The sequence below is a fragment of the Streptomyces sp. PTL18 genome, assembly GCF_059510295.1.
Genome location: NZ_JCAJZO010000022.1, coordinates 55503 through 110978 on the forward strand (window position 1 = coordinate 55503; position 55476 = coordinate 110978).

Consider the following 55476-nt stretch of genomic DNA (forward strand, 5'->3'; position numbering starts at 1 on the left):
CTGATGCTGGTGGTTCCCCAGGCCGGCACGTCCGCGGCGGTCGCCTTGTCGAGCACGATCCGGGTCGGCTCGGTCACCGGGTCGACCTGTGTGGACGGCCCGCAGAAGTGCATGCGGTCGACGACAGCCGATAGCGTGAGCTGCTGCTTGCCTGCCGACTCAGGTACCGACTTGTGGACCGTGAAGCTGCCGTCGGCGGCGACGGTCCCCACGGCCGCGTATAGACCTGCACTCCCGAGCGTCACGCTGAGGGTGTACGGGCCGGCGTAGGGAGCCAGGGTTCCGTCGGGCTCCTGGGCGAGTACCTTGCCGGTGGCGGTCAGGGCCTCGTTGCCGTAGGTGAGCAGGGTGGACGAGAACTGGGTGTCCACGAAGAACAGGGTGGTGCCGTCGGACGCCCTGCCTTCGCACCACGGTGCGGGAGTGGCGTCGGCCGGGGCCGGGTCGGCGTACGCGGTGGCGGCCGGCAGCGCCAGGGCGGCGGTCAGCAGCGTCGCAGTGGCCAAAGCGGGAAGGGGGATTCGGATTCTCACCGGGCTACAGCCTCCAAGGTGGTGAGTGCCAGTCAGGAGCCCTTCCCGGGACTCCTGAGTGAGAAGTACGGACACTACGCCGACGGCACGGCTCCTGATTCGCGCTGTGTCCGAAATGCCGCTACACCACGCAGGTGATCGTGGTCACATCGTTAGACCGGTGCCGCTGAGTGGGGGCGCAAACGGGCCGCAGGTGTCTGACTGCGCGACGGCGGAAGGCTGCTGCGGGCGGACGCCGTCGGACGTCTGGGCATGGGCCATGCTCGACTCGCGGGTGGCTGTTTCGGCCAGTTCTCCGACATCCAGGCGACCGGCTTCCGCGCGCTGTCCGAGTTCGGTTTCACCACCGGCGAGTCCGGCTTCGCCGGCTGGGTCCGTCACTGGGTCGAGGGCAAGCCCTGGTCTGATTCAATGTGACCTTGGATGGCGGAGTGCCACTCCGTTGCTCCGTTGGCAGCATCAGCTTGGGAAGCTGCGAGCTTTTGCGGCCTGTCCGGGCGCTGACCTTGACGAACGGTGAGGGATCGGCCCTGCCGGACTCGGCTGCTTTCACCGTGGCTCCCCGCTGTTCCCCGCTCGTTCTGGTGCGCTTGTGGTGCATCCTGTCGAAGGCGTGGAGGCAGAAGTGTCCGTGCCTCGTGCCATGATCCTCGGGTGCTGGAGATCCCGGGATACGAAGGCGGCCCTTTGGTCGAGGGGAGCGCCTATCTGGACGAGCCCTTGTAGAGGACTACCGTTCTCCTGTGACCGGCTCAACGGAGCGCCCCATTCTCTTCCTCGACGTCGACGGGCCACTCATCCCGTTAGGGCAGGCCCGGCAGGCGGCCCCTGCCGACCGTTCCGATGTGTCCTGCGTTTCGGGGAACCCGCTGCTGGAGCGCCTCGACCCCGCCGTTGGTCCGCGACTGATGGCGCTGGGGTGCGATTTGGTGTGGGCCTCGACTTGGATGGACGAGGCGAACGAAGCTGTCGCTCCGCGCATCGGGCTGCCGCGGCTGCCTGTGGTCAAGTGGCCAGAAGTCCTCACCGATGAGGGGCCACGCGGCTTGCACTGGAAGACCCGCCACCTTGTCGCGTGGGCCGGCCACCGCTCGTTCATCCGGGTCGATGACGAGATCAGCGATATGGACCGCCTCTGGGTCTCTGCGCAGCACGAAGGACAGTCGCTGCTGCACCGCGTCGACCCGGTCGCAGCCCTTACCGACGATGATTTCGCCGAGCTCGCCCGCTGGCTCCGCTCCACCACGCGCAACGGCTCCTGAGCTCCTGAGCACCGCTTTAGGAGTTCCATCCCGGCCGAGCACTGCCTTGGAGCCGCCCGGCCACATTGGCCATGCCGAACCGTCTGGGCGTGCTGGTGTCCAGCGTCGTTGATGTCAGCTATGGATGTCAGGTGCCTTCCGAGGCCTACCGCGGCGTGCCTGCCGGTTGACGATGAACACCCAGCTGCGGCAGCGCCACTACCTCTCATCGACCAGCAGAAGTTATGTCCGGTAAGGGGAACGGGGGACGGGAACGGGGAGCCTGCTTCGACCGTAGTCGCTCAACCACTTGGCCATGGCCTCGCAGCTCTCCACAAAGTCCGCTGCTGCCTCTGGGCTAGGAGTACGTCCCTGCCTGTGAGTGACCTCGTTCCGGATTCTCCGCAAGTTTTGGAGAGACCGCTCGATGTCGGCAGGGAGCCCCAGGCTGTGTATGAGGTCCGGTAGGGACCGGGCAGGTCCAGGCAGATTCGGCGACAGCTTCCTGAGCTGAATTTCGACTTGCCGCCAAGCGGCCAAAATGGCTCCCTCCGGGGACACGTAAGCCATTGCCAAGCTCGGAGAGGCCGCGTCTGCCTCTGGCATCGACGTTCCCGCCGCCGGCGTTCCGCTGATACCCGGCCGGAGCGCATCGAGATCCGACAGCGGGGGCGGTGGGGGAAACGGATAGCTTGGACCAGGACGTGGCACGGACGAGGAGTTGTTCTGCGGCTGGGGGGACGGCGGCTGCGGTGCTGAGGGTGCCTCGTCTTCCTGACTCCCGCGTGTGCCAGTTGGAGAAGTCGCTGAGGCGTCGTCGCGGTCGATGTCCCAACTCGCTGGGTCGATGGTGGGGCAAGGACGCCAAGCGCACCCCGGCTCGGCGGCGGTGCTGTGCCGTCGGTGAGTGCTGCGAGGCCTACCCGTCCCGTCGGGTGATCCAGGCGGCGCGGGATGCCCTCCGGGCCGCGCTGACCCACGCCGTCGCCGAGGAGGAGATCAGTAAGAACGTGGCCTCCTTGGTCAAGGTCCCAAAGCCTCGGCGTCGCCGGATCACGCCGTGGTCCGTCGTCGAGGCGGGGCGCTTCCTCGCCGATTCCCCGGCCCGGGAAGATCCGCTGTTTGCGGCCTGGGTCCTGGTCCTCTGCCTGGGGCTGCGTCGTGGTGAGGTCCTGGGCCTGACCTGGAAGTCGATCGACTTCCAGGCGGGTGAGCTGTACGTGGATCACCAGATCCAGCGGGCGGGCCGACAGATCCTCCACCGGGAGACCAAGACCGAGGAGTGTGACGACTTCCTGCCCCTGCCCGAGTTCTGCCTCAAGGCGCTCCGCATGCGCCGCGCTCAGCAGACCGGCGACCGGAAGGCGGCCGGTGATCTTTGGCAGGACACCCGCGGCCCGGTCGTCACCACGAAGTATGGAACCGCGATCGAGCCGGGGAACCTGACGCGCGTGTTCGCCCTGCGCGCCCGCCAGGAACAGCAACGGCTGACATCAGCCGTTGCTGTACTTCGCTGCTGTACGCCCTCGAAACGCCAGAGGCCCCGGATCTCTCCGGGGCCTCTGGCCTGTGCGCACTCGGCAGGATTCGAACCTGCAACCTTCTGATCCGTAGTCAGATGCTCTATCCGTTAAGCTACGAGTGCTTGTTCTGTTTTCGTCTCCGCTCCCGGCCCTTCCGGCCCGCTCGCGGCGACAGGAAGAACATTACATGACTGCCGCCGCCATGTGAAATCCGTTTGCCCCACCTCTTGTGACCTGCGGAAACGCGCTGCCGGGCGGATCCGGGGCCGGCTCCGGGGACGGGGTGGAAGCGGCTCCCGGCGCCCGCTCCGGGAACGACGAAGCCCCGGTCGCGGGGACCGGGGCTTCGGTGATCGAGCGCGGAGGCGGAGGGATTTGAACCCTCGATGGGCTTTAAGGCCCAAACCGCATTAGCAGTGCGGCGCCATAGACCGGACTAGGCGACGCCTCCAGCACAACCGCTCACGCGCGAGCGCGAGTGGTGCGTGCAGATGATGACACAGTCGAGCGGGGTGTCACCAATCGGCTCCCACGGTACTAGGCGGAAAGCCCGCAGGGCAAAGCACTCGGCCGCATCCGGCCCCATCGGACGCGGCCGAGTGCTCATCGGGTCCGGGACCCGGCCGCCACGGCAGCCGCCGGCACGCTCCGCAACCTCCGCACTCCACTGCCGTTACAGAGGGCATGGTGCTCTTCCGTCTTCGCTGCCGCCCCCTCCTCCTCGGCGTCCTCGCACTTCTCCCTCTCGCCGCCGCGACGGGCCCGGCGCACGCACACGGTCACCGGCCCGCCCCGCACGGTGACCGACTGCTCGTCACCGTCCGCCACGCCGGGCGCGCCGACGGGACCTACGTGCTGCGGTGCCATCCGACAGGCGGCACCCACCCCGCAGCCGGCCGCGCCTGCCCCGTCCTCGAGCGGCGGACCGTCTGGGGGCGGGACCCCTTCGCCCCGGTTCCGTCCGGCAGGCACTGCACCCTGCAGTACGGCGGGCCCGCCACCGCGCATGTCACCGGCAGGTGGGCCGGGCGGCCGGTCGACGCGTGGTTCGACCGTGGGGACGGGTGCCGGATCGCCCGCTGGGACGCGCTGGTGCCACTGCTGCCGAACCTTCGTTCGTAGAGAATCGCCGAAAGAAACGGCACGCCGGGCCCCCGTCTCACGGCTACCTGCGCGGTCACAGGTTCTGCGTCACTTCCGCGTGCGACCTCCCTCTCATCCGGCGCCGCGGGCGCTGGGACTGCCCGTAGACTCCCTCGCGTGACACGCTGCGGGCCGGTTGGCAAGATGGCCCTCGCGGTCAGCAAGGTGCGGTAACAGGGAGGAAGCGTCTCGTGAGCAGCAGGCCATCCCGAGGCGCTGCTCGCCTCGCTGCCATACTGGACGCGCTCCCCGACGCATTGGTGCTGGTCAACGCCAACGGCACGGTCGTCAACGCCAACACCATCGCCCTGGAGGCCTTCGAGACCCCCGGAACCGCGCTTGTCGGGCGCGGGCTGCTCGATCTGCTGCCGCAGTTCGACTCACGGCTGATCCCCGGCTCCATGCGACGCCCCGACTCCCTCGACCCGCGGGGGCAGACCAAGCCGACCCGGATGATCGCCCGCCGCACGGACGGCACCGAGTTCCCCGTCGAGGTCACGAGCGCCAACCTGGAGGACGGCCGGCAGGCCTACGACGGCTACGGCTACACCGGCGACGAGCTGCTGATGCTCGTCGTCCGCGACCTGTCCGGCACCGTGGACACGGAGGCCGAACTCGCCCGCTCCCAGCGGCAGACCGAGATGATCCTGCGGGCCGCGGCCGAGGGCGTGGTGGGGACGGACACCGACGGGCGGATCGTCCTCGTCAACCCGGCCGCCGCCCAGATCCTCGGGTACCGGGCCAGCGACCTCGGCGGCAAGGAACTGCACACTCTCGTCCTGCACTCCCGCGACGACGGCTCCCCCTTCCCGTACACGGAGTCGCCGCTGTACGACACCCTGCGCTCCGGGCGCAAGCACCGGGTGCGCGGGCAGGTGCTGTGGTCGAAGCCCGGGGACAGGGTGCCGGTCGACCTGACGACCTCGCCGGTGCGCGACGGCGACCAGATCGTCGGCGCCGTGATGACGTTCACCGACCGGCGCCCGTTCGACGCCCTCGTCGCGGAGCGGGACAAGGCCGTCAAGCAGCACCAGGAGGAGCTCGAGCGGGTCGCCGAGAAGCACCGGGAGGAGCTGGAGGGGCTGCGCGAGGAGCATGCCGCCGAGCTCACGGGGCTGCGCGAGCGGCACGCGGAGGAGATCGCGGCCGGGGAGGAGCGCTACGCCGCCCTCGGCGAGCGCGAGAAGGACCGCTACGAGGCGCTCACCGCCCGGCACGACCAACTGCTCGCGGTGCTCGGCCAGTCGCTGCGCGGCCCCCTCGACGAACTGCGCGGTGAGCTGTCCAAGCTCGCCGCGGACGACGCCGGCCAGCTGTGGCCGGAGGCCAACCAGGTCCTCCACCACCTCTCGGCCGGCTACTCGCGCATCACCACGCTCATCGACAACGTCCTCGGCTACCAGCGGCTCGACGCCGGCGAGGACGACCTGGTGCGGACTCCCGTCATGCTCGACGCGGTGGTCGCCGCCGGCGTCGACGGCGCCGTCGAGCTGATCGGTCCGGGCAGGGTCCAGTTCGCGGTGCACGCTCCGCCCATCGAGGCCGAGGTCGACCCGCAGCGGCTCGCACAGGCGCTGGCGCATCTGGTCGCGGACGTGGCGGGCGTCGACGCCACGGGCAACGCGCCGGTCTCGGCGGGCGGTTACATGGACAACACCGTCGTCGTGGCGGCCGCGCAGCGCGGCGAGGTGGTGCGGATCGAGGTGCGCGGCCCGTACGCCGGTGGAGACGCGGTGCACCAGCCGATCGTGGGCGGCATCGTGCGCGCGCACGGCGGTGTGCTGCAGACGCACGAGGTGCCGGGCATGAGCGGCAGCGCGTACGTGCTCGAAGTGCCGCTCGGCGGCGGCGCGGGCGCGGTCGCGGTGGCTCCGGCGGAACCCGACGCCGAGACTGCCGCCGCCGAGACTCCCGCGGACGAGCCGGGGACCGAGGTCGCGCGGTCCGAGCAGACGGAGCAGCAGGGCGGTGGACGGCGGCGGGCTCGTCGGTCGTCCGTGGACGCGTTCCTGGAGAGCGAGGTCGGCGATTCCGCCCCCGCCGCCCCCGCCCCGTCCGACGCTGCGGCAGCGGCGCCGACCGGGCGGCGCCGGCGACGTGCGGCGCAGCAGCCCACCGCCGAGGCACCGATTCCGGAGCAGGCGGCCGGTGGCGACGCTGCCGTCGAGGCCACCGGCGGGACAGGACGCCGGCGCGGCCGGCCCAACCTCGCCGAGGGCGTGTCCCAGGGCTCGGTGGTGACCGCCGCCGAGCACGCCGCGGGAGCCCCGGCCGCAGCCACCGGACTCGGCGGAACCGTGCCGCCGCAGGGCGTGCCCGCGCCCACGGGCCGCCGGGCCCGCCGGGACCCCGGGCAGCAGGCGCTGCCGCCCGCGCTGCCGGCCGCCTCCGACACCCCGTCCGGTGACGCCGCTGCCGCCCCCGCGCCCACCGGACGCCGTCGGCGTGCCCTCGCAGCCGCGAACGAGCGTGCCGCCGCGGCGGAAGCCGCTCCCCGGACGGTGTTCGCGCTGCCGCCCGCCGAGGCGGACCGCACACCGGAGCAGGGCGCGCCCGCCGCCGTCCGGGCCGATGAGGGCCGCCATGACGCGGTGCCGCACGACGCTGCCGACGAGCACACGCCGCCGCAGCCGCATCCGGTGTCCGCGCCCACGGGCCGCCGCCGTGCCCGCCCGGCCGCCGATCCCGGTCAGCCGCAGCCTCAGCCGGCGCCGGTGCCGGACGGCGCGTCCGCCCCGGGGGCCCCTCACCAGGGCCCGCCCGCGCAGATGACGCCGGGCGCCCCCGCTCAGGGCGTTCCCGGGGCCGAAGGCCCACAGCCCGTCCCGGCACAGGGAACACAGGGTGCACCGGGTGGACCGGTGCTGCCCGGTGGGCCGCTGCCGGCTCGGGCGGCGCCCGGTCAGCCGGTCCCGGCCCAGCCCGTCCCCGGTGTTCGGCCCGTGCCCATGACGCCGGGCCACCCGGTGGCGGCCCCGGGGCAGCCCGTGGCCCCGGCCCAGCCGGTTCCCGCCGCCGTGCCCGTACAGCCCGTCGCGGGGCAGCCGGGGCAGCACCCCGTCGCACCACCCCGGCCTGCGGCGCAACCACAGCCACAGTCCCAGCCCGCGGCGCACCCACAGTCCCGGTCCGGCCCGCGGGCAGCACCGGCCGCGGCAGCCGCACCAGCCCCCGGCGCCCCGGTCCCTCCGCAGGCCCCGCACCAGCCCGCCCCCGGCACCCCCGCGCCCCCGCACCCGGCTCAACCGCAGCCACAGTCGCAGACCTGGCCCGGTTCCAGTGACACCGGCGCCGGTGTGCCCGTACCGCAGACGCCCGGGACCACGCCGTCCGCGGGCACCCCGCTGCCGCCGGAACAGCAGCGCACGCCCCAGCCGCGCGCAGACCAGCCGCTGCCCGCGGAGGCGGCCGCCCCCGTCGACTCCCACTCGACACAGGGCCGCGCGATCAGCGTGCGCACGCTCGGCCAAGGGGTGCCCTTCGCACGGCAGGCGGCGCAGCCGGGGGTCCCGCCCCGTCCCACGGCGCCGACGCCTCCGCCGCACGCGTCGAACGGTTCGGGCCGCCGCCGCAAGCTGGGCACGCCTCCCGAGCCCACCGGTGAGCGCCCGGAGGCGACCGCCCGCCCGCACCCGCAGCCCGTGTCGGCTCCGGTCCCGCCCCAGCCGTCCCTGGCCGGGCAGTCCCGGCTCGCCCCGTCCACCGAGGGCGCCGGACGGTCGTACGCCATAGGGGCACCGGACGAGAACGCCGACGAGGGCCCCGAGCCGCTCGACGGTCCCGGCGGTGCCGTGGAGATCGCCGACCAGCCCCTGATGCAGCCGATGGACGACGAGCTGCCCCCGGAGCCGCTCGACAACCCGCGCCGCCTGCTCGTGTGGCCCGCACCGGACGTCACGACCCAGCAGGCGCTCAGCGACCGCGGCTACCGGCCCGTCGTCGTCAACTCCCGTGAGGAGGTCGACGCACAGATCGCCGCGTTCCCTGCGGCGCTCTTCGTCGACCCGCTCACCGGCCCGATCACCCGCACCGCGCTCCAGTCGCTGCGCCAGGCCGCGGTGGCCGCGGAGGTCCCCGTCATGGTCACGGCGGGGCTCGGACAGGCGACCAGGGAGGCGGCGTACGGCGCGGACCCGGCCGTGCTGCTGAAGGCGCTCGCCCCGCGCGACTCCGAGCAGCACCCGCCGCGCGTGCTGCTCATCGAGGAGCACGCGGAGATCGCCCTCGCGCTCACGGCCACGCTGGAGCGGCGCGGTATGCAGGTCGCGCGGGCCGCGTCGGACGCGGACGCGGTCACGCTGGCCGCGCAGATGCGGCCGAACCTGGTGGTGATGGACCTGATGCAGGTGCAGCGGCAGCAGGCCGGGGTCGTGGACTGGCTGCGCGCGAACAACCTGCTCAACCGCACCCCGCTCGTCGTCTACACCGCGGCCGTGGACCCGGCCGACCTGCCGCGGCTGGTCTCGGGGGAGACGGTCCTGTTCCTGGCGGAACGCTCGACGAGCCCCGAGGTGCAGGAGCGGATCGTGGACCTGCTGGCACGCATCGGCACGAACTGAGTTTCCTCAGCCCGTAGTTGGCACGGGGTGCTGTTTCACGTGAAACAGCACCCCGACCACGTACGTGTCGATGTCAGAGCCGTGTGACGTCCAGCGCGTTCTCCGCGTACTGCCGCCGCAGGACCTTCTTGTCGAACTTGCCGACGCTCGTCTTGGGTACCGCTTCGACGATCGTCCAGCGCTCGGGCAGCTGCCACCTGGCGATCCCGCGCTCATCGGCCAGGAACGAGCGGAGGGCGGCGAAGTCGGCCGTGGCACCCCCCTTCAACACCACGGTGGCCAGCGGCCGTTCGCCCCACTTCTCGTCCGGGACGGCGACGACGGCGGCCTCGACGACGTCCGGGTGGGCCATCAGGGCGTTCTCCAGGTCCACCGACGAGATCCACTCGCCGCCGGACTTGATGACGTCCTTGGCGCGGTCGGTGAGGGTGAGGAAGCCCTCGGGGCTGATGGTGCCGACGTCACCGGTCTTGAGCCAGCCGTCCTCGCTGAACTTGTCGGCGGGGCGCAGCGGTTCGGCGGACGGACCGTTGTAGTAGGCGCCCGCGATCCACGGGCCGCGCACCTCCAGTTCGCCCGCGGACTCGCCGTCCCAGGGGAGCCGCTCGCCGCCGGGCCCGGTGAGTCGGGCCTCGACCCCGGCGGGGAAGCGCCCCTGGGTGAGACGGTAGGTGAACTCCTCGTCCGTGCCGACGGCGTGGGCGGGCGGCCGGGCCACCGTGCCCAGCGGAGACGTCTCGGTCATGCCCCAGGCGTGACAGACCCGCATACCGAGCTTGTCGAACGCCTCCATGAGGGAGGGCGGGCAGGCGGAGCCGCCGATGGTGACCTGGGTGAGGGAGGAGACGTCGCGGGGCCGGGAGCCGAGCTCGGCGAGGAGGCCCTGCCAGATGGTGGGGACGGCGGCGGCGTGCGTCGGCTGCTCCTTCTCGATCATCTCGGCGAGGGGAGCGGGCTGCAGGAAGCGGTCCGGCATCAGCATGTTGACGCCGGTCATGAAGGTGGCGTGCGGCAGGCCCCAGGCATTGACGTGGAACTGCGGGACCACGACGAGTGAGGTGTCCTGGTCGGTCAGGCCCATCGACTGGGCCATGTTGACCTGCATGGAGTGCAGGTAGATCGAGCGGTGGGAGTAGACGACGCCCTTGGGGTCGCCGGTGGTGCCGGAGGTGTAGCACATGGCGGCGGCCTGGCGTTCGTCGATCTCGGGCCAGTCGAACGTCGTGGGCTTGCCGGCGATCAGCTCCTCGTACTCGTGCACCCGGGCGCGGGCGCCGTCGAGGAGGGAACGGTCACCGGGGCCCGACACGACGACGTGCTCGACCGTCGGGAGCTTCGGGAGCAGGGGCGCGAGCAGCGGGAGCAGTGAGCCGTTGACGATGATCACGCGGTCGGCGGCGTGATGGGCGATCCACACGAGCTGCTCGGCGGGCAGGCGGAGGTTCAGTGTGTGCAGGACCGCGCCCATGGAGGGGATCGCGAAGTAGGCCTCGACATGCTCGGCGTTGTTCCACATCAACGTCCCCAAAACACTTCCCTCGGTCACTCCGAGGTCATCGCGTAGGGCGTTGGCAAGCTGTGCGGCGCGGGCGCCGATCTCGGCGAACGTGCGGCGCTGGGGTTCGGCCTCACCGGTCCACGTCGTCACAGTCGACCGGCCGTGAACAGTACGGCCGTGTTCCAAAATCCGGCTGATCAAGAGGGGAACGTCTTGCATGAGACCTTGCACGGCAGTCCTCCCGGTGGGCGTCGCCACTTTGCGACGGCGTGCACAGATTCTGCGCACATACCAGGCGGTATGTCACTACCTCTCGGTAGCTTCTTTCCTGGTCGTGGGTTCCGGCTCTGGCCATGGGTCCGGCTTCCACAGGGGGTGAATCTCGATCTTGTGGTTTTCGGTCCCCGGCCCGTTCCGGGTGATCGCCACTCGGCGTATGAGCTTCCGAAGGATCATGTTTCGCCCGCGGGTGTCGAGGGTCGGCCACTCCTCGACGGTCCCAACCACCAGGGGAACGAACTCGCTCCGGTCTGGTAGCGGCTCCGCCTCCGGGATGCTGTCGAGCAACGCCTGTGCCTCGGCCCGCTTCTTGCGAATCAGGTCGGCGGCCTCGTCGTACTCGCCCGGCCCGTAGTCGTCCGGATTCGCCGCATGGTCGGCGCGGAGCCGGGCGAGCGCCTGGCGCTGCCTGTCGACCTCGGCCTGTGCGCGGGCGCGTGCCGCCATATTGGCGGCCTGCTCGACGGCGAGGTCCCGCTCGGGTCCCTCATCCTCGGCCGGTGGGGCAGCGTCGATTCCGTCGGCTGCCTCGTCTTGGAGCCACCGAAACACCTCCTTCTCTACGTCGAGTCGTTCAATGAGGATGCCCTCGCATGCGGTCGCGCCGGACTTCGCTCGCAGGCTGCACCGGTAGGCAAACCCCGGTACGTTGCGCCCCTCGCGGCGTGCCGTGTTCAGGCTGGTTCCCTTGCGGCATGCGGAGCATTTGACCAGGCTGGTCAGTTCGTAGATGCCCTCACGGGAGCGCGGTACGGTCGCGGCAACTTCCTTCCTGCGCTGCCGGTAGCGCTGCCACAGGTCAAAGTCGATCAGTTCCTCTTGGGCCCCCTGGATGTAGACGCGGTTCCGGCAATGGCCGTCGGTCTTCCGGCACCGGCATTCGGGGTCGTGCACGATCAGCAACCCCGCGGCAAATCCGCTGTCCATGTAGCGAGTCAGGGTCTCGGTCTGCCAGACGCGTCCCTGAGTGGTGCGGTGCCCGGCGCGGTTGAGCCTCCCGCACAGTGCGCTGAAGCCGGTACCAGCGACGTAGTCGCGGTACAGGTCGGCGACGAACGGCCCGATCACGGGGTCGGGTTCGTACCGCTCTTTCTGTACCTTCCCCGTGGCGGGGTCGTAGCGGCGGTGCCAGATGTAGCCGAAGCGCCGGCGCCCGCTCGCGGGCAAGTGCAGCTTGTAGCGCCGGTGGTCGTGCGTCTCCTTCCACTGCTCCCCGGCGCGGTCGCTCTCGAACGCTGCGAACTCCAAGATCATGCCGCGCTGGAAACGGCCGATCGCGGTCGAGGCGTCGACCGGCTCGGTCGCCGATTCCAGTTCGCCGCCGGCCTGCTGGAGTCGGGCGAGGTTGATCGCGTTGCCTGTGCGGTCACGGCCGAACCGTGAGTACCGCCAGACGGCGACGCCGCGCACCTCGCCGGCTTCTACGCGCTCGATGCACTGCATGATCTTGCGTTTGAAGTGGCGGCCGGACACGTCGAGGTCTTCGATCCATGCGACGATCCGGCGCCCAGTGCGCTTGGCCCACTGGGTGATGGCGTCCCGTTGCAGCTCGGGACTGATCTTCTCCTCTTTCCACGTGCTGACGCGGATGTACGCGAGCCACGGCTCGCCGTCCTCATCATCCGGCGAACCGCGGAACGTCGCGGGTATGTCGAGTTGGGTCACTGTGCCTTCCGTTCGACTTGGTCGGAATGACGCGGGCGCAGTTTGATCACGTTGCCCGCGACCTGCTCGACGGGGTCGGTCCGGTGGCCACCGCGGCGCGGTGCGGGGGCGTCGAGCAGGCCGCGCGCGACGTGGTCGAGGGCGCGGACGTACCCGGCGCGGTCGGCCTCGGCGAGTTGGTCGGCCGTGACGCGCTGGGAGTTGTGCACAGTGCGGATGATGAGCAGGGGTACCGCAGACAGGACGAGGAACAGCCCGGCCCCGAACAGGTCGTCGCTGTCGCCGAGCAGTCCAATGACGCCGGAGGACAGCCCCACCAGGAGCAAGGAAATTGCGAAAATGGGCATGTACCGGTGCGTCACTGCTGTGCCTCCGTGCGGTTAGTTCTCGGCGACGTTTCCCTCGCCGTTCGCGGCTCGCTGCTTTCGCAGGGTCTCGGTCATGGAGACGAACAGCTCGACTTTCTGGGGGTCGGTGATCCCCAGTTCCTCGGCTGCTGCCTCGGGTGTGAGTGGGTCGGTGCGCGGGCCCGGTTGGCGGATGGCGTGCAGTACGTCGCGGGTGAGGATGCCGGCGGCGACCAGTACCTCGGCGAGGGGCACGTCGAGGGTTCGACCGATGGCCTCGGCGACGCGCGTTTCTGGGACACCCTGACCGCGCAGCATGCGGCTGACTGACGCCTGTGCGATGCCTGACTCTTTGGCGAAGCGGGTTTGCCCGCCGCCCCTAGGTCGCAGGTCATATCCGCGGCGTTCGAGACGATCTTTCAACCATGCGGCGAACTCTTCGGGCGTAGCCCGGTCGTTCCCTGGTTGGTTCCTTCGTTCCATGGATGGAACATATCGCGGCCTGAGTGTCATGGCCACGTGATCGCGTGAAGCCGTCCAGAACATACACGTATGGCACGGTTCACCCCCCTGAGCTGCGCCAACACGCTCGAACAGGTGACCGATTGTTGTTGGGCATATGCCGTATGTCAACGCGCTTTCGAAAGCCTGCGCTCCGCTTGCATATGCCGTTTCGAACGTCCGTCCACCGTGCTATGTTCCATCCATAGATGGAACGAACCATCCGCGGAAGGACGATGTCTGTATGTACGACCGCGCCGCCCTGGTCGCCGCCGCCCGCAAGGCAGGCGACAGCACTCCGTCAGACACGGCACGACGGTTGAAGGTTGCACGTAACACCGCATGGCGTCTGTGGAACGGACACACCGCCCCAAGTGCCGCGGTTGCCGCGGCAGTTGAGGAGCACTACGGCGTTTCCACTGGTCAGCTTGTCAAGCCGGCCGCCGCATGACCGGCCGTGTGATCTCCCGCGAGCAGGCGTTCGCCGAGGCCCGCCGCGTTCTCGACGCCGCCCGGCGCCGCCGCGACCGCGACCGCGCCGCCGGCCGCCTCGCCCCCGACGTCGAACTCATCTGCCGCCGCCTCGAACGCCAGCAGCGCCACCAGGCGCCCGCCGTCGAGCGCCGCACCGCCGCCTGAAAACACCGAGGGCCGCCCGGAAGCGACCCGGACGGCCCTCGCCAACCGAAACCGAGGTTCCGATCGTGAACACCCCCCAGCCTACCGACACCGACACCGAGGCCGAGAGCAAGCACCGCGCCCGCACAGGCGTGATCGCCCGCCAGCTCGACCAGATCGCCCCCGGCGCCACCCGTGTGCGGACCGTCCCCGTGCGCACCAACCGCGACGGCGACGAACGCCTCGCAACGTGGGTCGCCCTCGACGACGCCCTCGGCGGACCGGTCAAGGCCGACCGCGACGCGCACCGCGCCGCCCGCGGCCTGCTCCGCCGCATGTTCCCCGCCGCCGACTGGACCCGCCCGCAGGTCTACGACGCGATCACGGGCGACCTCGCCGTCGACGAGCCGACCATGCCCGAGGAGCTGCACCAGTGATCCGCCCCCAGCTCAGCGCCGACGGCCGCGCCGTCCGCCTGCCGATCGCCGCCCGCGCCGAGACCGTGCTCGACGACCTCGCCCTCGCGTACGCCGAGGACCCCGACACCCTCGGCGCCCTGCTCGCCCACCACGGCGAGCACGTCGCCGCCCTCGACCGCGCGATCTATGGGCACGACGTGCCCGAGCACGAGCGCGCCATGCGGGCCGCCGCCGCCGACGGGAGCCGCGAGGCCCTGGTCGCCGAGGCCCCGGTCGCCGCCGACCTCGACGACCTGCTCGCCCCCGACGACGCGATCACCCTCGCCAGCCGTATCACCCGGCTCGCCGCCCACATACGCCACCGCACCGCCCCGGAAGGAACGTTCCGCCCGTGACAGTCACCGCCCTGCCCCTGCCCGCCGCCCCGGCCCCGTCCATGGCTACCGCGCACGCCCGCACGCCCGACGTGGTGTACGTGCCCGCGCCCGAGGGCGCCCCGACCGACCAGCCGCGTGTGTTCACCGCCATCAACGCCGTGATGCGCGACGCGATGCCCGTCGGGAAGGACCGCCGCAACGAACAGCAGAACTACGCGTTCCGCGGGATCGACGACGTCATGAGCGCCATGGCGGGCCCGCTCCGGGCGCACGGCGTGTTCATCCTGCCGACGATCGCCGACCACCAGCAGCAGCGCGACGGGAAGATGACCCGGACCCTGATCACGATGCGCTACCGCGTGTACGGGCCCGCCGGCGACTGCCTGGTCGCCGAGGTACCTGGCGAGGCGTTCGACTACGCCGACAAGGCCACGAACAAAGCCCAGTCGGCAGCGCTCAAGTACCTGTTGTTCACCCTGTTCATGCTGCCCGTGGACGGCCGCAGTATCGACGACGGCGACCGGCACCACCCCGAACCCCCGGAGGAGCACCGCGCCGAGCAGGCCCAACGCCAGCAGCGACAGCAGCAGCGCCGACAGCAGCGCCAGCAGGGCGGACAGCAGCCGCGCCGCAGCAACCGCGCCGAACCGGGCCCGTGGGAGAACCAGAGCCCGCAGCAGGGCGACGGCCTGTCGCAGCAGGCGCGGCAGTTGCTCGCCTCGGCGCAGGCCGCCACCTCGCCCGAGGAGTTCGCCCAAGTGCGTGCCCGCGCCGAGAAGTCCGGCGCCCCCGCCGACTTCCTGGCCCGCCTCGACCGGATCGACGCCGAGAAGCGCCAGGCCGCCCAGCAGGGACAGCAGGCGCCGCAGCAGCCCCAGCAGGCCGCCCCGCAGGGCGAGCAGCCCACGCCACCGCCGAGCCCGACCAAGAGCCCGGAGGCCGCCGCCGCGGAGGCCGAGAACGCGCTCAGGCTCGCCGCGTCGCGGGCACACCTCGCCGACCTCGACGCCGCGTTCGAGCGCGCCCACGGCTTGCCGATCGCCCAGGCCCCGGCCGCCCAGCTCGACGCGTTCCGCGCCATGATCGAGAACGGGGGCACCCGGTGACCGAGCAGACCGAGCCCCAGACCGAGGGCAAGCCGACCGCGCCCGACCCGATGGTCGTCCGCGACGCCGTGACCCGACAGGCCGTCCTCGGCGCCCTGCTCGACCACGTCAAGGACGCGTACAAGGACGCCAAGAAGGCCGCCGACGACCTGCTCGACAAGTCGCACAAGGCCGGCGGCACGACGCAGGTTGACGCCCTGTTGCCCAACGGGACGAAGGTTGGTTCGTCGTCCCGGTCGGGGGGCGAGCGCGAGGCCCAGGTCGTCGACGCCGAGGCGTTTCGCGCGTGGGTCCGGGACAACTACCCGACCGAGCACGTCGTCGAGTTCGTGCCCGCCCAGGTTCTCACCAGCGTGCGCCCCGGTTTCGCCGGCAAGGTGCTTGCCGAGGCGACCGCGGCCGGAACCGCCCAGTACGTCGACGCAACGTCCGGAGTCGTGCACGACGTGCCCGGCGTCGAGTTGAAGCCGTCGCGGGCCGCCTCGCACCGGCTCACCTACACCCGCGGAAGCAAGGCGCAGCCGACCAGCGGGCGCGACCTGGTCGCCGCCGCGTGGCGTGCGGGCGCCCTGGTCGAGTTCCTGCCCGCCCTCGCCCCGGCCGCGCCAACAGCCCCGACCGCCGCGGAGGCCCCGACCGCCGCAGAGGGCGAGCAGTGACGGCCACCGCCCGCGAGGACAAGCCGCCGCCCGCGTGCGACCACGGCAACCCCCGATGCGGCGCCCGCCCCATCCGCTTCTACTCGTGCGGCTACCGGTGCGACGAACACCAACCCGCCCGCACCCGCCCCTACTTCAAGCCCACCACGTGAGGCGCCCGGGGCGAGGCCCCCCTCGCCCCGGCCCCTCAGCACGACAGGAGCGACACCCCGTGACCCTCGACGCCATGGATTGGGTGTGGAACCGCGCGAAAGCGCGCGGGAACGCGCGCCTAGTCCTGCTCGCCGTCGCCGACGCCGTCACCGGCCCCGAGGCCACCGCGCGCATGGGGACGGCCGAGTTCATGCGCCGGCTCGCCGCGTCCCGCTCGACCGCGCGGGCCGCCGTCGACGCCGCCCTCGCCAGTGGCGAATTGGTCGAGGACGAGCCGGCCCAGGGAAGCCGCGCGACCCGCTACAAGATCCCCGGGGCCGTCGGGTACGTCCGCAACCGCGCTACCGGGCCGGAATCCGGCCCCATAACGGAAACGGCCCCCGGGCCGAAATCCGGCCCCCTCCCCCCTACCGGGCCGAATCTCGGCCCCCTTACCGGGCCGGAGTCCGGTCCCCTCGCCGACACCCTCGGATTCCCGTACGGGGCCGAATCTGAGCCCCCTACCGGGCCGAATCTCGGCCCCCTTCACTCACCCATAGAGGGAGTGAGTGAAGGAGTGAGGGAGCGCGGGCGCGACGCGGTCGCAGTGATACCGGAGTTCGCTCGCCCCCTGGTCGACCAAATCACCGCCGCCGGCGTCCTGGTCGCGTGGAACCTCGCCCCGGCCGAGTGGTTCATCGTCGACGCCCTGGTGAAGCGTTCCGGCCTCGACATGCTCGCCACCGCCGCCGTGCAGGCCGCCGCCCGCAACCGCCGAGGCGTGTCGCACGCCCGGTACTTCCTGCGGGCGTGGCAGTCCCTACCGCCCGCCCCCGCGCCCGGCACCGTCCCCGCCTCGGCCCCAGCCGCTCACGGCTCGAACGTCGTTCCGTTCCCGGGCGCAGCCGGGACCGGCCGCGTCGCCCAGTCCGTCGACTACCTCGCCCAAGCCCTCGCCGCCATGGAGGCCCAGCAGTGACCCCCCGTCAAGCTCGACCCCCGGCTCGCCCTCGACGACCAGGCCGCCGCCGCCGACCGCCTCGCCCAGTGGTGCGACCTGCTTTCCGACGTCCCCGCCCAGGCGCACGGGTGGGACGCCGCCCGCACCGCCCGCGACCACATCGCACGCAGCCCGTACCGCATCCAGCCGTCGGACGTGTCCCGCCCGTGGCACACCCACAAGGCCGACGTGATGAGCCGGCACGTAGGCACGTTCGAACCCACCGCGCACCCGGAGATCAACCCCGACGACGAGACCGGCAACGCCTACGTTGCGGCACTCCGCGCCGAGCGCCAGGCCGTCGCCGCCGGCCAACAGGCCCCGACCACGCACCGCGCCCTCACCGCCGGCCCGGCCGCCGCCCAGGTCGAGCGCCGCCTCGCCGCCCTCGGCGAGTACATGCCGCGCACCGTCGCCCAGGCTCTCGCCGCTCACCGCCCGCACCGTGCCGCCCGCGAGCGTCTGGCCGCCTCCAACCTCCCCGACGCCCTCGACGTCCCGTGCACGTGGTGCCAGGCGCCCGAGGGCAAGCCGTGCCGCGGCCGGCGCATCAACCCCAAGACCGACGCCGTCGGGTACCGCGCCCGCAAGGACCCGCACCCGTGCCGCGTCGAGGACGCCCAGGCCCACCACGCCCGCCGCCAGGAGCAGGAGACCGCAGCATGAGCCCGACCCCGAAGCAGGCCCGCACCCACCGCCGCAAGGCCGTCCCGCGCGACCGGACGAAAAACGTCACTCAGTGGCGTGTCGAGGCCAGTTGGAACCACCGCCCCGACGACCCGGTCGTGATCCGGACATCGGACCGCAAGCGGGCCCGTAAGGCGTTCCGCGACCTGCTCGACAAGGGCGCATACGTGATCTTCCAGGAACACGCCGGGTGGGACCGGTGGCGCACCGTCGACGAGCAGAACGGCGCCGACCTGCTCGCCGAGCGCGACGCCGAGCAGCAGCTCGCCGCCGCCGGCCACCCGCCGACCCCCGACGCCTACCGGCCCGACGCCGGCGACCGTCACCGGTCGTGGCTCGCATGGATGGACGCCCGCGCCGAGGCCGCCCGCCTCGCCGACAAGCAGGCCGAGCGCGAACGCGCCGAGGTCGACGCCCGCCGTCGGCGCCTCGCCGACGAGGCCACCCGCGACGCCCGCGCCCTGATGAGCCCGCCGGCGATCGTCCGGCCCGAGAACCGGCAGCGCGCCCGGCACATCACCGGGGCGCAGCGATGATCCCGGGCGCCGCCCTCGCCGTCGTCCTCGCCGCCGTCGAGGACGCCCAGCGCGAGCACGACGACCCCGAGGCCGCCGTCGTCCGCATCGTGGCCGATCTGCACGCCCAGGGCTGGACCTTGGCCCCGCTCGACCGAGTCGAGCAGCAGGCCGCTTAGCCCCAGCGCAAGGGGCGGAACTGATCGGCCAAGGCCCGCCCCTGTGCTGTATCTTCCATCCATGGATGGTTCAATCCATCCACGAAAAGACAGTCGGCGCCTGAACACATCCCGCGGAGGTACGTCCATGAGCCGGCCCACAGCCGCCGAGCGTTTCGCCGCCAAGACGACCCCCGGACCCGTTCCCGCTGGCCCCAACACCCCCGTTACTCCATGCCTGTTGTGGCCCGAGGGCAGCCTCGACCGCGACGGATACGGCCGCTTTTGGGTCGACGGCCGAGTCGTCCCCGCGCACCGCTGGTCGTACGAACAGGCCCGCGGGCCCATACCGGCCGGCCTCGAACTCGACCACCTGTGCACCGTCCGCCGATGTGTCGCCGACGACCACCTCGACCCCGTCGACCACCGCACCAACGTTCTGCGCTCGACCGGCCCATCGGCCGTCAACGCCCGCCGCACCAAGTGCAAGGCCGGCCACGACCTCACCGACCCGGCCAACGTCCGCGTGAGCTACCCCCCGTCGCACCCCAACGGAATGCGCAAGTGCCGCGCGTGCGCCCGCGACCGCGCCCGCCGCACCCGCGAGCCCCAGCTCGCCCCCGTCGCCACCATCCCCACCCACACCACCCCGGAGAGGACCGCCGCGTAATGGCTGGAGAGACCCCAATCACCGTCGTTGGCAACGTCGTTGCCGACCCCGAGTTGCGATTCACCCCGTCCGGCGCCGCCGTGGCGAACTTCCGTATCGCCTCGACGCCCCGCACGTTCGACCGCACCACGAACGAGTGGAAGGACGGCGACACCCTGTTTCTGTCCGTCAGCGTGTGGCGCCAGCAGGCCGAGAACGTCGCCGAGTCCATCAAGCGCGGCGACCGCGTGATCGTCGTCGGCCGTCTCGGACAGCGCCAGTACGAGAAGGACGGCGAGCGCAAGTCGTCGTATGAGGTACAGGCCGACGACGTCGCCCCGTCCCTGCTCCGAGCGACCGCCCAGGTCGTCAAGAACGGCCAGCAGAACGGCCAGCAGCAGCGCGCCCAGGGATACGGCCAGCAGGGCGCACAGCAGGGATACGGCGCCGCCCAGGGCGACCCATGGGCCAGGCACAACGCCGCCCAGGGATACAGCGCCGAGCCCCCGTTCTAAGACCTCGCCGCGACCGGTCGCGGGCCCGCTCACGCGCGGGCGCGCGAGCGCCGCGCAGTGGTTCACCGCCAACACGCAGACACCCGCATTCATCCATGCACTTCCGTGCCGCCGCGAACACCGACAACCGCCTCACGAGACCGGAGCCACGACCCATGACCCGCATTCCCGACGCCGTCGCCGTTGCCTCGCTCGACACGCACCGCTTGATCGTCACGGTCCCCAACGACGGCCCCGCCGAGGTGTCTTGCAACCTTCCGCGCCCCGTCGCCGCGTCCGTACTGCGCCAGATCGCCGACGGCCTCGACAGCCCGGCCGGCCGTTGCGACACCGCCCTCGCAACCGGCCGCCCGTGCCCCGTGCACGACGGCCCCGCCGCCGCCCTGCTCGCTGCCGCCGACCAGGCCGGCCCCGCGTTCGCCCGCGGCATGGCCAAGGCGCAGCGCCCCGCCGGCCTCGACGCCCTGCTCGACCACGTCGCCGCCGCCATGGCCCCCGACGTCGACGGACACCACGCCGCCGAGGAGCCCGACGCGCTCACCGCCGGCGACGTGCGCGACGCCCTCGCGTTCAACACCGACGAGCGCGACCCGGCCCTCGCCACGCTCCGCGACGTCCTGCTCGACACCACCGCCACGCGCACCCCCGAGCAGGCCCTCGCCGCCGCCCGCGTTCTGTTCGAGGCGCACGCCCGCCAGATAGCCGCCCTTGTCGAGGCTCACCACCGAGCCACCCGGACCCGATGGGGACTCACCCGCTCGACTCGCGGCCTGCTCACCGGCTACGAGGGCGCCCGGAAGATCGTCACCGCGTACGCCGACGGCCTCGCCGACGAGCAGGCCCTCGCCGAGGGCGCAGCAGCCGACCAGGCCGAGCAGTGACCCGCGCCCGGACGTGTCGGGCGTGCCGCCGTCCACTCCGCGCACCCTCGCCCGACGGATACGGGCCCAAGTGCCGGCGCAAGCAGCAGCCGCCCGACGTCCGGGCCCACGGGGGCGACCTGTGGGCCCTCGCCCAGCAGCCGCGCCCCGCCCCGCCCGGACACCCCACCCTCGACGACGCCCAGGAGCAGCAGCACCCATGACCCGCCGCCCCTACCACCGCCCCCCGGAAGGGCGCGACCGTGATCGCACCGAACGCGACCGCGTCGTCGACGTCCTGCTCGCCCGCCTGCAACGGGGCGCCCTGTCCTCGGCCGAGGCCGCCCTACTTGCCGAGCACGTGCGCGAGTTGCAGCGCCTCGCAGAAGAGAACCGCCGCGCCATGGTCGGCACAACCCGCGCCCTCGCCAAGCACCGCGAGGCCGCCGACGCCGCGATCGTCGAGGCCGAGGAGCGCGCCAAGCAGGCCGAGCAGCAGCTCGCCCCCGTCGAGGCCACCCTCGCCGAGGTGCGCCGTCGGCACCGCGGGGCGTGCGAGCGCGTCGACCAGGTGCTCGCCGTCCTCGCCCGCGTCCGTAACGCCCAGTCCCTCGGCGATGCCCTCGCCGCGGTCGCCGAATACGACGGCCTGTCGCCGGCCGCCGCCCGAGTGCACGCCCGCATCCTCGACCGCGCCGACTCGACCGAGGCCCGCCTCGCCGAGCAGCAGCGCGACCACGACATAGCCCTCGCTCGCGAGCGCCGCCGCGGCGACGGATGGCAGCGGCACGCCCTCGCCACCGACCACAAGGCCGACCGGTACCGGACCGCATGGTTCGCCGCCCGCCGCGACCGCCGCGCCGACCGTGCCGCCATGGCAGCCGAGTTGCCACTCGTGCAGGCCGGACAGCAGGCCCTCGCCGGCCGTTGTCCGTTCCCGTGCGCCACGTGCGCAGCCGAGACCGCGCCCCGCGCCTGATCCACCCGCCGCCCCGCACTGAGCACCAGGAGCTACCGCCCATGACGATCACCCCCGGCCAGCGTGCCGCCGACGACCTCGCCGCCGTCCGCGAGCAGTGGGGCGACCTGCTCGCCGCCATAGCCGAACCGCCGCGCGTCGCCGAGTGGATGCCGTACGAGCGCCGCGGATTCCTCGACCAGCTCGCCGCCGACGACCGCGACGACGACCAGGCCCTCGCCGAGGCCGCCGTCGGCCGTCTGCCGCTCACCATCCGCGAGCACCCGGCACCGGCCAACCTGCGGGCCCTCGACGCCGCCCTCGCCGTCGAGCGCGAGGTGTTCGACATGTGCGACGCCGTGACCGAGCGCGTGCAGCGCCCCGCCGGCGACGCGAGCGACCCGCGTCTCTGGCACGTGCCCACCCACCGCGACGCGGGTCCCGCGAGCGTCGCCTCGGCAGGCTCACGCGCGTACGGCCTGCATTGGGCCGCCGTATGGCTGGAGGGGCGAGCCCTCGACGACGACCTCGCCGACCGCGCCCTGTTCACCATGACGCCGGCGACCCTGGTCGACCAGATCGCCGACGTCGCCCGCACCGCGCGCCGCCGCGTCGAGGCCGCCCTCGGCCGTGCCGCCCGGACGATCACGCTCGACGACGCGTGCCCGTTCTGTAAGGCCGGCCGCATCACCGTGCACAACGGGGGAGGCGACCCGCGCGCTGCCGTGGCGACCTGCTCGACCGGTCCGTCGTGCCCGGCCCCTGTCGACGTCGAGCGCGGCCGGCGGGCGTGGCGTGGGCCCGCCCTGGTCGATCTGTGGACCGCCCTCGACGCACGGCGCACTGTGCCGGCCGCGTAGGCGCAGCAGGCCCCACACCCCCGGGATGGGCGCCCGGGGGTGTCGTCGTTCCCGTCCGGACCGCACGGCGTCACGGTTCCGTAACGCTTGCTGTAACCGTTGCTGTAATCATTGCTGCAATGACTACTGTGGGAACTCCTGACGGGCCCTCACCCCGGCAGGAACGCCGGCCCTCACCCGGCGCACCAACAGCAACCCAAGGGAGCGACCCCATGGACCTGTACCGTCCCGCCAACCCCCGCAGCCGCGGCGCCGGCCACTACCGCCGCCCCGGCACGTCGTCGAGCTACTGCGGGCGCACCGTCGAGGCCACGCCCACCGAAGAGAAGTACGTGACTGGCGTGTGCCAGATGTGCGCCAAGGCCGAGAAGCGCGACCGCGTCGCCGCCGAGCAGACCGCCGCCGACCGCGACGTGAACGCCCCCACCCTCGCCCAGCGCGCCGGCGTCCGTTACGCCCTGGTCGGCAAGGGCCGCCGCGTCCACTACTCGAACAACGACGACACCCTGTGCGGGCGCGAGGTCACCGAGTACACCGACGGCCTCGACGAGCGTCACCCGGACCTGTGCGCCCCGTGCATCCGCGCCGCCGAGGAGCGCGCATACGCCCTCGCCCTCGCCGCCGCCTCGCCCCTCGCCGCCGCCGCGGTCGACCTCGCCGAAACCGTCGAGCAGGCCGACGCCGAGCAGGCCGCGCCCCCGGCCGACGAGTCGGCGACGGTCCCCGGCACGCTGGTTGACCCGTGGACGTGGATTCGGCGCCCGTCGAGCAGCGACGCCGCCCAGGCCGCCGAGGAGCGCGCCGAGCGTCGCCAGCAGCTCGCCGACTCCCGAGGGGCGAACGCCTACCCGCTCGCGGTCGCCGCTGTCCGTCAGGTCGTCCGCGAGATGCCCAAGGCCGGCGCCCTCCGCGTCCGCGTCACCGAGGGCAGCCCCGAGGCGACCCTCACCCGCGACGACCTGCACGCCCTCGCCTACAGCGGACACACCACCGCCGACGCCGTCGCCCGCGTCCGCGCCGCCGTCGCCGCCCACATCCGCCACGGGGAACGCGAGGTGCACCTGATGTTCCCCGCCCTCGGTATGCGCCCCGCCCTGTACCTCCCCGACGTCATGGCCCTGTTGCGTCACTGGGAGATCACCCAGGCCGAGGCCGAGCAATTCGAGCGCACCGCGCGCGCCGTCGACGCCGTCGAGCACGCCGAGCAGGTCGAGGCCGGCGTCGCCACCGTCGAGGACGCCGAAGCGCTGTACGGCGCCGCCCTGGTCACCGAGGCCGAAGCCACCGACGGAACGTGGCGGGGCGCGTGGATCGGCGAGCAGCCGGCCGCCGATGTCCTGTTCGTCGTCGACGGCACGGTCGAACACCGCGCCCTGTTCACCACCGGTTCCCGCGTCGTGTGCGCCGACGGCCGCGAGCGCACCGTCGAGGGCACGGTCGAGCGCACCGGCGAGCCGACCCGCGTCGTCGTCGAGGGGGGCGCCGAGTGGATCGCCGACAACTGCCGCCCCGTCCGTGAGCAGCAGCGCGCCGCCCTCGACCGCATCAAGGCCAAGGCCGACGCCGACCGCGCCGCGGGCCGCGCCGCGACCGACGACCAGATCGCCGCCGAGTGCGCCGCCCACGGCGTACCGGCCCCCCACACCGTTGCCGCCCGGATCGCCGCCCGCACCGCCGAGCAGGCCCCCGAGCGTCGCGTGATCGAGGGCGTCGTCGTCCAGCACAACGGCACTGCCCAGGGCAGCACCCCGGACGACGCCGACCACCCGAACGTGATCGCCGCACGGGCCGCCCTCGACGGCCTCGCCGCCGCGACCATGACCAACCACCACGACGTGAGCGACCCGACCGAGGACGAACAGCACGTGCGCGGGTACCTGATCAACCCGCGCGAGGGCGACCGCGTCGCCGTCTACTGGCTGGAGGCCGGCCGGATCATCCGACGCGACCAGATGCCGCACGGGCCCGCCCTCGACTGCCTCGCCGACCGACTCGAACGCCGCGGGTGGACCGTCGAGAAGATGCTCAGGTCGAGTCAGTGCGTCTTCGCGCACCGGCCGTCGACCGACTGATCACCAGCCCGACCGGCCCGCCCTCGACCGGGGGCGGGCCCCGTAGCCAACCGGCAGGAGAGCCCGAGATGAGCAACGAGCAGCCACCCCGCGACGACGAACAGGGCGGCGCCGCCCGAGGAGCGACGCCCGACACGGCCAGTGACCGCCTCGCCGCTCAAATGCTCGGCCTGATCAACGAGTACGAGCGCGAGCGGGCCGCCGCCCGTGCCGCCCAGGGCGATACCAACCCCTACGACCTCGACCCGTACGCCGACGTTCTGGACCTCGCCGTGCAGTACGAGCACGCCCGCGAGAACGAAGACCCCGCCGTTCTCGAACGGTTCCTCGACGACCTCGCGGAAGACCTCGACCTCGACGACGTTCGCTCACTGCGCACGGCCGCCGTCGCGGTCGCCGACGCCATGGGCCGGATCGCCCTCGCCGCGCGCGAGAAGGGCATGAGCCCCGACCAGATCGCCCGCAAGACCGGTTACACCGCGAGCCGGATCACTCAGTTCATCCGCGAGGAGAAGCAGCGCCGCGCCGACGGCGCCCAGTAAGCCCGCACAAGCAGCGGGCCCGCCCGGTTCCTCACAAACCGTATGGGCGGGCCCTGACCACCAAGGAGCGACCCAAGATGGCTACCGAGCAGCGTACCCAGCGCCGCGCCCGCCCTGTCCCGGGCACCCGCCCGTCCGTCCGCCTCGACGAACAGTTCGCCCGCGACCTCGCCGTTCTCATGCAGACAGGCGACGACCTGACGACCGCCATGCGGACGGCCGTCGGCATCGTGGCGACGATGTACCGGACCGGATGGCACCACCGGATCGTGCCCGTCGGCACCGCGCCGACGCTCGCCGCATTCAAGTTCGTCGAGAAGCCGCCCGTCGTCGGCCCGCCGTCCCTCCCGTGGGTCACCGAGCAAGGCCCCATGTGGACGCTCAGCAGCAGGCCCACCAGCCCTGATGACGCCCGCCGACAGCTCCCGCCGACGCCGCCGCGGGCCGTCCGCCGACCGGTCGGCAACCAGTAGCCGACCGTCGGCGCCTCGACCGCGCCCCGCCCGCCGCACCGCCGACGAGCGGGGCGCAGCCATGCTCGGCCGTCAGCAGCCGCGCCGACCGGTCGCACCCCGGCGCACGCGCACGCGAGCCGATCACGCTTGCGCCGTTATCGATCTGTGACCTAATGTTGGGGCCGTCTCCGGCGTGCCCGGAAACGCCACCGACGAACGCCCCGCAGCGATCACGCCGCGGGGCGTTTTCCATGCCCACGACCGGAGGCTCGCCCCGTGATCTTCAAGGTCCGCCCCGACACCGCCCGCCTCGGCCAGGACGCCTACGAGGCGTACGCCCAGGCCGTCGAGAACAAGAACGTCAAGGGCGAGGATCTGCCCGCGTGGGCCGACCTGACGCGCCCCGTACAGAACGCGTGGCAGCTCGCCGCCGAGGCCGTACGGCACCGCGTCGAGCTGAACACCTGACCGGCCCCGGGGGGTGAGCCATGGCCCGCCCCATCACCGACGCCGACCGCCGGCGCGTGCGCGAGCTGCACGCCGCAGGCAAGAGCCGGAACGAGATCGCCCGGAAGATCAACCGGTCGCCCTCGACCGTTTCAAAGATCGCCGCCAACCTCGACCCGCCCCTGTCGTTCGACCGCGCCGAGCAGGTCGAGGCCGCAACCCGCGTCCGTACCGCCGACCTCGCCGCGCGCCGCGCGTCCCTCGCCCTCGCTCTGCAGGACGACGCCGAACGACTACGGGCGCAGCTCTGGGCCCCCACCGTGCACGGCGAGTTCGCCGGCCGCGAGGGCGAGTGGCACGAGACCCACCTACCGCAACCCCGGTTCGGCGACCAACGGGCGATCATCGCGTCGGTACAGACCGCCGTCGGCACCTCGCTACGCCTCGCCCCGGCCGAGGGCGGAGAGGACGCCGGACAGGTGCGCAGCATGTTGGGCGCCCTCGGCGAGGCCCTGACGCAGGCCGCCAACGACGACCAGGCCCACGACGACGACGGGGGCGACGCCGGGGGGTGAGCCGCGTTGCTCGACCTCGACCGTCTGCCCCTGTCCCGTAAGCAACTCCGCAGCATCGGACAGGCGACCGCCCGTATCAACCTGTGGCACGGCAGCGTCCGGAGCGGGAAGACGATCGCCTCGCTACTGGCGTTCGTGATCGCCGTCGCCACGGCCGGACCGTCCGGCCTGATCATCGTGGTCGGTCGGTCGTTGCAGACGATCGAGCGCAACGTGTTGGAGCCCCTACAGGACCGCGCCCTATTCGGCGCCCTGTCCCGGCACGTCGTGCACACCCGCGGGGCGACGACCGCGACGATCCTCGGCCGTACGGTCCACCTGATCGGCGCCGCCGACGCGCGCGCCGAGGGCCGGCTACGTGGCCTTACCGCCCAACTCGCCTACGTCGACGAGGCGACGCTACTCCCCGAGGCGTTTTGGACTCAGCTACTCGCCAGGTTGAGCGTCCCGGGCGCCCGCCTGTACGCCACGACGAACCCCGACTCGCCGCGGCACTGGTTGAAGGTTGGATACCTCGACCGGATCGCCGAACTCGACATGCGGGCGTGGCACTTCCGCCTCGCCGATAACCCCAGCCTGTCGGCCGACTACGTCGCATCGCTCGCCGCGGAGTACACCGGCCTATGGCGCCGGCGCATGATCGACGGCGCGTGGGTCGTCGCCGAGGGCGCCATCTACAGCGAGTGGGACGAAGACCGGCACGTCGTCGACGAACTACCCGCCATGCGCCGCCATTGGGTCGGGATCGACTACGGCACGACGAACGCTTTCTCGGCCGTCCTGCTCGGCCTCGGCGTCGACGACCGGCTGTACGCGTGCGCCGAGTGGCGTTACGACTCCCGCGCCACACACCGCGCCATGACCGACGCCCAGTACAGCGCCGCCGTCCGGAAGTGGCTCGACGAGCAGGACGTCGCCCCCGAGTGGACGTTCGTCGACCCGAGCGCAAAGTCGTTCTCAACCCAGCTTTGGCAGGACGGCCACCCGGGCGTGGCCCGCGCCGACAACACCGTCGGCGACGGCATCCGTTCCGTGGCCGCCCTGCTCGCCGCCGGCCGGCTGTACGTGCACCGGTCGTGCGACGGCCTGCTCGGCGAACTCCCCGGCTACTCATGGGACCCCAAGGCGACCGAGCGGGGCGAGGACGCGCCGTTGAAGGTCGACGACCACAGTTGCGATGCGATCCGGTACGCCATCCACTCGACGTCGCACGAGTGGCGCCACCTGCTCACCGCCCGCCCGCCCGACACCACGACCAGGAGGTGAGCCCGAATGGCACTGCCCGAGAACGGCGCAGCGTGGCCGCCCCCCGAGTGGGCCCCGTACTTTGACCGGATCGCCGTCGACGACGCGTGGTACTCCGGAGACCGTAAGCGCCTCGCCCGGATCTACGGCCGCGAGCAGAAGACCCCGCGCCGGCGTCTGTGGAGCCGCCGCAGCGTCGCTCACCGCCCCGGCCACGACACCCGCTTGCACGTCCCGTTCGCCGGCGATATCGCCCAGACGTCCGCCGACATGCTGTTCGCGGACATGCCCCGGGTCGTCGTCGAGGACGCCCGGACACAGACCCGCCTCGACCAGGTACTCGCCGACGGCCACGTTCAAAAGACCCTGCTATCGGCCGCCGAGCAGTGCGCCGCCCTGTCCGGGATCTTCCTGCGGGCCGTGTGGGACCGCGACCTAGTCGACCGGCCCCTACTCACCGCCGTACAGCCCGACAACGCGATCCCCGAGTTCCGATTCGGGATGCTCGCCGCCGTCAACTTCTGGCGGGAACTCCCGGGCAGCACCACACAGCTTGTGTGGCGGCACGTCGAGCGGCACGAACCCGGCCGCATCGCGCACGCGCTGTACCAGGGCAGCGGCGACAACATCGGGCGACGCGTCCCGCTCGCCGAGCACCCCGACACGGCCGGCCTGGTCGCCAGCATCGAGAGCGACGGCGAGTCGACGACGACCGGAATCCGGCAGCTCACCGCCTGCTACATCCCCAACATGACGCCCAACCGGCTGCACCGGGGGTCACCGATGGGGCGCAGCGACTACGCCGCCCCGATCTATGACCAGCTCGACAGCCTCGACGAAACGTGGACGTCATGGATGCGCGACATCCGCCTCGCCCGCGCCCGCCTGATCGTCCCCGACGGGTACCTACGCAGCAACGGGCCCGGCCGCGGAGCATCGTTCGACGAAGACGCCGAGGTCTACGCACAGCTCAACATGCCGCCGACCGAGAACGGCGGGATCACCCTGTCTCAGTTCGAGATCAGGGTCGACGAGCACCAGCGCACCGCCGAGGCCCTGATGAGGCAGGCCGCCCAGTCCGCCGGCTACGCGGCACGGTCGTTCGGCCTCGACCAGGACGGAGGGCAGGCAAGGACGGCGACCGAGGTCGACAGCGACGACGACCGGTCGATGATCACCCGGAGCAAGAAGGCCGGCCACTGGAAACAGGGACTCGCCGACGTCCTGTTCGCCCTGCTCGGCGTCGACGCCGTGCAGTTCCGAAGCGGCATAGTCCCGGAGCGCCCGCGCGTCGAGTTCCCCGACGGCGTCGCCGAGTCCCCCATGGACACCGCGACGACGCTCGAACTACTCAACCGGGCGCAGGCCGTTTCGACACAGACCCGGGTCAAGATCCTTCATCCGGACTGGGACGACCAGGCCGTCGCCGCCGAGGCCGCCGCCATCCTTCGGGAGACCGGCACCGCGGCGCCGGACCCGGGGGATACCTACCCGCTCGCCGCATGACGAACGGGGGGTGACCAGGCGTGCCGATCCACCCGGGCATGGTCGAGGATCTGGCCGCGACGACGCGAGACCTGTACGCCGGCGCCGAAGAACGGTTGCTCGGCATCATCGCGCGCCAGCTCGCCGCCGGCCTCGACGCGCCCGGGTGGGTCGAGGCCAAGCTCGCCGCCGTCCAGCAGGTCACGCGAGGCGCACAGGCCGTCGTCGACGAACTGGGCAAAGCCGTGTCGCTCGACGTGTTCGACGCGGTCGCCGAGGCGTACAACGTCGGACACCGCGCCGCGGTCGCCGAACTCGGCGCCCTGTCCGACGACGCCCGCCGCCTGGTCGACGACCGCTTGCCGCAGGCACAGGCCGTCGACCGCCTCGCACAGGAAGCCGTCGACGTCGTCACCGCGACCCATCGGTCGATCCTGCGGGCGTCCGTCGACACGTATCGCGCCGTCGTGTCGTCCGTGGCCGCCACGCCCCTACTCGGCACCGGCACCCGCCGGCAGGCCACCCAAGACGCGATGCGTCGTTTCGCCGATGCCGGTATCCGGTCTTTCGTCGACCAGGCCGGCCGCCGTTGGCAGCTCACCTCTTACGCCGAGATGGCAGTGAGGACGGCGACCGGGCGAGCCGCGACCGAAGCCCACATGCGCACGCTCGCCGAGCACGGCGTCGACCTGGTCGTCGTCAGCGACGCACCGCGCGAGTGCCCCTTGTGCGCGCCATGGGAAGGCAAGGTGTTGTCGATCGGCGGGCCCGAGGGGGCGCGCACGGTCGAGGTCGAGCACGCCACCGAGGACGACCGCATGGTGAACGTCCGCGTCGCCGGCAGCCTCGACGAAGCACGCGCACGAGGGTTGCAACACCCCAACTGCCGCCACTCCGTGAGCGCCTACACACCCGGCCTTACCCGGATCGAGCAGGCCACCAGCGACCCGGACGGGTACGCGGCCGGCCAGCGTCAACGGGAGATCGAGCGCGGCATACGGAAGTGGAAGCGCCGCGAGGCCGCCGCCGTCACCCCCGAGGCGCAGCGCGCCGCCCGCGCCAAGGTGCGCGAGTGGCAAGGCACGATGCGCGACCACCTCGCCGCCCACCCCGACCTACGCCGCAACCGCACCCGCGAGCAGCACGGCGCCGGGAACCTCCCCGAGCGCCGGACCGAGGCCACGCCCGAGCAGGTCGAGGCCGCCCGCGTCTGGTCGGGCGACGACGCCAGCGTGCGCGCCATGGGCGACGACCAGCTCGCCGCCGCCATGCGCTCGAACCTGCTCGACGACCGGGCCCGCGCCCGGATCGAGGCCGAGGCCGACCGCCGCGACCTCGACGCCCTGCTCGACCGCGCCGCGCCCCGCGGGAACCTTGCCGCGGACCTGACCGAGTTCAGCGACTCCGAGCTAGGCCGCGTGATCGGGCACGTCGACGACGCCGACGCGCTACGGATCGCCGCCGAACTCGACCGCCGCGACCTCGCCGCCCGCCTCCCGGGCGTCCGCCCGGATCTGGTCGGCCTGTCCGACGACGAACTCGCCGCCCGCGTCCGGCACGCCATCGAGCACGGCCTCGACGACGTCGACCAGCTCGCCGCCGAGGCGCACCGCCGCGACATGCTCGCCGCGATGTTCCCCGCCGGCCGCCTGCTCGACGACCTGTCCGACACCGCCGACGACGCCCTCGCGTGGGCGATGCAGTACGCCAACGAGGCCGAACTACTGCGGATCGCCGGCGAGATGGACCGCCGCGACGCCGTCGACCTACCGGCCCCGGCCGCCACGGGGAACGCCGTCGACGACCTGCTCGCCGACCGCGACGCCCTCGCCGAGGCCATGGGCGACACCACGCCGGCACCCGACGCGTGGGGCGCCCTCGCCGACGACCAGGCCCTCGACGACGCCGACCCCGGATTCTGGGACGACCTGAAGCAGGCCGCCGCCCGCCTATTCAGGGACGACGACGACCACGACGAGCGGCACAAGATCACCCGCGCCGAGGCCCGCCGGCTCTACGACGAGTACGTATATCGCCAGTACCTCGCCGCCGAGGACGCCTGTAACGGCTACCTGCTCAACAAGAAGGCCCAGGCCGCCGGCCACAACCCGGCAACCCTGTTCAGCGGGCCCGCCCGTATCGCCTACGCGCGGGCGTCCGACGAGCTGAAAGAGTGGTGGGCGACGCATGGCCGGTTGACGCAAGCCGAGTTCATCGAGCAGGTGACCGGCAAGGAACAGCGTTGGGCCACCGGCGCCCGTCACAACGAGATCGACCACCAGAACAAGAGGTGACCCCATGGGCACGCGCGAGGAGATCGTGAAGGCAGTCACGGCCGGCCGCGAGGCAGGCCGCCGAGGCGACCCGCCGACCGCGTGCCCGTACCCGCGTACCTCGACCCTGGTTACCGCGTGGGTCCGTGGCTACGCCGAGACGCGTCCGGTCGCCGACGACGACCAGGCCGTCGAGTAGCCCCACCTCGACACCACCCCGAAGGGGGGTCCGCCACTACGGCGGGCCCCCCTTTCGCATGTCCGCACCCCGCCCGCCCGGCGGGCCCGACCGCACAGGAGACGACCCACCATGTCCGACGCGCCCGCCACCCCCGGCACCGGCACCGGCGACCAGGGCGGCACCGGCGCCCAGGCGTCGCAGCAGACCCCGGCCGCCCCCCAGACCCCGCAGGCCCCGGCCGCGCCGCAGGCGCCCGCACAGGCGCCCGCGCAGGCCCCGGCCGCCACCCCGGCCGCGCCGTCGGCCGCGACGCCGCAGCAGCCGGCCGAGGGCGACCTGTCCGCGCTCCCGGAGTGGGCCCAGAAGCTCATCAAGGACGCACAGGCCCCGAAGGAGCCGGCGCCCGCTCCGGCCGCGCCGACCGCGCCCGAGCAGGGCGCCGAGGGCGACCTGTCCCGTCTGCCCAAGTGGGCACAGCAGCAGCTCACCCAGGCCCAGGAGCAGGCCCGGACCGCCGCCGTGCAGGCCGCCGTACTGCGGGCCGCGCCGACCGCGGGGGCGAACGTCGCCGCCCTGCTCGACTCCCAGTCCGCCATGACCGCGCTCGCCGCGGTCGACCCCAACGACCAGGCCGCCGTGACCAACGCGATCAAGGCCGCCGTGACGGCACAGCCGCACCTCGCCGCCAACTTCGGTCCCGCCCGGGGCGGCGCCGACTTCGGCAACCCCGCCCCGCAGGAGCGCAAGCCCGGCTCGCTGCACGACGCCATCGCCGCCCGTCTGGGCGCCTAACCCCAGGAGCACCCCATGCCCGTCACTCTCGCCGAGGCGAAGAACAACGCACAGGACGACGTCGACGTCGCCGTGATCGACGAGTTCCGCAAGGAATCCGCGATCCTCGACTCGCTCACGTTCGCCGACGTCGTCAACCCCGCCGACGGGGGCGACACCCTCACGTACGGCTACCGCCGGCTCATCACCCAGCCGACCGCCGCGTTCCGTGCGCTCAACACCGAGTACACCCCGCAGAACGTCACGACCCAGCGCTACACGGTCGACCTGACCGTGATGGGTGGGTCGTTCCAGGTCGACCGCGTGATCTCCCGTATCGGCCCGAATGCGTCCGGCGTCGTCACGCTGAACATGCAGCAGAAGATCAAGGCGACCCGGACCCAGTTCCAGGACACCGTGATCAACGGCGACACGTCCGTCGACGAGGAGTCGTTCGACGGCCTCGACAAGGCCCTGACCGGGACGGCGACGGAGTTCCGCGCCGGCGAGGTCACCGACTGGACCGACTTCGACACCAACGCCCGCGCCGAACACAAGGCCCTCGACGCCATCGACGAGTGGCTGTCTCTGCTCGACGGATCGCCGACGATCATCCTCGGCAACAAGCGGGCACTTGCCCGCGTCCGCGCCGCCGCGCGCCGCGCCGGCATGTACACCCGGAACCCCGTCGACGGCCTGCTCGGTCCGGGCGGTCGCCCGATCATGCGCGAGCAGTACGGCGACATCGTGTTCGCCGACCCGGGCGACAAGGCCGGCTCGAACAACCCGATCATCCCGATCGAGACCCGCAACGTCGGGGCGCAGACCGGCGTGACCGGCCTTACCGACCTGTACGCGTACCGGGTCGGCCTCGACGGATTCCACGGCGTCGCCTGCATGGGCGGCACCGTCGTTCGTCAGTGGCTCCCCCAGTTCGACACCCCGGGCGCCGTCAAGACGGGCGAGGTCGAACTCGGCCCCGTCGCCGTCGCGCTCAAGGCCACCAAGGCCGCGACCGTGTTCCGCAACGTGAAGGTGGGCTGACCCATGGCAGTGATCCGTACCCCCGTCGAGGGGTTCAGCGGGCCGGGCGTGGGTGGTCTGCACTTCGTCGACGGCCAGGCCGAGACGGACGACCCGGCCGTGATCGCCTACGCCGAGCGGCACGGCTACGACGTCGAGGACACCGCCCCGAAGCGGAAGGCCCCGGCCAAGACCGAGACGCCGAAGGAGTAGCCCGGTGCCCCGTGTCTACGCGACCCCCGAGCAGTTGGCCGCGTGGACCGGGCAACCGGCGCCGGCCGACGCCGAGCGGATGCTCGCCCGCGCGTCCGCGGACGTCGACGCCGCCCTGTTGTGCGCGTTCTACCGCACGAGCGACGCCGGAATGCCGATCGACCCGCCCGTCGTGCAGGCCCTCGCCGACGCGACGTGCGCGCAGGTCGAGTACCAGCTCGCCACGGGCGACGACGGCACCGGAGCGGCCGGCCGATGGGGCAGCGTCTCTATCGGCCCCGTGTCGCTCGGCGACCGCCGCGACGACCCGCGGGCCCCGGGCGACGTCGACCTCGCCCCCCGCGCGCACCGCGCCCTGATGGGCGCCGGCCTGCTCCCGGGGGTGATCTGGTGAGGGTCCCCGCCTACCTGCTACGTCACCGGATCACCGTCGAGCCCTACCTCGGCGACGGCGCGTACGGCCCCCAGTGGGGCCCGCCCGTGCCAGGCGTGCCCGCCCTGGTCGCCGCCGCGGTGAAGCAGGTACGGCGCGCGACCGACGGCCGCGAGGTCGTCAGCAGCACGACAGTTATCGCCGCGCCCGGCCTCGACTGCCCGCCCGGTTCCCGAATCACGCTCCCGGACGGCCGCACGACGACGGCGATCACGACCGCCGACCACACCGCGCCGGGCCTACCGGTTCCCGCCTGTACGGAGGTGAGTTGCGAGTGACCGCACGCGCCCGCCTCACATGGAACGGCGCCGCTGCACTCCGCGGCACCCGCGCCGGCGCCGTCCGCGGCCTACGGCTCGCCGCCGAGCACGTGCTCGAACGCTCCCGCGGTCGCGTCCCGATCGAAGAGGGCACCCTCGAACGGTCCGGCGTCGCGTCGGTCGACGAGGAGGCCCTGACCGCCGGCGTCAGCTTTGACCAGCCGTACGCCGTCCGCCAACACGAAGACCTCAACCTGAGACACGACGCCGGCCGTACGGCGAAGTACCTCGAAGGCCCTTTGACCGAGGAGGCCGACACCGTCGGCGAGATCATCGCGGCGCAGGTTCGGAGGTCGCTCCGTGGCCGCTGATCTGCTCGACGGCCTCGCCCGGTTCCTCGACGGCCTCGGCCTGGTCGAGTACGACCCCACAGGCCGGGCCGGCGACCTGTTCGTCGAGGCGATGCCGCCGGCGCCCGATGCCGCCGTGTCCCTCGCCCTGTACGACGGCCCGGCCCCGGAGTCCCGCGACGACGCCGAACAGCGGCGCCTACAAGTGCGCGTGCGCGGCGGGCCCGACCCCCGCGTCTCCCGCAACCGCGCCGAAGCCCTGTACCGCGCCCTACACGGCCGCACGGGCACCAAGTTGCCCGACGGATCGTGGCTCACCCTCGCCGCCGCCCGCGGCACCCCCGCCCCGTTGGGGCCCGACAGCAACGGCCGACACGAGCACGTCGTGAATTTCGACCTCGACGTGTCCGGCCCCGACCAGTAAGGAGTACCGCCCATGGCAGGCAACAGCCGCCCCATCGACGCCCGCGGGTGGGTGTTCGAGGTCGAGGACGCGGACGCGTCCACCGACACGTGGCTTCCGATCGCCGGTATCAACACCTTCACGCACAACCCGGGGGAGAACGAGGAAACGGTCGACACGACCGTTTTCGAGAGCGCCGGCCAGTACGAACAGGACGTGATGCAGAGGGGCGCCTCGCTCACGATCGAAGGTCAGTACCGCGTCGACAAGACCACCAAGGCCCAGGACCCGGGACAGGCGTACATCGACCACGAGTGGTCGGCCCGCCTCGGTTTCGACTCCCGCAACCGCGTCCGGTGGCGGCACGAGACACAGACCCAGTGGGTCGTGTGGGACGCCACCGTGACCCCGGGCGAGCAGGGCGGAGGCAACAACGACAAGACGTCATGGTCGGCGACCATCACCCGATGCGGCGCCGCGACTACCGCCGCGGTGGTGACCGGCCCGTGAGCGACCTCGACCTCGACGAGCAGCAGCTCGACGGCGCCGCGGGTACGGCCGACTTTGACGCGTTCTTCGCGGAGGAGTCGGCCACCCGGCCGCGCCAGTCCCTCACCCTGTACGGCCGCGACTACCAGTTGCCCGAGTCCCTGCCACTCCTGTTCACGCTCCAGATGGAGCGCGTACAGAACAGCAGCAACGCCGACGACGTGCGCAAGATGCTGTCGACCCTCTACGGGGGCGACGTCCTCGACACGTGGGCCGACCACGGCATGACCGACCGGCAACTCGGCGTCGTGCTCATCTACTCGGCCGCCAACATCCGCAATCCCGGGAGCTGCACCATGCAGCGCGCCGCGGAGCTGTACGCCCAGCAGGAAGCGGGAAAAGCGCCGGGGCCGAACCGGGCGGCACGCAGGGCGAAGAAGAAGGGGAAGGGGCGGAGTTCTGGCAAGCGGTCCTGACGCACTGGGTCGCCGTCGAGGGCGACCTCGCCCGCGAGTACGGCCTCAGCGCGCGTGACCTCGCCGGCCTCTCCACCCGCCGTTTCCTGGCCCTGGTCTCTGGCCTGTCCGGCGAGGCCCGGTTCGCCCGCGCCTGGTCGCGCACGCCCCGCAAGGTGACCAGCCCCGCAGAGATCGCAGCTATCACCGGCCTACCGGCCGAGTAACAGCACCACCCCGGCACCGCGCCGGATGACCCCCGATGGGAGGTGATCCGGCGTGGCACTGACCGTCGGCGAACTGCTCGCCACGATCACAGTCGACGACGGCCCGGCCACCGCCGGGATGCAGCGCGCCGAATCCCAGATGCGCGCCACGGGCGACCAGATGGTCGCCGACGCCAACCGGGCCGGCCAGCAGGCCGGCGACGCCCTCGGCGAGGGTATGGCCGATGGCGCCGACGACGCCGCGGGCGAGGGCGCCGGCGCGTTGAAGGCGTTCGGGTGGGCCGCCGTGGGCGCCGGTATCGGCGCCGCCCTGATGACGGGGGTTGGGCAGGCCCTCGAACAGCAGAAGATCACCGGCACGCTACAGGCGCAGCTCGGTACGACCGGGCCCGTCGCCCAGAAGTACGGCAAGGCCGCCGGCGACCTGTACGCCGGCGCGATCGTCGACTCGGTCGAGGACGGCGCCGAGGTCATCAAGGGCATTGCCCAGAATGGCCTACTGCCCCCGGAGGCCACACAGAACCAGATACAGACACTCGGAAAGAAGGTCGCCGATACCGCCGCCGTAATGGGCGAGGACGTCGGGAAGGTGTCCCGCGCCGTCGGAACGATGCTGAAAACGGGCGTCGCCGACTCCGCCGAGCAAGCCCTCGACGTCCTGGTGAAGGGCACGCAGAACGGCGTGAACGTCGCCGAGGATCTGCTCGACACTTACGCCGAGTATCCGACTCAGTTCCGCGACCTCGGCCTCGACGCACAGACGTCTATGGGCATCCTGCAACAGGGATTGCAGGGGGGCGCACGCGACGCCGATATCGTCGCCGACGCCCTTAAAGAACTGAACATCCGCGTCAAGGACGGAAGCGGCGCGGAAGGGCTGAAAGCCCTTGGGCTGAATGCCGACCAGATGGCCGCGGCATTCGCCAAGGGCGGGCCGCAGGCTAAAGCGGCACTCGACACGATCACGGACCGGCTACGGGCCGTTAAGGACCCGACGGAACGTTTCCGCCTCTCTCAGCAGTTGCTCGGCACGCAGTCGGAAGACCTGTCGCGTGCCCTGATGAGCATTGACCCGAGCGCCGCCGCGGGCGCGCTCGGCAAGGTCAAGGGCGCCGCCGACTCCGCGGGCAAGGCACTGCACGACAACGCAGCGACCCGGTTCGAGGCGTTCAAGCGGGGCGCCATGCAAGCGCTGGTCGGCGTCGTCGGCGACTACGTCGTGCCGGCCCTGATGACCGGCGCCGACGTCGCGGTGAAGTTCGGCCAGGGCGTCGCGGACGCCGCAGGATTCGTCTCCGAGCACTCGACCGCGTTCGAGGTCGCCGGCGGCCTGATCCTCGCGTTCTTCCTGCCGACGCTGGTCGCCCTCGCCGCACAGGCATGGACAACGACGACCGCCGTCGTCGCCGGATGGATCGCCCAGGGCACCGCCCAGGCCGGCGCGGTCGCGTCGTTCCTCGCGGCGAACGCGACGATCCTCGCCGGGTGGATCGCCCAGGGCGCGAGCGCGGTCACCACGGCGGCGACCGTCGTCGGCTCATGGATCGCCATGGGCGCACAGGCCATGATCCAGGCCGCGCGCATGGCCGCCGCGTGGCTGATCTCCATGGGCCCGATAGCCCTGGTGATCGCCGCGGTCGTCGGCCTGGTCGCGCTGATCGTCGCCAACTGGGATTCCATCGTCGAGTACACCACTCAGGCGTGGGACTGGATATGGGGCAAGATCAAACGCGTCGGCGAGATGCTGGTCGAGTTCTTCCTGAACTTCACCCTTGTCGGCCTGATCATCAAGCATTGGGACGACATATGGAAGGCCACGAAATCCGCTTGGGATACCCTCGTTAACTGGGTCCGCGGAATTCCCGGAATGCTGTATAACGCATTCCTGAAGTGGACACTACTCGGCCTGATCATCAGCCATTGGCAGGGCATCAAGACGGCCACGGTCAATAAGGCCGGTGAAATGGTCGCGTGGGTCCGCGGACTGCCGAAGCGAATCTCTGACGGAATCGGCTCCCTGAAACAACTCCTGTACGACAAGGGAACCGACGTCGTGCGCGGCCTGTGGAACGGCATTAAGTCCATGGGTTCGTGGCTGCGTTCCACGCTGATCAGTTGGGCAAAGGATCTGATTCCGGGCCCGATTGCAAAGGCACTCGGAATTCACAGCCCAAGTCGCCTCATGGCTAAAGCCGTTGGCCGCTGGATTCCCGCCGGCGTCGTCAAGGGCATCCGGTCCGGACAGGGCGCCCTCGACCGCGTCATGTCCAACTTGGTCACCCCGCCCGCCGTGCCCCAGTTCGCCGGCGCGGGCGCCACCGTCGGCGCCTACGGCTCGCCGTACGCCTCGACGGCCGCGGGCGCGACCGTGCACGTCGAGCACTGGCACGCCGCCGAGAACGGCACCCCGGACGACAACGCCCGCGCCCTCGCGTGGCTCGCCAAGGGCAGGGGGTGACGATGCCTGTCGCCGCCCCCCTGGCCGCCGTGGGCGCCCTGGTCACCCAACCCGGGCACGTCCAGTACGGCGACCTGCTGCTCGGCCCCGGCACGCCCTACCGGTGGCGGACACTCACCGGGTGGGGAGACCTCCCCGCCCTCGACTCCGGGAGCGTGCAGCGCGCCGACGCGCACGGCGCGTTCCCCGGTCTGCTGCTCGCCCAGTCGCGGACGATCGGCGTCGACGGCCTGGTCGTGCGCGCCCCCGCGGCGCAGATCGGCGAGGTCGTCGGCCGGCTGGAGGCCGGGACCGTGCCGCGCGTCGACGAGATCCCTCTCGTGGTGTGGGTCGACGAGCGCGGGCCCCTGCTGGTCTACGCCCGCGCGACCCGGCGGGCCGTGCCGACGACCGCCGGCTACCGCCTCGGCACGATCACGGGCGGGGCGATTGAGTGGGTCGCATCCGACCCGCGCCGCTACGCCGTGGCCGAGCAGATCCTCGCGGCGTCGCTACCGGCGTCCGAGCCGGGCCTCGCGTGGCCCCTGGTGTGGCCGCTCGACTTCGGCGCCCCGGGCAGTACCGGCCGGCTCACCGTGGCCAACACCGGCACCGCGGCGACTCACCCCGTCGTCGAGTTCCGGGGCCCCGTCACCGCGCCGAGCCTGGTCAACGTCGACACCGGCGACGCCCTCGAATACGACCTACCGCTCGCCGCCGGCGACGTCCTGGTCGTCGACACCGGCGCCGGAACGGTGACCCTGAACGGCACCGCGTCGCGCCTGTCGACCGCGACCTCGCGCAGCGTGCCCGAGCAGACGTTCACCATTCCGCCCGGCACCACGACGTTCATGTTCCGCGCCGCCCCCGGCTCGACGGACCCCGCCGCATCCGTCGCCGTCCGCTACCGCGCCGCCTACTGGTAAGGAGAGACCCGCCGTGTCCGTGCGCGCCGCATGGCTGCTGCCCCAGGGGCAGACGAGAGAAGACACCCGCCTCGCCCCCGTGGGCACGTGGTCGCCCGAGACGGAGATACGCACCCGCGACGGCGTGATCCCCGGAGGCGCCCCGTTCGCCGCGACCGGCCTCGACGCCATGTCGCTACAGATCGGCGTCGGCCGGGCCGTCGTGCAGGGCACCGACCCCCAGGGCGCCTACCCGGTCGCCGTCGACGCCCCCGAGGTCGTGAAGTTCGCCGACGGCGACGCCCAGTTCGACCGGATCGACAGCGTCGTTCTGCACGTGTACGACAGCCTGTTCGACCAGAACGGCCAGGCCCTCGCCGCCGTCGAGATCATCAAGGGCGACGCCACCGCGACCCCGACCGCGCCGCCCCTGCCCTCGGCCCATCTGCGCCTGTGGGACGTCCGCGTTCCCGCGGGTACGTCCGCCGGCGTGGGCGGTATCGACTGGCGGAGCGCCCTCGCCGACCGGCGCCGCTTCACCGTCGCCGCCGGCGGCATCCTCCCCAAGGGGTGGGGGCTCGCGTTCGACGGCGCGTACGACGGCCAGTACCGCGACAACGGCGGCACCCTCGAACGCTGGAACGCCACCACCCGCACGTGGGCCGCCTACCAGCCGCCCGAGTTGCCCGTCGAGACCACGAACAGCGGCGCCGTCACCGCGACCGGCTGGACGATGACCAGCTTTGACGCGCGCCGACACCGCCGCACCGTGCAGTTCATTGGGTTCTGGCAGCGGACCGGCGCGACCCTGCCCTCGAACCCCAACGTCGCCGACACCCTGATCGCCACACTGCCCGCCGGATGGCGCCCGGCCCTGACCGTCGAAGCGCTCTGTTCGAACGGCTACGGGTTCGGCGCCGTGGCGATCGGCAGCGACGGGAAAGCGACGCTGCGTTCGTGGGCCGGCGGCAACAAGACCACCGGCGTCGAGCAGGGCGAGACCGTACGCGTCTCCGCCACGTTCGTGCAGTAGAGGGGGCGCGCATAATGCCCTCCCAGCCGTACCGCGTCCTGTTCTGTGACCTGCGGTCCGACACCCTGCTCGACGCCCTGCCCGTCAACGGACTGTCCCTCGACGACTACATAGGCAAGTCCGGATCACTGCGCGGCACCGTTCCAATCCCGAACCGGGAGATCGCCGAGCGGGCCCGCCGCGCCCTGGTGCCCGGCAGGACCGCGGTATGGGTCGAGCGCGGGCGCGAAATCTGGTGGGGCGGCATCCTGTGGACGCTGCAACTCGCCAGCGACGCCCGCGGGTACCTCACCGCGCAGATTCAGTGCGGCGGGTGGGAGTCGTACCTATACCGGCGCCTGTTGTTCGACACCCAGGTCGCCCAGGGTGTCGACCAGTTCGACCTAGTGCGCGGCCTGGTCGACTACGCGCAGTCGACCCCCGGGGGCGATATCGGCATCACCTACGACGGCGAGCCGTCCGGCGTCACCCGTGACCGCGAGTTCTCCCGCTACGACCTCCCCGTGATCGGCGACCTGATCGACCAACTCGCCGCCGTCGAGCGCGGTTTCGAGTGGCGGATCGCCTCTTACCGAGACGCCAACGGGCGCCGCGTGAAACAGCTTGTCCTCGGCCATCCGATCATCCGCGCCGGCGCCGCCGAGATCGTGCTCGACCACCCCGGGCCGATCCTCACCTATGCGTGGCCGCACGACGCGTCGGCACTGGCGAACGGGTGGCAGTCCCGCGGCGCCAGCATCAACACCAACCAGGCCGCGGACAGTTACCCGCTCATGTCCGAGCGCCTGGTCGCCGACGACGACATAGCCGCCGGGTGGCCACGCCTCGACGGATCGTCCGATTACACCACCGTCGAGGAACAGGCCACCCTCGACGACCACGCGCGGGCCGACTGGAACGCCGCCCGCCGGCCCGTCGAGATCCCCGAGGTCGAGGTGTTGCTCGGCGACAACGTGAGCCCGGCACTGCTCGGCTCGACCGTCCGCGTCCGTATCCGCGACCTGTGGCACCCCGACGTCCTCGACGCCCGATACCGCGTCGTCGGCCTGTCCATCAACCCGCCCGAGCGAGGTCGCCCCGAGACGGCCAAGCTCTACTTGGAGGTAGCCGCCTGATGGCGTACGTCCCGCAAGACGTCCTCGACCGGATCGCCGCACTCGAACGCGAGGTGCGCACCCTCCGGGGCCGGGCGCAGATGCGCCCCGCCCTTAACGAGATCCTTAACGGCGACGTGCGGATCGGCGAGGGTGGCCGGCTGATCGCCGAGGCGCCGAACGGTAACCGCATCTTCGTGACCGGCCAGACCCCCGCGGGCGACTGGGCCGTCGGCATCGCGCGCCCCACGGACGGCACGGCCGCCCTGACCGTGGGCGACGAGGACGCCGCCGGGGCCGGCCAAATGATCCGGATGTGGAACCGCGACCAGGGCAACCGCGACGTGATCGTGATGGATGACGCGTTCTCCGAGCGATTCCTCGGCCGCCCGTGGGTGCCCATCGGCCTGTACCCGACCGCCCGCCAGTCCTACACCGGCACCGCCTACGACACCGCGTGGTGGGGTAACAGCCCCGCGCACAACGCCGTCGCCGTGATCTCCGTGTTCACCTACGCGGGAACTGGTGGCGGACAGGTCAAGATATCCATGACCCCGTCCGGGGGCAGTTCGCGCACGCTCGCCGAGTACGACGTCGCGGCGAACACGTGGACACAGCGGGTCGTCGAGGCACCGCTCGACGGCGTCGAGTTCCTGCAATCGATCACGTGGGACGTCAGCCACCGCGCCAAGACCAGCGGGCAGAACGTCGAGACGCGCATGTATCGCGCGTACACCCGGAACACGTTCACGGTCAGCGAGGCCCCCGCCGCCCCCGTGCGTACCGCCGCCACGACCGCAGTCGCCGGCGCCGCCGTCGCCGCTCCCGCCGAGGAGGTGTGACGATGCTGCCCGAAGGCATCCCCACCGTTCGAGTCACCGGCCGTTTCCTCACCCCCGACGGGAAGCCCCTCGCCGGGCAAGTCGTCTTCCGCGCCCCCGGCATGGTCACCTTCGGCGCGTTCGACGTGATCCTCGGCGGGCCCGTTACCGCGCCGCTCGACGCGACCGGAGCGTTCGAGATCGTGCTACCGGCCACCGACGCCCCCGGCATGAACCCGACCGGCTGGTCGTACGCCGTCGCTGAACAGCTCGCCGGCGTCGCCATGAACCGCACCTATCAGGTTCTCTTGCCCGCCGAGACCCCGGCCGTCGACCTTGCCGATATCGCCCCCACCGACCCGACGACCCCGACGTATGTCGCCGTCCGCGGCGACTCCGCGTACGAAGTCGCGGTGAAGCAGGGGTTCGCCGGCACGGTCGCCCAGTGGCTCGCGTCCCTGGTCGGCCCGCAGGGCGTCAAGGGCGACACCGGCGCACAGGGCGTCGAGGGCGACGACGCGTACGAGGTCGCCGTCGCCGCCGGCTACAGCGGCACCCGCGCCCAGTGGCTCGCCTCCCTGGTCGGCCCGAAAGGCGACAAGGGCGACCGCGGCGACCAGGGCGTCGCCGGCACCCCGGGAGCACCGGGCGTCGTGCAGTCCGTCAACGGCATCAGCGCCGCCGCGATCACCCTCGACGCCGCCGCCGTGCACGCCGTGCCGGACACCGCGCCGGGCGCACCGAACGGCGTCGCCCAACTCGACGCGACCGGCAAGGTCCCGGCCGCCCAACTCCCCGCAAGCAGCGGCGGGGGCGCCGTCTCCACCGTTGCCGGCAAGAGCCCGGACACGAACGGAAACGTCGCCCTAGTCGCCGCGGACGTCGGAGCCGTCGCCACCGCGGAGAAGGGCGCCGCGTCCGGCGTCGCCACCCTCGGCACCGACGGAATCCTCACCCCCGGCCAGCGTCCGACCTACACCGCCGCCCAGGTGGGCGCCCTCGCCACGACCGCGCGGGCCGCAGCGAACGGCGTCGCGTCGCTCGACTCGACAACCCGTATCCCCGTCGCCCAGATGCCGACCGTGGTCCCCAAGAACGTATGGACCCCGCAGGCCCTCGGTTTCGCCGCCTGGTCGTGCGACCCGTACGCCGTCGCCAACCCGGCCGCGAAGTACCTCACCCCGCAACGCCTGTACCTGACCGGCTTCAACATCACGGAGTCGACCACCGTCACCAAGGCCGTGATGTTCGCCCGCGGATACGGCGGAGTGTCGACCAACCGCTACATGGCCGGCATCTACCGCGAGGACGGAACCCGCGTGGTCGCGTCGAGCGCCGTCGCGCTCACGCAGGCCGGCCAGGAGGCCGGAGCGCTCCCCGGCATGGCCTCGAACCACATCGGAGCCGTCCCGCTCAGCTTCACCTCGACCACGCTCGCCCCCGGCCGGTACTGGGTGGCGTGGGTGATGACCGTGGGCGGCACGGCCGATTTCTCGTTCTTCCACGTGCAGAACGAGGCGCCCGTCGCTACGGCCAACTTCTTCATGACGACGACGCCATTCCCGCGCGCCTGGTACATCGCGGCACAGAGCACGCTCCCCACCACCGTCAGCCCGACGGCCGCGACCGCGCTCGCCGACCACGACATCCCGATCGTGGCACTCGCCGCCTGATCACACCCCACCCGTACGCCCCGGCACCGCGCCGAGGGCGTTTTTCATGTCTGGAGACACCCATGTCCGTCAAGATCATCAGCCGTGCCACGTGGGGCGCCAAGCCGTGGGACAACGACCCGAACAGCGACGGCCCCGCCTACGTGCCGCTCAGCTCCCGTACTGAGTTCTTCGTCCACTACGACGGAGCGGCCCACATCACGAGGACCGGCTACGCCATCCCGCGCGCCATCGAGGCCGAACACCTCGGCAACGGATGGGCCGGCATCGGTTATTACTTCGTCGTCTCCCAGGCCGGCGAGATTTTCGAGGGCCGCGGCTGGACGCGCCAGGGCTCGCACTGCCCCGGCCACAACGTGAGCGGCATCGGCGTACAGATCGCCATTGGCGGCGACCAGGAGCCGACCGAGGCCGCCCTCGCCGCGTGCCGCGCCCTGTACGACGAGGCGTGCCGCAAGACCGGCCGGACGCTCGCCAAGAAGGGCCACAGGGACGGGTACGCGACCGAGTGCCCCGGCCCCAAGCTCTACAAGTGGGTACAGGCCGGTATGCCCGCCAAGGGCTACACCCCGCCCGCCGGCGGCACCGAGCCGTCGAGCGGCACGCCCGCCCGATACCGCGTCACCATCAAGGGACTGGAGTACGGATACGGGGCGCACGGCGACCACGTGACCGCCGTCGGCCGCGCCCTGGTCGCCGCCGGATTCGGCGCCGCCTACAAGGACGGCCCCGGCCCGGACTGGACCGACGCCGACACCGAGTGCTACGCGGCCTATCAGCGGTCGATCGGCTACAGCGGCGCCGACGCCGACGGCGTGCCCGGGGAAACCTCCCTGCGGCGCCTGCTCGGCACCCTTCCCGGCAAGTCGACCACCACGGCGAAGGCTCCGTTCCCCGGCCGCGACAAGTTCCGCGCCGGCGCATCGAACCGGTACGTGACCCTGCTCGGCGAGCGACTGGTCGCCAAGGGATACGGCCGCTTCTACAAGGTCGGCCCCGGCCCGTCTTGGTCGGACGCCGACCGCAACGCCGTGCGCGCCTTCCAGAAGGCCCAGGGCTGGACCGGCAGCGACGCCGACGGATACCCCGGCCCGCAGACGTGGGCCCGCCTGTTCGCCTGATCACCCCCAACCCGGGCCCGCCCGCGCGCACCGCGCCGGGCGGGCCCGCCCGCAGAGAGGACACCCCCCATGAACCCGAAGACCACGCGCGCCATACGTACCGCGCTCCAGACGTTCGCCGCAGTCGTCGCCGTCGTGCCGGCCCTCGCCGCAGTCGTCGCCGACTCCGACGCCCTCGCCGCCGCCGCACCGTGGGCCGTGGCCGCCGCCGCGTCCGCCGCCGTCGTCGCTGGCGTCGTCGCCCGCGTCATGGCGCACCCCGCATTCGAGGCTCTGCTCGACCGGTTCGGCCTCGGCCTGGTCGACGACGGCGACGGGGCCGCCCGGTGACGATCCCCACCCCGTCCGATCCGGCCGCGGTCGCCGTCGAGCTGGAGAAGCTACGCGGCACCATGGAGACCGGATTTGCACGCGTCGACGGAAGCCTCGCCCTACTCGTACAGCGCGGCGACCAGACCGACCGTCAGCTCGCCGACCACGAGACCCGCCTCGACGCCCTCGAACGGAACCGGTGGCCGCTCCCGTCCCTGGCCGCCCTGGTCGCCGTCTGCGGCCTGTTGCTGTCTCTGTGGCAGTTCGCCACCCGATCATGAGCAACGCCCCCCGCACGGCCACTCACGGCCGTTGCGGGGGGCGTTCTCTGCGTTCCCGGCGCCTACGCCGCGGTGACCAGCTCGCGGGCCCGCTCGGCGAAGTCGGCGACCAGGCGCCCGCCGAAGGGCTGCATCCGCCGTTGCAGGTCTTGCACGGCCTCGACCGCCCGGGAGGACTTCACCTGTCCGGACAGCTTCAGTGTCCGCAGGCCGACCGAATACGCCTGGTCGAGATCCTTCCGTTGCAGGTGAGACACGGCGAGCGCAGCGTGAGACATGGCGCCCCGGCGGGCCCGGTTCTGCATCTTCGCGTGTTCGATCGAGAGGGCCGCGTGTTCCTCGGCCGCCGCCGCGTCGCCCAGGTCGCGCATGGTGTTGGCGTGCTCGCCGTGCAGGTACGCAGGGTCGATGAACGCCGCCCAGTCGGGTTCCTCGGCGAGGTCTGCCCGCGCGTACGCCCGTTCCGAGTGCACGACCGCCCGCGTCGCGGCCGACTTGTCACCGAGCAGGGCGAGCGCGCGCGCCTCCAGACACCACAGGTCCGCGAGGCAGGCCGGCGAGTTCGCTCGCGCCAGACCTTGACGGCCGGCCTGTGCCAGGCGACGCCCCTCGGCAGGGTTGCCGAGTAGCGTCGCCTGATCGGCCATGCCCGCGAGGACGTGCGCGCCGAGCGCTGCGTTACGCGACTCCTCGGCGAGGCGTAGCGACTGAATCAAGTAGCGCTGCGCGACGGAGTGCTCGCCGTTGTCGTAGGCCATCCAGCCGAGTAGGTAGGTCTGTTCGGCCGCGGCCTCGCACAGCGCGCGCCGCACCTGGTCGTCATGCGACCGCCGCAACAGCGGGTAGACGTGGTGGTTCATGTACTCGGCGAGCACCAGGCGCCCGGACCCGCCGCCCTGTAGGACGTCCATTTTCTGGAACGTCCCGAACATGTTCTTCACGGCCAAGACATCTTCCAGCCTCACCCGCGGGCCCGGTTCCGGTTCCTGGTCAAGGGTGTTCAACAGCCAGTCCCGCGAGGGACCGACACCGGCCACCGCGGCGAACGGCGCTGCTGCAAGGAACTGTCGACGGTCCACGTCGGCCCTCCCAAGGTCGGCGACTACTTCCACGGTAGCCGCGAACGATGGGTCGTAGGCGAGGCCGGCCTCGGCCGAACTTCCCTCCCCGAGGCCGAGGTCGTACGTTGTGATGCGCCATCCGAAGTGATCGGAGAACACCCCGGCCAGAATGTCGGGGACCGGCGCACGGGGCGTTTCACCTTCCAACCAGCGGCGAACACTGGTCGCGTTGGGGGCGACGTTCGGTTGCCCCCACTCGCGCGCCTTCGATTGCACACGCCGCGCCAGTTCCTTACGGCTGATGCCCGAGCGTCCAACCCAGTACGCAAGTTCGTCGTTCGGCGTCTTCATTCCCCGCACCTCCGCGACCGTGGGCGACGAAAGCGACACCCTTCGACACCCCCCTCGACGGTACCCCCGGTTTCGTTACGCGTGTTGCCTAGTCAGGCAAACTCATTCGCTCGTAAAGCAGCCGCGGTATCCCCCGTCACGGCTGCCCGAAGGGGTTAGGCATGACCGAACCACGGCGGCAACTCGCGCCCTGCTCCCCACCTAGCGGGCCCCCAGCGCAAGCATTCTTCCCCGCTTGCGCCGAGGCGCCGGCGCAGGCCCGCGCATACGTGCGCGACGTCCTGGACCACGACGACGAACCACTCGTCGAGGGCAAACGCGACGACGTCTTATTGATCGTCTCGGAGCTGGTCACAAACGCCTACCGCTACGGGACGGAGCCTGACGACTCCCTACTCGTCGCCGTCCTGACGACCCCCGAGCGGGTGCGCGTCGAGGTCCACGACCCCCGCCGGCGACGCCCGCACCTGCGCAACGAATCGGGGGAGCGGGCCCGCGGCCGGGGTCTGCACATCGTCGACGCCCTCGCGGCGCGGTGGAACGTCGACGACAGACCGATGGGCAAAGCCGTGTGGGCGGAGGTAGACAGGTGACGACCGAAGTATCGTTCCGGGCCGTGCCCGGCCCCGGATTCGCCGCCGGCTGCTCAGTGTCGACGTGGGTACACGCGGGCGCCCTCGCGCCCTCAATCGCTTACGTCCTCATTGGTCACGCGCCCCCGCGGCGCACGGGGGAGACGGCCGAGTCGGTCGAGGCCGGCCTGATGGGCATGGTCGACGCGATGAACTTACGCCCGGCCGCCGAGCGCGTGCCGATCGTCGGCGCACGTCTTCTGATCCGCGGCCCCTTCGTCGCCCTCGACTACGGGCACCCGGCATACGTCATGCGGCTACCGGCCCCGGGCGACGCGTGGCGCCGGCACGTCGCCGCCGGACGGCCCGCGTGCGTGACGATCGGCCTTGACCCCGTCCCGCCCGGCGCCGGCCCCGACATGGTCGAGCAGTACCTCGAACGCGTCGTCGCCACCAATCGGGCCTACATGGGCGCGACGACCCTCCGGACCCGCTGATGTACGAGGACCCGGGCGAGTTCTTCGAACGCCCCGTGCCGCCGCCGTTCATGTTCGCGTGCCGCGAGTGCGTGCGGTGGCTGCTGCGGCTCGCCCGCACCTGGGACGCCCCCGAAGGGTGTTTCTGGGAACAGTTGCAGGTGGCCCGCCACATAGCTATGGACCACCCCGAGGACGTACCGCCTCAGCACCTCGACGACTGCGAGCTGTGCGTCGAGTACGCCCGCCGCGACGACAGCGACGCGGCCCTCGTGTGGGCCCAGCACCGGGCACGCGACCTGTTCATGCCGCCATCGATCGCCCGCCTGTTGTGAGCCACGGCACCACCCGACCGCACGGAAGGTATGAGCCATGCCACCACCGGCACCCGGTCACCCCGTGACCGCCGCCGTACTCATCACCAATCCGGATGACGACCTGTTCATCGTCCACCCGGCCAAGGACGGCGCCCCGTGGCATCTGCCCGGCGGCATCGTCGAGCAGGGCGAATCCCCTGTCGACGCCGTACGCCGCGAGGGGCGCGAAGAACTCGGCCTCGACCTCGACATCACGGAACACGACCTGTTCGCCGTCGAGTGGCTGCAAGCCACCCGCGCCGGCCGCCGCGACCGGTTGGCGTTCCTGTTCGCCGGCCCCGTTCTCACCAAGGCCGACACCGACCGCATCACCTTGCAGCGCGCCGAACTCGACGCTTGGCGCTGGGCGCCCCGCGCCGAGGCTCAAGAGCTGCTGCACCCCGCAATAGCCGTGCGAATCGTGGGGCCACTCCAGACCCCCGGCAGCACGGTCTACCGTGAAACCAGACACGAAGGGACGTTATGAACGACTTTCCGGGCCGAACCCTGCGCATCGGTACCCGCAGTTCACCCATGGCTCTCGCCCAGGTCGAGCAGGTATCCGGCCTGCTCCGCAAGGTCGAGCCCGACCTCGAAATCGAGGTCGTGCCCGTGACCACCGAGGCGGACAAGTGGCAAGGCGACCTCGCGCAGCTTGGCGGGAAGGGCCTTTACGTCAAGGAAATTGACACCATGTTGCAGCGCGGACAGGTTGACTGCGCCGTGCACTGCATCAAGGACGTACCGGGCGACGTACCCATGCCCAAGGGGCTGATCTTCGCCGCGTACCTCCAGCGCGACGACGTGCGCGACGTGCTGCTCTTCCCGGAAGGGTCCGACTTCCAAACACTCGACGACCTTCCGGCCGGTGCGACCGTGGCGACCTCGGCCGTGCGCCGCAAAGCACAGATCAGCCGCGTTCGCCCTGATCTCAACGTCGTGCGCGTCCGCGGCGCCGTCGGTACCCGCGTCGAAAAGCTCGACGGTAAACGCAAGATCGACACGAAGCTCGACGCGATGATCCTCGCGCGCGCCGGCCTCGAACGCCTCGGCATCTCGGACCGCGGTCGGCAGGTGTTCAGCGTGGGCGAGATGCTTCCGGCGGTCGGCGCTGGCGCCCTCGGCCTCGAATGCCGGAAGGATGACGACCCGGTCGCCTACCTTCTCCAGCAGCTCAACCACGAACGCACCATGACGGAGATCACGGCCGAGCGCGTGATGTTGCACGGCTTGCGCGGGCACTGCAACAGCCCGATTGCCGGGCACTGCATCACGGAGCCCGACGGACAGCTCAGCTTGCGCGGCATGGTCTTCTCACGCGACGGCTCCAAGTTCGTCCACGCCCAGATGTGGGGCGAGTCGCTGAACGACCCGGCCGTACTCGGCTCGCGTGTCTGTGCTGAACTGCTCCGCCAGGGGGCCCGCGACATCATCGAGGGCATCCCCCACTGACGGCCTCGCCGCCCCCGTTCCCCCGCGGGGGCGGCGAGGTCCGCTGAGAACACGACGGCCCCGGTACCTCAGCAAGAGGTACCGGGGCCGTCGTCGTGCCACCCCACAAATCCGCAGGTCACGCCGCGAGTGTTTTACCCATGCTGTCGCACATGAGGGTCGCGACCCGGTCGTCGCCCCGGACGCCGAGGTCGTCGCGGAGGGCGTGCGCGAGTTGCACCGCGCGGATCCCCGCCTCGGCGAAACTGCGGCGCTGGGGCTCGCCCTCGCCGGTCCAGGTGATGATCCGGGACGTCCCGTGCACCAGCGCTCCATGCACGAGGATGCGGGTGACGGTCAGCGGTACGTCCTGCATGGTGCTCAGCACGGAGTCCTCCCGGGCGTCTTTGCCTGCGCGGCAGTAGGGGGTCGCGCTGATTCTGCGCACATACCACGCGGTATGTCACTAGGCCCCGGGATGATCGATCAAGGCGCCGGCCACCGATGGCCGGGCTCAGCGCACCGGCGCCAGTTCCGGATCCTCGCGGAGCTTGCCCAGGGCGCGGGACACCGCCGACTTGACCGTGCCGATGGAGACGCCGAGCACCTCGGCCGTCTGGGCCTCGCTCAGGTCCTCGTAGTAGCGCAGGACGACCATCGCCCGCTGGCGCGCGGGCAGTCTCAGGATCGCGCGCCACATCGCGTCGTGCAGCGCCTGCTCCTCGGCCGGGTCCGCCGCGGGCAGGCCCTCCGGCTCGGGCAGCTCGTCGCACACGAACTCGTCGACCTTGCGCTTGCGCCACTGCGAGGTCCGCGTGTTCAGCAGCGCGCGGCGCACGTACCCGTCGAGCGCGCGGTGGTCCTCGATCCGGTCCCAGGCGACGTACGTCTTGGCGAGCGCGGTCTGCAGCAGGTCCTCCGCGTCGCTGGCGTTGGCGGTGAGCGACCGGGCGGTGCGCAGCAGCACCGGCTGACGGGCCTTCACGTACGACGAGAACGACGGGAAAGGAAGGGTCTGCCTCGCCGGCGTGGCGGCGTCCGAAGCGCTGGTGCAGACGGGTGTGGTCATGGCTCCACGCTAGGTTCGCGCTCCTTGCGGCGGATCGGCCGCAGGTCCCGAAGACGCATCCCCCTCAGGTTGTAGCGGAGGGCTGCCCCCACCTACTGAAGGTGGACGAGCCGGTGCGTACGCCCCGGGGTTCACCCCTGGGGGGACGAGTACGCAGGAAGTGGGCGAGCGGCGCGCGTACGGCGACCGTACCGAGGCCGACGGCCGGCGCCGCCCACGCCGTTCACCCGTCCGCCGTGAGGATCAGCCCGGAGGTGGGGACGCCGGTACCCGCGGTGACCAGCGCACGAGCAGCTCCGGGCACCTGATTGACCGCCGTGCCGCGCAGCTGCCGTACGGCCTCGGCGATGCCGTTCATGCCGTGCAGATACGCCTCCCCCAGCTGTCCCCCGTGGGTGTTCAGCGGCAGTGTCCGCGCGGCCACGAACTCCGCCGCCGTACCCCGCTCGCAGAAGCCGAACTCCTCCAGTTGCATCAGCACGAACGGCGTGAAGTGGTCGTAGAGGATGCCCACGTCGATGTCCGCGGCTCTCATTCCCGACGTCCGCCACAGCTGCCGGGCCACCACACCCATCTCCGGCAGGCCGGTCAGGTCGTCCCGGTAGAAGCCGGTCATCTGCTCCTGGGCACGGCCCGCGCCCTGGGCGGCGGCCGTGACCACCGCGGGCGGGTGGGGCAGGTCCCGCGCCCGTTCCAGGGAGGTGACCACCAGCGCCTGGCCGCCGTCCGTCTCCTGGCAGCAGTCGAGGAGCCGCAGCGGTTCTACGATCCAGCGGGAGGCGGCGTGGTCGGCGAGAGTGATGGGCCGGCCGTAGAAGTGGGCCGCCGGGTTCGTCGCCGCGTGGTCGCGGTCGACGACGGCCACGTGGCCGAGCACCTCCGGTGCCAGGCCGTAGGTGTACAGGTACCGCTGGGCCGCCATCGCCACCCAGGACGCCGGGGTGAGCAGCCCGAACGGCAGCGACCAGCCCAGCGCGGCCCCCTCCGCGGACGGCTCGCGGTGCTGCACCCCGGAGCCGAAGCGGCGCCCCGAGCGCTCGTTGAACGCGCGGTAGCAGACCACGACCTCGGCCACCCCGGTCGCCACCGCGAGCGCGGCCTGCTGGACCGTCGCGCACGCCGCCCCGCCGCCGTAGTGGATCCGGGAGAAGAAGGACAGCTCGCCGACGCCGGCGGCCTGGGCGACGGTGATCTCCGGGCTGGTGTCCATCGTGAACGTGACCATGCCGTCCACGTCCGCGGGCGTGAGCCCCGCGTCGTCCAGCGCGGCCCGCACCGCCTCCACGGCCAGCCGCAGCTCGCTGCGCCCGGAGTTCTTGGAGAACTCCGTGGCCCCGATCCCGGCGACGGCGGCCCGCCCGCCGAGGGTGTCCCTCGCCCGCACGCTCATACGGCGCCCCTGGGGCGGGATCCTCCGCTCGGCACGGTCACGGTGACCGTGCCGGTGACGTGCCGGCCGATGCCATTGGTGCCCACCACCCTCACGGTGGCCGTGTCCCCGTCGGCCTCCTCCACCCTGCCGGTCAGCACCATGGTGTCCCCCGGGTGGTTGGGCGCTCCGAGCCGGATGGCGACCTTGCGCAGGACCGCCGCCGGGCCGAACTGGTCCGTGACGTACCGACCGACCAGCCCGTTCGTGGTCAGGATGTTCATGAAGATGTCGGGGGAACCCTTCTGCCGGGCCGACTCGGCGTCATGGTGCACATCCTGGTAGTCGCGGGAGGCGATCGCTCCGGCCACGATCAGCGTGCGGGTGATCTCGATCTCCAGCGGCGGCAGCTCGGTCCCGGGTCGCGGCCCACTCATGGCGCCGCCCCGCGGCCGTCGTCGGCACGGAACACCGGGAGCTCCAGTTCCTCGTCGTATCGCTCGAACACCAGGCGGACGGGCATGCCGATGCGCACCGTGTCGGGCGGCACCCCGGTCACGTTGCTGACGATCCGGACGCCCTCGGCGAGCTCGATCAGGGCGACCACGTAGGGAGGGTCGAAGGCCGGGAAGGGCGGATGGTGCAGGACGACGTACGAGTAGACCGTGCCCGCGCCGCTCGCCTCGAACGTGTCCCACTCCGGCGAGCCGCAGGCGTTGCACCCCGGCAGCCAGGGAAAGCGCGGGGCGCCGCAGTCGGCGCACCGCTGGATCAGCAGCCGGTGCCCGGCAACGCCCTCCCAGAACCCGGCGTTGTCCCGGTTGATCACCGGGCGGGGCCGTCGGGCGGTGGGCTCGGGACGGGTGGGGCCACGCTCGGAGGATGCGGGCTGCGCGGGCGCGTACTTGAGGATCCGGAACCGGTGGGTCCCCACCGGCTCGCCGTCCACGCGTACGTCCATCCGCGTGGTCACGAAGTACCCCGTGCCGAGCTTCGTGCGTTTCCGGTCCGACACCGACTCGATCACCGCGTCGAACATGACCTCGTCGCTGGGGCGCAGCGGCCGCAGGTACTCCTGTTCGCAGTCGGTGGCGACGACGGAGGTGCAGCCGGCTTCGTCGAGCAGGGCGAGCAGGTCGTCGTACTCCTGCGTGCGCCCGGCGTGACCGGAGAGGCCGCCCATCGTCCACACCTGGAGCATGGTGGGCGGGGCGACGGCGTCCGGACCGGTGTAGGCGGGGTGGGTGTCGCCCATCGCCTCGCACCAGTGCCGGATCATCGGCGCGTTGACCGGGTCCTTGCCGACGCCCGCGACGACGGCCGGCCGCCCCTCGTACGCCTTCAGCCGCGCGGCGAAGTCCTCCCCCTCCGATTCGAGCCGCATCGTCGCGGGCCTCCCGGATCTCGTGGCGACAGGGTTTCACGTGGAACAAAGGCTTCCTGACTGTCCGTCAGACAGAGGGGACTGTCAAGGTCGCCGTCGCACCGGAAGCCGCCCGCGCCCCCCTTCCCATTTTCGAACGCACGTACGAACATGGATGCATGGCCACCACCGACCGGCAGGCCACCACCCTGGCCCTGGCCCACGCCCTGTCCGCCGCGGAGCGCGGGCTGGCGGTGATCCCGCTGTCCCGTACGAAACTGCCGGCGCTGCGCTCCCCGCACCGCGACGGCCCCGACCCGACGGCACCCGCCTGCCACGGCGCCTGCGGCCGGTTCGGACACGGGGTGTACGACGCCACGAGCGACCCCCGCCGCATCCGCGACATGTTCGCCGCCGCGCCCTGGGCGACCGGCTACGGCATCGCCTGCGGCCTGCACCCCCACCATCTGATCGGCATCGACCTCGACACCAAGTCCGGCACCGACTCCTCGGCGGCGCTGCGCGAACTCGCCCTGCGCCACCTGTTCACCATCCCCGCGACGGTGGTCGTCGTGACCCCGAGCGGCGGACGACACCTGTGGCTGAGCGGCCCGCCGGACGTCGTCGTACCGAACTCGGCGAGCCGCCTCGCCCACGGTATCGACGTCCGCGGCGCCGGCGGCTACCTGGTCGGCCCCGGTTCGCGCACCGACCACGGCGTCTACAGCACGGTCCCGGGCACCGCCCACCTGCCGCCCGCGCCGTGCCCGACCGCCCTGCTGCGCCTGCTCACACCTCCGCCGCGCCCACGCCATGCCACGCCCTCGCCGACGGGCCGACACGGCCGGGGCCTGGTCGAGTTCGTCCTCGCGGCACAGGAGGGCCAGCGCAACACGCGCCTGTTCTGGGCCGCCTGCCGTGCCTACGAGAACGGCTTCGGCCCCGACCTGGCCCCCGCCCTCCTCGACGCGGCGATCCGCACGGGCCTGACCCCACGCGAGGCCCGCTCGACCCTGGCGTCGGCGGCACGGATGACGGGGCAGCACCCCT

The 55476-nt window shown here is 71.9% G+C and carries 63 protein-coding genes, 2 tRNA genes and 2 pseudogenes (2 of these 67 running past the window's edge); 54 read left to right on the forward strand and 13 right to left on the reverse strand.

Annotated features, from left to right (window positions below):
• Window positions 1-506 carry the beginning of a hypothetical protein gene (locus tag AC5WS8_RS30575; RefSeq protein WP_496106735.1) on the reverse strand. The gene continues 853 nt to the left of window position 1, outside the view, so only the first 506 of its 1359 coding nucleotides appear in the window; the start codon lies at window positions 504-506; the stop codon falls past the left edge of the window.
• A gap of 279 nt (window positions 507-785) precedes the next feature.
• Between AC5WS8_RS30575 and AC5WS8_RS30580 the strand changes: the two genes are divergently transcribed.
• From AC5WS8_RS30580 to AC5WS8_RS30590, 3 genes and pseudogenes are all read left to right on the forward strand, one after another.
• Entirely contained in the window at window positions 786-950 is a 165-nt protein-coding gene (locus tag AC5WS8_RS30580) for a hypothetical protein (protein WP_496106736.1), read from the forward strand.
• A gap of 326 nt (window positions 951-1276) precedes the next feature.
• Window positions 1277-1795: an HAD domain-containing protein gene (locus AC5WS8_RS30585; protein WP_496106737.1), complete on the forward strand. Its 519-nt coding sequence runs from the start codon at window positions 1277-1279 to the stop codon at window positions 1793-1795.
• 833 nt (window positions 1796-2628) lie between these two features.
• Window positions 2629-3264, forward strand: a pseudogene (locus AC5WS8_RS30590) (site-specific integrase); the annotation flags it as partial.
• Between the two features lie 82 nt (window positions 3265-3346).
• On the opposite strand, the gene AC5WS8_RS30595 reads toward AC5WS8_RS30590, so the two are convergent.
• A tRNA-Arg gene (locus AC5WS8_RS30595) sits at window positions 3347-3419 on the reverse strand.
• Window positions 3420-3657: 238 nt separating this feature from the next.
• Window positions 3658-3748 (reverse strand) — tRNA-Ser (locus AC5WS8_RS30600).
• Between the two features lie 233 nt (window positions 3749-3981).
• Here AC5WS8_RS30600 and AC5WS8_RS30605 point away from each other — a divergent pair.
• Window positions 3982-4419 carry an SSI family serine proteinase inhibitor gene (locus AC5WS8_RS30605; RefSeq protein ID WP_496106738.1) on the forward strand — a complete coding sequence of 146 codons (438 nt, stop codon included), beginning with the start codon at window positions 3982-3984 and terminating at the stop codon, window positions 4417-4419.
• Window positions 4420-4631: 212 nt separating this feature from the next.
• Entirely contained in the window at window positions 4632-8999 is a 4368-nt protein-coding gene (locus tag AC5WS8_RS30610; RefSeq protein ID WP_496106739.1) for a PAS domain-containing protein, read from the forward strand.
• Window positions 9000-9072: 73 nt separating this feature from the next.
• Here AC5WS8_RS30610 and AC5WS8_RS30615 read toward each other — a convergent pair whose 3' ends face one another.
• The 4 genes from AC5WS8_RS30615 to AC5WS8_RS30630 all read right to left on the reverse strand — a co-directional run bounded on the left by AC5WS8_RS30615 (window position 9073) and on the right by AC5WS8_RS30630 (window position 13334).
• Window positions 9073-10728 carry a long-chain fatty acid--CoA ligase gene (locus AC5WS8_RS30615; protein WP_496106740.1) on the reverse strand — a complete coding sequence of 552 codons (1656 nt, stop codon included), beginning with the start codon at window positions 10726-10728 and terminating at the stop codon, window positions 9073-9075.
• 75 nt (window positions 10729-10803) lie between these two features.
• Window positions 10804-12441 (reverse strand): recombinase family protein, encoded by a 1638-nt coding sequence (locus AC5WS8_RS30620; RefSeq protein ID WP_496106741.1) that lies wholly within the window; start codon window positions 12439-12441, stop codon window positions 10804-10806.
• The gene (locus AC5WS8_RS30625) at window positions 12438-12788 is read right to left on the reverse strand and encodes a hypothetical protein (RefSeq protein WP_496106742.1); all 351 of its coding nucleotides are present in this window, start codon (window positions 12786-12788) and stop codon (window positions 12438-12440) included. Before AC5WS8_RS30625 ends, AC5WS8_RS30620 begins: the two co-directional genes overlap by 4 nt.
• 33 nt (window positions 12789-12821) lie before the next feature.
• The gene (locus AC5WS8_RS30630) at window positions 12822-13334 is read right to left on the reverse strand and encodes a helix-turn-helix domain-containing protein (protein WP_496106743.1); all 513 of its coding nucleotides are present in this window, start codon (window positions 13332-13334) and stop codon (window positions 12822-12824) included.
• A 199-nt stretch (window positions 13335-13533) separates the two neighbouring features.
• Between AC5WS8_RS30630 and AC5WS8_RS30635 the strand changes: the two genes are divergently transcribed.
• The 43 genes from AC5WS8_RS30635 (at window position 13534) to AC5WS8_RS30845 (ending at window position 46378) form a co-directional block, all read left to right on the forward strand.
• On the forward strand, window positions 13534-13740 hold the full coding sequence (locus tag AC5WS8_RS30635) for an XRE family transcriptional regulator (RefSeq protein ID WP_496106744.1): 207 nt from the start codon (window positions 13534-13536) through the stop codon (window positions 13738-13740).
• Complete coding sequence (locus AC5WS8_RS30640) at window positions 13737-13928, forward strand: hypothetical protein (protein ID WP_496106745.1); 192 nt, start codon at window positions 13737-13739, stop codon at window positions 13926-13928. Before AC5WS8_RS30635 ends, AC5WS8_RS30640 begins: the two co-directional genes overlap by 4 nt.
• Before the next feature lie 65 nt (window positions 13929-13993).
• Window positions 13994-14344, forward strand: a complete 351-nt coding sequence (locus AC5WS8_RS30645) for a hypothetical protein (RefSeq protein ID WP_496106746.1) — start codon at window positions 13994-13996, stop codon at window positions 14342-14344.
• A complete protein-coding gene (locus tag AC5WS8_RS30650; RefSeq protein ID WP_496106747.1) occupies window positions 14341-14721 on the forward strand; it encodes a hypothetical protein in 381 nt (126 codons plus the stop codon). Before AC5WS8_RS30645 ends, AC5WS8_RS30650 begins: the two co-directional genes overlap by 4 nt.
• The gene (locus tag AC5WS8_RS30655; RefSeq protein ID WP_496106748.1) at window positions 14718-15809 is read left to right on the forward strand and encodes an ERF family protein; all 1092 of its coding nucleotides are present in this window, start codon (window positions 14718-14720) and stop codon (window positions 15807-15809) included. Before AC5WS8_RS30650 ends, AC5WS8_RS30655 begins: the two co-directional genes overlap by 4 nt.
• Window positions 15806-16468, forward strand: coding sequence for a hypothetical protein (locus AC5WS8_RS30660; RefSeq protein WP_496106749.1), 663 nt, complete (start codon window positions 15806-15808; stop codon window positions 16466-16468). Before AC5WS8_RS30655 ends, AC5WS8_RS30660 begins: the two co-directional genes overlap by 4 nt.
• Window positions 16465-16620 carry a hypothetical protein gene (locus tag AC5WS8_RS30665; RefSeq protein ID WP_496106750.1) on the forward strand — a complete coding sequence of 52 codons (156 nt, stop codon included), beginning with the start codon at window positions 16465-16467 and terminating at the stop codon, window positions 16618-16620. Before AC5WS8_RS30660 ends, AC5WS8_RS30665 begins: the two co-directional genes overlap by 4 nt.
• A gap of 59 nt (window positions 16621-16679) precedes the next feature.
• A complete protein-coding gene (locus AC5WS8_RS30670; protein ID WP_496106751.1) occupies window positions 16680-17579 on the forward strand; it encodes a hypothetical protein in 900 nt (299 codons plus the stop codon).
• 213 nt (window positions 17580-17792) lie between these two features.
• A complete protein-coding gene (locus AC5WS8_RS30675; RefSeq protein WP_496106752.1) occupies window positions 17793-18266 on the forward strand; it encodes a zinc finger domain-containing protein in 474 nt (157 codons plus the stop codon).
• Window positions 18263-18823, forward strand: a complete 561-nt coding sequence (locus AC5WS8_RS30680) for a hypothetical protein (RefSeq protein WP_496106753.1) — start codon at window positions 18263-18265, stop codon at window positions 18821-18823. The genes AC5WS8_RS30675 and AC5WS8_RS30680 overlap by 4 nt, the downstream gene beginning before the upstream one ends.
• Window positions 18820-18981, forward strand: a complete 162-nt coding sequence (locus tag AC5WS8_RS30685) for a hypothetical protein (protein ID WP_496106754.1) — start codon at window positions 18820-18822, stop codon at window positions 18979-18981. Before AC5WS8_RS30680 ends, AC5WS8_RS30685 begins: the two co-directional genes overlap by 4 nt.
• A 127-nt stretch (window positions 18982-19108) precedes the next feature.
• Window positions 19109-19630, forward strand: coding sequence for an HNH endonuclease signature motif containing protein (locus AC5WS8_RS30690; protein WP_496106755.1), 522 nt, complete (start codon window positions 19109-19111; stop codon window positions 19628-19630).
• Window positions 19630-20124 (forward strand): single-stranded DNA-binding protein, encoded by a 495-nt coding sequence (locus AC5WS8_RS30695; RefSeq protein WP_496106756.1) that lies wholly within the window; start codon window positions 19630-19632, stop codon window positions 20122-20124. Before AC5WS8_RS30690 ends, AC5WS8_RS30695 begins: the two co-directional genes overlap by 1 nt.
• 155 nt (window positions 20125-20279) lie before the next feature.
• The gene (locus AC5WS8_RS30700) at window positions 20280-21005 is read left to right on the forward strand and encodes a hypothetical protein (RefSeq protein ID WP_496106757.1); all 726 of its coding nucleotides are present in this window, start codon (window positions 20280-20282) and stop codon (window positions 21003-21005) included.
• Window positions 21006-21204: 199 nt separating this feature from the next.
• Complete coding sequence (locus AC5WS8_RS30705; RefSeq protein WP_496106758.1) at window positions 21205-21963, forward strand: hypothetical protein; 759 nt, start codon at window positions 21205-21207, stop codon at window positions 21961-21963.
• 41 nt (window positions 21964-22004) lie between these two features.
• Window positions 22005-22802: a hypothetical protein gene (locus AC5WS8_RS30710; protein WP_496106759.1), complete on the forward strand. Its 798-nt coding sequence runs from the start codon at window positions 22005-22007 to the stop codon at window positions 22800-22802.
• 212 nt (window positions 22803-23014) lie between these two features.
• The gene (locus AC5WS8_RS30715) at window positions 23015-24874 is read left to right on the forward strand and encodes a hypothetical protein (protein ID WP_496106760.1); all 1860 of its coding nucleotides are present in this window, start codon (window positions 23015-23017) and stop codon (window positions 24872-24874) included.
• A gap of 68 nt (window positions 24875-24942) precedes the next feature.
• The gene (locus tag AC5WS8_RS30720; protein WP_496106761.1) at window positions 24943-25416 is read left to right on the forward strand and encodes a hypothetical protein; all 474 of its coding nucleotides are present in this window, start codon (window positions 24943-24945) and stop codon (window positions 25414-25416) included.
• 77 nt (window positions 25417-25493) lie between these two features.
• The gene (locus tag AC5WS8_RS30725) at window positions 25494-25889 is read left to right on the forward strand and encodes a hypothetical protein (protein WP_496106762.1); all 396 of its coding nucleotides are present in this window, start codon (window positions 25494-25496) and stop codon (window positions 25887-25889) included.
• A 258-nt stretch (window positions 25890-26147) separates the two neighbouring features.
• Window positions 26148-26339 carry a hypothetical protein gene (locus AC5WS8_RS30730; protein WP_496106763.1) on the forward strand — a complete coding sequence of 64 codons (192 nt, stop codon included), beginning with the start codon at window positions 26148-26150 and terminating at the stop codon, window positions 26337-26339.
• A 20-nt stretch (window positions 26340-26359) separates the two neighbouring features.
• A complete protein-coding gene (locus tag AC5WS8_RS30735) occupies window positions 26360-26893 on the forward strand; it encodes a helix-turn-helix domain-containing protein (RefSeq protein ID WP_496106764.1) in 534 nt (177 codons plus the stop codon).
• A gap of 6 nt (window positions 26894-26899) precedes the next feature.
• Window positions 26900-28159 (forward strand): PBSX family phage terminase large subunit, encoded by a 1260-nt coding sequence (locus AC5WS8_RS30740; protein WP_496106765.1) that lies wholly within the window; start codon window positions 26900-26902, stop codon window positions 28157-28159.
• Between the two features lie 6 nt (window positions 28160-28165).
• Entirely contained in the window at window positions 28166-29644 is a 1479-nt protein-coding gene (locus AC5WS8_RS30745) for a phage capsid protein (protein ID WP_496106766.1), read from the forward strand.
• Window positions 29645-29682: 38 nt separating this feature from the next.
• Window positions 29683-31917, forward strand: coding sequence for a phage minor capsid protein (locus AC5WS8_RS30750; protein WP_496106807.1), 2235 nt, complete (start codon window positions 29683-29685; stop codon window positions 31915-31917).
• Between the two features lie 4 nt (window positions 31918-31921).
• The gene (locus AC5WS8_RS30755) at window positions 31922-32095 is read left to right on the forward strand and encodes an Rmf/CrpP fold protein (RefSeq protein WP_496106767.1); all 174 of its coding nucleotides are present in this window, start codon (window positions 31922-31924) and stop codon (window positions 32093-32095) included.
• A 111-nt stretch (window positions 32096-32206) separates the two neighbouring features.
• Entirely contained in the window at window positions 32207-32869 is a 663-nt protein-coding gene (locus tag AC5WS8_RS30760) for a hypothetical protein (RefSeq protein WP_496106768.1), read from the forward strand.
• A 15-nt stretch (window positions 32870-32884) separates the two neighbouring features.
• Window positions 32885-33892 carry a major capsid protein gene (locus tag AC5WS8_RS30765; protein WP_496106769.1) on the forward strand — a complete coding sequence of 336 codons (1008 nt, stop codon included), beginning with the start codon at window positions 32885-32887 and terminating at the stop codon, window positions 33890-33892.
• A gap of 3 nt (window positions 33893-33895) precedes the next feature.
• Window positions 33896-34084 (forward strand): hypothetical protein, encoded by a 189-nt coding sequence (locus AC5WS8_RS30770; protein WP_387688502.1) that lies wholly within the window; start codon window positions 33896-33898, stop codon window positions 34082-34084.
• A 4-nt stretch (window positions 34085-34088) separates the two neighbouring features.
• On the forward strand, window positions 34089-34478 hold the full coding sequence (locus tag AC5WS8_RS30775) for a head-tail connector protein (RefSeq protein ID WP_496106770.1): 390 nt from the start codon (window positions 34089-34091) through the stop codon (window positions 34476-34478).
• Window positions 34475-34795 (forward strand): hypothetical protein, encoded by a 321-nt coding sequence (locus AC5WS8_RS30780; RefSeq protein ID WP_496106771.1) that lies wholly within the window; start codon window positions 34475-34477, stop codon window positions 34793-34795. Before AC5WS8_RS30775 ends, AC5WS8_RS30780 begins: the two co-directional genes overlap by 4 nt.
• Window positions 34792-35148 carry a hypothetical protein gene (locus tag AC5WS8_RS30785; RefSeq protein ID WP_496106772.1) on the forward strand — a complete coding sequence of 119 codons (357 nt, stop codon included), beginning with the start codon at window positions 34792-34794 and terminating at the stop codon, window positions 35146-35148. Before AC5WS8_RS30780 ends, AC5WS8_RS30785 begins: the two co-directional genes overlap by 4 nt.
• The gene (locus tag AC5WS8_RS30790) at window positions 35138-35551 is read left to right on the forward strand and encodes a minor capsid protein (RefSeq protein WP_496106773.1); all 414 of its coding nucleotides are present in this window, start codon (window positions 35138-35140) and stop codon (window positions 35549-35551) included. The genes AC5WS8_RS30785 and AC5WS8_RS30790 overlap by 11 nt, the downstream gene beginning before the upstream one ends.
• Window positions 35552-35563: 12 nt before the next feature.
• A complete protein-coding gene (locus AC5WS8_RS30795) occupies window positions 35564-36040 on the forward strand; it encodes a phage tail tube protein (RefSeq protein WP_496106774.1) in 477 nt (158 codons plus the stop codon).
• Window positions 36037-36495 (forward strand): hypothetical protein, encoded by a 459-nt coding sequence (locus tag AC5WS8_RS30800; protein ID WP_496106775.1) that lies wholly within the window; start codon window positions 36037-36039, stop codon window positions 36493-36495. Before AC5WS8_RS30795 ends, AC5WS8_RS30800 begins: the two co-directional genes overlap by 4 nt.
• Window positions 36496-36753: 258 nt before the next feature.
• Window positions 36754-39159 carry a phage tail tape measure protein gene (locus tag AC5WS8_RS30805; protein WP_496106776.1) on the forward strand — a complete coding sequence of 802 codons (2406 nt, stop codon included), beginning with the start codon at window positions 36754-36756 and terminating at the stop codon, window positions 39157-39159.
• A 2-nt stretch (window positions 39160-39161) separates the two neighbouring features.
• Window positions 39162-40064, forward strand: coding sequence for a phage distal tail protein (locus AC5WS8_RS30810; protein ID WP_496106777.1), 903 nt, complete (start codon window positions 39162-39164; stop codon window positions 40062-40064).
• Between the two features lie 13 nt (window positions 40065-40077).
• Window positions 40078-41076, forward strand: coding sequence for a hypothetical protein (locus tag AC5WS8_RS30815; RefSeq protein WP_496106778.1), 999 nt, complete (start codon window positions 40078-40080; stop codon window positions 41074-41076).
• 14 nt (window positions 41077-41090) lie between these two features.
• Entirely contained in the window at window positions 41091-42191 is a 1101-nt protein-coding gene (locus tag AC5WS8_RS30820; protein ID WP_496106779.1) for a hypothetical protein, read from the forward strand.
• Window positions 42191-43012, forward strand: a complete 822-nt coding sequence (locus tag AC5WS8_RS30825) for a hypothetical protein (RefSeq protein WP_496106780.1) — start codon at window positions 42191-42193, stop codon at window positions 43010-43012. Before AC5WS8_RS30820 ends, AC5WS8_RS30825 begins: the two co-directional genes overlap by 1 nt.
• A 2-nt stretch (window positions 43013-43014) precedes the next feature.
• Window positions 43015-44664 carry a hypothetical protein gene (locus tag AC5WS8_RS30830; protein WP_496106808.1) on the forward strand — a complete coding sequence of 550 codons (1650 nt, stop codon included), beginning with the start codon at window positions 43015-43017 and terminating at the stop codon, window positions 44662-44664.
• A 62-nt stretch (window positions 44665-44726) separates the two neighbouring features.
• The gene (locus AC5WS8_RS30835) at window positions 44727-45785 is read left to right on the forward strand and encodes a peptidoglycan-binding protein (RefSeq protein ID WP_496106781.1); all 1059 of its coding nucleotides are present in this window, start codon (window positions 44727-44729) and stop codon (window positions 45783-45785) included.
• Between the two features lie 69 nt (window positions 45786-45854).
• Window positions 45855-46115, forward strand: coding sequence for a hypothetical protein (locus tag AC5WS8_RS30840; protein ID WP_496106782.1), 261 nt, complete (start codon window positions 45855-45857; stop codon window positions 46113-46115).
• Entirely contained in the window at window positions 46112-46378 is a 267-nt protein-coding gene (locus tag AC5WS8_RS30845) for a hypothetical protein (RefSeq protein ID WP_496106783.1), read from the forward strand. Before AC5WS8_RS30840 ends, AC5WS8_RS30845 begins: the two co-directional genes overlap by 4 nt.
• A 62-nt stretch (window positions 46379-46440) precedes the next feature.
• On the opposite strand, the gene AC5WS8_RS30850 is transcribed toward AC5WS8_RS30845, so the two are convergent.
• Window positions 46441-47790, reverse strand: coding sequence for an NsdA family TPR-like regulatory protein (locus AC5WS8_RS30850; protein WP_496106784.1), 1350 nt, complete (start codon window positions 47788-47790; stop codon window positions 46441-46443).
• A 161-nt stretch (window positions 47791-47951) separates the two neighbouring features.
• Here AC5WS8_RS30850 and AC5WS8_RS30855 point away from each other — a divergent pair, with 161 nt between their 5' ends.
• From AC5WS8_RS30855 to hemC, 5 genes are all read left to right on the forward strand, one after another.
• Window positions 47952-48383, forward strand: a complete 432-nt coding sequence (locus tag AC5WS8_RS30855; protein WP_496106785.1) for an ATP-binding protein — start codon at window positions 47952-47954, stop codon at window positions 48381-48383.
• Window positions 48380-48859 carry a hypothetical protein gene (locus AC5WS8_RS30860; protein WP_496106786.1) on the forward strand — a complete coding sequence of 160 codons (480 nt, stop codon included), beginning with the start codon at window positions 48380-48382 and terminating at the stop codon, window positions 48857-48859. Before AC5WS8_RS30855 ends, AC5WS8_RS30860 begins: the two co-directional genes overlap by 4 nt.
• Window positions 48859-49173: a hypothetical protein gene (locus AC5WS8_RS30865; RefSeq protein WP_496106787.1), complete on the forward strand. Its 315-nt coding sequence runs from the start codon at window positions 48859-48861 to the stop codon at window positions 49171-49173. The genes AC5WS8_RS30860 and AC5WS8_RS30865 overlap by 1 nt, the downstream gene beginning before the upstream one ends.
• Before the next feature lie 64 nt (window positions 49174-49237).
• Complete coding sequence (locus tag AC5WS8_RS30870; RefSeq protein ID WP_496106788.1) at window positions 49238-49681, forward strand: NUDIX domain-containing protein; 444 nt, start codon at window positions 49238-49240, stop codon at window positions 49679-49681.
• Window positions 49678-50646: a hydroxymethylbilane synthase gene (gene hemC / locus AC5WS8_RS30875; protein ID WP_496106789.1), complete on the forward strand. Its 969-nt coding sequence runs from the start codon at window positions 49678-49680 to the stop codon at window positions 50644-50646. The genes AC5WS8_RS30870 and hemC overlap by 4 nt, the downstream gene beginning before the upstream one ends.
• A 151-nt stretch (window positions 50647-50797) precedes the next feature.
• Here the strand turns inward: hemC and AC5WS8_RS30880 are convergent.
• From AC5WS8_RS30880 to AC5WS8_RS30900, 5 genes and pseudogenes are all read right to left on the reverse strand, one after another.
• A pseudogene (locus tag AC5WS8_RS30880) lies at window positions 50798-51013 on the reverse strand (fatty acid--CoA ligase); the annotation flags it as partial.
• 126 nt (window positions 51014-51139) lie between these two features.
• Window positions 51140-51694, reverse strand: a complete 555-nt coding sequence (locus tag AC5WS8_RS30885; RefSeq protein WP_496106790.1) for a SigE family RNA polymerase sigma factor — start codon at window positions 51692-51694, stop codon at window positions 51140-51142.
• A 223-nt stretch (window positions 51695-51917) separates the two neighbouring features.
• On the reverse strand, window positions 51918-53084 hold the full coding sequence (locus tag AC5WS8_RS30890; RefSeq protein ID WP_496106791.1) for a lipid-transfer protein: 1167 nt from the start codon (window positions 53082-53084) through the stop codon (window positions 51918-51920).
• Window positions 53081-53500 carry a MaoC family dehydratase gene (locus tag AC5WS8_RS30895; RefSeq protein WP_496106792.1) on the reverse strand — a complete coding sequence of 140 codons (420 nt, stop codon included), beginning with the start codon at window positions 53498-53500 and terminating at the stop codon, window positions 53081-53083. The genes AC5WS8_RS30890 and AC5WS8_RS30895 overlap by 4 nt, the downstream gene beginning before the upstream one ends.
• Complete coding sequence (locus AC5WS8_RS30900) at window positions 53497-54447, reverse strand: bifunctional MaoC family dehydratase N-terminal/OB-fold nucleic acid binding domain-containing protein (protein ID WP_496106793.1); 951 nt, start codon at window positions 54445-54447, stop codon at window positions 53497-53499. The genes AC5WS8_RS30895 and AC5WS8_RS30900 overlap by 4 nt, the downstream gene beginning before the upstream one ends.
• A 158-nt stretch (window positions 54448-54605) precedes the next feature.
• On the opposite strand from AC5WS8_RS30900, the gene AC5WS8_RS30905 reads away from it, so the two are divergent.
• A protein-coding gene (locus tag AC5WS8_RS30905; RefSeq protein WP_496106794.1) for a bifunctional DNA primase/polymerase crosses the window boundary here: on the forward strand, window positions 54606-55476 show its 5' portion. 2 nt of this gene lie beyond the right edge of the window; 871 of the gene's 873 nt are visible here — the first part of the coding sequence; the start codon lies at window positions 54606-54608; its stop codon straddles the right edge of the window (only 1 of its three bases is visible, at window position 55476).

Bases quoted from the DNA above. Each gene is read 5' to 3' on its own strand.
- AC5WS8_RS30885 (WP_496106790.1), bottom strand. From the start codon at position 51,694: ATGACCACACCCGTCTGCACCAGCGCTTCGGACGCCGCCACGCCGGCG.
- AC5WS8_RS30705 (WP_496106758.1), top strand. From the start codon at position 21,205: ATGACCCGCCGCCCCTACCACCGCCCCCCGGAAGGGCGCGACCGTGAT.
- AC5WS8_RS30795 (WP_496106774.1), top strand. From the start codon at position 35,564: ATGGCAGGCAACAGCCGCCCCATCGACGCCCGCGGGTGGGTGTTCGAG.
- AC5WS8_RS30685 (WP_496106754.1), top strand. From the start codon at position 18,820: ATGATCCCGGGCGCCGCCCTCGCCGTCGTCCTCGCCGCCGTCGAGGAC.
- AC5WS8_RS30850 (WP_496106784.1), bottom strand. From the start codon at position 47,790: ATGAAGACGCCGAACGACGAACTTGCGTACTGGGTTGGACGCTCGGGC.
- hemC (WP_496106789.1), top strand. From the start codon at position 49,678: ATGAACGACTTTCCGGGCCGAACCCTGCGCATCGGTACCCGCAGTTCA.
- AC5WS8_RS30700 (WP_496106757.1), top strand. From the start codon at position 20,280: ATGACCCGCATTCCCGACGCCGTCGCCGTTGCCTCGCTCGACACGCAC.
- AC5WS8_RS30760 (WP_496106768.1), top strand. From the start codon at position 32,207: ATGTCCGACGCGCCCGCCACCCCCGGCACCGGCACCGGCGACCAGGGC.
- AC5WS8_RS30745 (WP_496106766.1), top strand. From the start codon at position 28,166: ATGGCACTGCCCGAGAACGGCGCAGCGTGGCCGCCCCCCGAGTGGGCC.
- AC5WS8_RS30900 (WP_496106793.1), bottom strand. From the start codon at position 54,447: ATGCGGCTCGAATCGGAGGGGGAGGACTTCGCCGCGCGGCTGAAGGCG.
- AC5WS8_RS30765 (WP_496106769.1), top strand. From the start codon at position 32,885: ATGCCCGTCACTCTCGCCGAGGCGAAGAACAACGCACAGGACGACGTC.
- AC5WS8_RS30690 (WP_496106755.1), top strand. From the start codon at position 19,109: ATGAGCCGGCCCACAGCCGCCGAGCGTTTCGCCGCCAAGACGACCCCC.
- AC5WS8_RS30895 (WP_496106792.1), bottom strand. From the start codon at position 53,500: ATGAGTGGGCCGCGACCCGGGACCGAGCTGCCGCCGCTGGAGATCGAG.
- AC5WS8_RS30725 (WP_496106762.1), top strand. From the start codon at position 25,494: ATGGCTACCGAGCAGCGTACCCAGCGCCGCGCCCGCCCTGTCCCGGGC.
- AC5WS8_RS30710 (WP_496106759.1), top strand. From the start codon at position 22,005: ATGACGATCACCCCCGGCCAGCGTGCCGCCGACGACCTCGCCGCCGTC.
- AC5WS8_RS30820 (WP_496106779.1), top strand. From the start codon at position 41,091: ATGCCCTCCCAGCCGTACCGCGTCCTGTTCTGTGACCTGCGGTCCGAC.
- AC5WS8_RS30810 (WP_496106777.1), top strand. From the start codon at position 39,162: ATGCCTGTCGCCGCCCCCCTGGCCGCCGTGGGCGCCCTGGTCACCCAA.
- AC5WS8_RS30720 (WP_496106761.1), top strand. From the start codon at position 24,943: ATGAGCAACGAGCAGCCACCCCGCGACGACGAACAGGGCGGCGCCGCC.
- AC5WS8_RS30830 (WP_496106808.1), top strand. From the start codon at position 43,015: ATGCTGCCCGAAGGCATCCCCACCGTTCGAGTCACCGGCCGTTTCCTC.
- AC5WS8_RS30840 (WP_496106782.1), top strand. From the start codon at position 45,855: ATGAACCCGAAGACCACGCGCGCCATACGTACCGCGCTCCAGACGTTC.
- AC5WS8_RS30750 (WP_496106807.1), top strand. From the start codon at position 29,683: ATGGTCGAGGATCTGGCCGCGACGACGCGAGACCTGTACGCCGGCGCC.
- AC5WS8_RS30890 (WP_496106791.1), bottom strand. From the start codon at position 53,084: ATGAGCGTGCGGGCGAGGGACACCCTCGGCGGGCGGGCCGCCGTCGCC.
- AC5WS8_RS30825 (WP_496106780.1), top strand. From the start codon at position 42,191: ATGGCGTACGTCCCGCAAGACGTCCTCGACCGGATCGCCGCACTCGAA.
- AC5WS8_RS30835 (WP_496106781.1), top strand. From the start codon at position 44,727: ATGTCCGTCAAGATCATCAGCCGTGCCACGTGGGGCGCCAAGCCGTGG.
- AC5WS8_RS30855 (WP_496106785.1), top strand. From the start codon at position 47,952: ATGACCGAACCACGGCGGCAACTCGCGCCCTGCTCCCCACCTAGCGGG.
- AC5WS8_RS30865 (WP_496106787.1), top strand. From the start codon at position 48,859: ATGTACGAGGACCCGGGCGAGTTCTTCGAACGCCCCGTGCCGCCGCCG.
- AC5WS8_RS30715 (WP_496106760.1), top strand. From the start codon at position 23,015: ATGGACCTGTACCGTCCCGCCAACCCCCGCAGCCGCGGCGCCGGCCAC.
- AC5WS8_RS30580 (WP_496106736.1), top strand. From the start codon at position 786: ATGGGCCATGCTCGACTCGCGGGTGGCTGTTTCGGCCAGTTCTCCGAC.
- AC5WS8_RS30755 (WP_496106767.1), top strand. From the start codon at position 31,922: ATGGGCACGCGCGAGGAGATCGTGAAGGCAGTCACGGCCGGCCGCGAG.
- AC5WS8_RS30605 (WP_496106738.1), top strand. From the start codon at position 3,982: ATGGTGCTCTTCCGTCTTCGCTGCCGCCCCCTCCTCCTCGGCGTCCTC.
- AC5WS8_RS30635 (WP_496106744.1), top strand. From the start codon at position 13,534: ATGTACGACCGCGCCGCCCTGGTCGCCGCCGCCCGCAAGGCAGGCGAC.
- AC5WS8_RS30675 (WP_496106752.1), top strand. From the start codon at position 17,793: ATGAGCCGGCACGTAGGCACGTTCGAACCCACCGCGCACCCGGAGATC.
- AC5WS8_RS30735 (WP_496106764.1), top strand. From the start codon at position 26,360: ATGGCCCGCCCCATCACCGACGCCGACCGCCGGCGCGTGCGCGAGCTG.
- AC5WS8_RS30680 (WP_496106753.1), top strand. From the start codon at position 18,263: ATGAGCCCGACCCCGAAGCAGGCCCGCACCCACCGCCGCAAGGCCGTC.
- AC5WS8_RS30770 (WP_387688502.1), top strand. From the start codon at position 33,896: ATGGCAGTGATCCGTACCCCCGTCGAGGGGTTCAGCGGGCCGGGCGTG.
- AC5WS8_RS30695 (WP_496106756.1), top strand. From the start codon at position 19,630: ATGGCTGGAGAGACCCCAATCACCGTCGTTGGCAACGTCGTTGCCGAC.
- AC5WS8_RS30640 (WP_496106745.1), top strand. From the start codon at position 13,737: ATGACCGGCCGTGTGATCTCCCGCGAGCAGGCGTTCGCCGAGGCCCGC.
- AC5WS8_RS30625 (WP_496106742.1), bottom strand. From the start codon at position 12,788: ATGCCCATTTTCGCAATTTCCTTGCTCCTGGTGGGGCTGTCCTCCGGC.
- AC5WS8_RS30630 (WP_496106743.1), bottom strand. From the start codon at position 13,334: ATGTTCTGGACGGCTTCACGCGATCACGTGGCCATGACACTCAGGCCG.